General features: G+C 72.0%; 48 protein-coding genes (1 of these 48 only partly in view). 28 read left to right on the top strand and 20 right to left on the bottom strand.

What is annotated here, in order from left to right:
• A protein-coding gene (locus ACIBEC_RS28065) for an MMPL family transporter (protein ID WP_360497388.1) crosses the window boundary here: on the top strand, positions 1–703 show its 3' portion. Its footprint begins 1,490 nt before the window's first position; the window shows 703 of its 2,193 coding nt (coding positions 1,491–2,193); its start codon lies off the left edge, out of view; it ends in the stop codon at positions 701–703.
• A 75-nt stretch (positions 704–778) separates the two neighbouring features.
• On the opposite strand, the gene ACIBEC_RS28060 is transcribed toward ACIBEC_RS28065, so the two are convergent.
• Complete coding sequence (locus ACIBEC_RS28060; RefSeq protein ID WP_396289181.1) at positions 779–1,222, bottom strand: pyridoxamine 5'-phosphate oxidase family protein; 444 nt, start codon at positions 1,220–1,222, stop codon at positions 779–781.
• On the opposite strand from ACIBEC_RS28060, the gene ACIBEC_RS28055 reads away from it, so the two are divergent.
• The 3 genes from ACIBEC_RS28055 (at position 1,154) to ACIBEC_RS28045 (ending at position 3,690) form a co-directional block, all read left to right on the top strand.
• Positions 1,154–2,095, top strand: coding sequence for an MBL fold metallo-hydrolase (locus ACIBEC_RS28055; protein ID WP_360497382.1), 942 nt, complete (start codon positions 1,154–1,156; stop codon positions 2,093–2,095). The genes ACIBEC_RS28060 and ACIBEC_RS28055 overlap by 69 nt on opposite strands.
• A 179-nt stretch (positions 2,096–2,274) precedes the next feature.
• Positions 2,275–2,874 carry a TetR/AcrR family transcriptional regulator gene (locus tag ACIBEC_RS28050; protein ID WP_360497380.1) on the top strand — a complete coding sequence of 200 codons (600 nt, stop codon included), beginning with the start codon at positions 2,275–2,277 and terminating at the stop codon, positions 2,872–2,874.
• Positions 2,875–2,967: 93 nt separating this feature from the next.
• Complete coding sequence (locus ACIBEC_RS28045) at positions 2,968–3,690, top strand: VC0807 family protein (RefSeq protein WP_360497377.1); 723 nt, start codon at positions 2,968–2,970, stop codon at positions 3,688–3,690.
• Positions 3,691–4,273: 583 nt separating this feature from the next.
• Here the strand turns inward: ACIBEC_RS28045 and ACIBEC_RS28040 are convergent.
• The 5 genes from ACIBEC_RS28040 to ACIBEC_RS28020 all read right to left on the bottom strand — a co-directional run bounded on the left by ACIBEC_RS28040 (position 4,274) and on the right by ACIBEC_RS28020 (position 7,668).
• Positions 4,274–4,486: a cold-shock protein gene (locus tag ACIBEC_RS28040; protein ID WP_360497374.1), complete on the bottom strand. Its 213-nt coding sequence runs from the start codon at positions 4,484–4,486 to the stop codon at positions 4,274–4,276.
• A 380-nt stretch (positions 4,487–4,866) separates the two neighbouring features.
• The gene (locus ACIBEC_RS28035) at positions 4,867–5,160 is read right to left on the bottom strand and encodes a DUF1330 domain-containing protein (RefSeq protein ID WP_360497371.1); all 294 of its coding nucleotides are present in this window, start codon (positions 5,158–5,160) and stop codon (positions 4,867–4,869) included.
• Between the two features lie 190 nt (positions 5,161–5,350).
• Positions 5,351–5,911 (bottom strand): carboxymuconolactone decarboxylase family protein, encoded by a 561-nt coding sequence (locus ACIBEC_RS28030; RefSeq protein ID WP_360497795.1) that lies wholly within the window; start codon positions 5,909–5,911, stop codon positions 5,351–5,353.
• 388 nt (positions 5,912–6,299) lie between these two features.
• Complete coding sequence (locus ACIBEC_RS28025) at positions 6,300–6,725, bottom strand: helix-turn-helix domain-containing protein (RefSeq protein WP_360497368.1); 426 nt, start codon at positions 6,723–6,725, stop codon at positions 6,300–6,302.
• Between the two features lie 289 nt (positions 6,726–7,014).
• The gene (locus ACIBEC_RS28020) at positions 7,015–7,668 is read right to left on the bottom strand and encodes a GPP34 family phosphoprotein (protein ID WP_360497365.1); all 654 of its coding nucleotides are present in this window, start codon (positions 7,666–7,668) and stop codon (positions 7,015–7,017) included.
• Positions 7,669–7,926: 258 nt separating this feature from the next.
• Between ACIBEC_RS28020 and ACIBEC_RS28015 the strand changes: the two genes are divergently transcribed.
• Entirely contained in the window at positions 7,927–8,472 is a 546-nt protein-coding gene (locus ACIBEC_RS28015) for a hypothetical protein (protein ID WP_360497362.1), read from the top strand.
• A gap of 71 nt (positions 8,473–8,543) precedes the next feature.
• Here ACIBEC_RS28015 and ACIBEC_RS28010 read toward each other — a convergent pair whose 3' ends face one another.
• Genes ACIBEC_RS28010 through ACIBEC_RS28000 form a run of 3 tightly spaced genes read right to left on the bottom strand, consistent with a single transcriptional unit; the run spans position 8,544 to position 10,970 of the window.
• Positions 8,544–9,491 carry a hypothetical protein gene (locus tag ACIBEC_RS28010; protein ID WP_360497359.1) on the bottom strand — a complete coding sequence of 316 codons (948 nt, stop codon included), beginning with the start codon at positions 9,489–9,491 and terminating at the stop codon, positions 8,544–8,546.
• Complete coding sequence (locus tag ACIBEC_RS28005; protein WP_360497356.1) at positions 9,488–10,495, bottom strand: SPFH domain-containing protein; 1,008 nt, start codon at positions 10,493–10,495, stop codon at positions 9,488–9,490. The genes ACIBEC_RS28010 and ACIBEC_RS28005 overlap by 4 nt, the downstream gene beginning before the upstream one ends.
• A 52-nt stretch (positions 10,496–10,547) precedes the next feature.
• Positions 10,548–10,970, bottom strand: coding sequence for a MarR family transcriptional regulator (locus tag ACIBEC_RS28000; protein ID WP_360497353.1), 423 nt, complete (start codon positions 10,968–10,970; stop codon positions 10,548–10,550).
• Positions 10,971–11,069: 99 nt separating this feature from the next.
• On the opposite strand from ACIBEC_RS28000, the gene ACIBEC_RS27995 reads away from it, so the two are divergent.
• The 3 genes from ACIBEC_RS27995 to ACIBEC_RS27985 all read left to right on the top strand — a co-directional run bounded on the left by ACIBEC_RS27995 (position 11,070) and on the right by ACIBEC_RS27985 (position 14,319).
• Positions 11,070–11,894, top strand: coding sequence for an SDR family oxidoreductase (locus ACIBEC_RS27995; protein ID WP_360497350.1), 825 nt, complete (start codon positions 11,070–11,072; stop codon positions 11,892–11,894).
• A 193-nt stretch (positions 11,895–12,087) separates the two neighbouring features.
• Positions 12,088–12,813: a VOC family protein gene (locus tag ACIBEC_RS27990; protein WP_360497347.1), complete on the top strand. Its 726-nt coding sequence runs from the start codon at positions 12,088–12,090 to the stop codon at positions 12,811–12,813.
• A gap of 414 nt (positions 12,814–13,227) precedes the next feature.
• A complete protein-coding gene (locus tag ACIBEC_RS27985; protein WP_360497344.1) occupies positions 13,228–14,319 on the top strand; it encodes a vWA domain-containing protein in 1,092 nt (363 codons plus the stop codon).
• A gap of 85 nt (positions 14,320–14,404) precedes the next feature.
• On the opposite strand, the gene ACIBEC_RS27980 is transcribed toward ACIBEC_RS27985, so the two are convergent.
• Together ACIBEC_RS27980 and ACIBEC_RS27975 are read right to left on the bottom strand one after the other, a co-directional pair.
• A complete protein-coding gene (locus ACIBEC_RS27980; protein ID WP_360497341.1) occupies positions 14,405–15,265 on the bottom strand; it encodes a DUF3592 domain-containing protein in 861 nt (286 codons plus the stop codon).
• A gap of 197 nt (positions 15,266–15,462) precedes the next feature.
• Positions 15,463–16,584, bottom strand: a complete 1,122-nt coding sequence (locus tag ACIBEC_RS27975; protein WP_360497339.1) for a hypothetical protein — start codon at positions 16,582–16,584, stop codon at positions 15,463–15,465.
• A 98-nt stretch (positions 16,585–16,682) separates the two neighbouring features.
• On the opposite strand from ACIBEC_RS27975, the gene ACIBEC_RS27970 reads away from it, so the two are divergent.
• A complete protein-coding gene (locus ACIBEC_RS27970; protein ID WP_360497336.1) occupies positions 16,683–17,123 on the top strand; it encodes a VOC family protein in 441 nt (146 codons plus the stop codon).
• Between the two features lie 132 nt (positions 17,124–17,255).
• Positions 17,256–17,756, top strand: a complete 501-nt coding sequence (locus ACIBEC_RS27965; RefSeq protein ID WP_360497334.1) for a hypothetical protein — start codon at positions 17,256–17,258, stop codon at positions 17,754–17,756.
• Between the two features lie 106 nt (positions 17,757–17,862).
• On the opposite strand, the gene ACIBEC_RS27960 is transcribed toward ACIBEC_RS27965, so the two are convergent.
• On the bottom strand, positions 17,863–18,759 hold the full coding sequence (locus tag ACIBEC_RS27960; RefSeq protein WP_360497331.1) for an MBL fold metallo-hydrolase: 897 nt from the start codon (positions 18,757–18,759) through the stop codon (positions 17,863–17,865).
• Positions 18,760–18,840: 81 nt separating this feature from the next.
• On the opposite strand from ACIBEC_RS27960, the gene ACIBEC_RS27955 reads away from it, so the two are divergent.
• Complete coding sequence (locus tag ACIBEC_RS27955) at positions 18,841–19,692, top strand: LysR substrate-binding domain-containing protein (protein ID WP_360497328.1); 852 nt, start codon at positions 18,841–18,843, stop codon at positions 19,690–19,692.
• Between the two features lie 101 nt (positions 19,693–19,793).
• On the opposite strand, the gene ACIBEC_RS27950 is transcribed toward ACIBEC_RS27955, so the two are convergent.
• Complete coding sequence (locus ACIBEC_RS27950) at positions 19,794–20,303, bottom strand: nuclear transport factor 2 family protein (RefSeq protein ID WP_360497326.1); 510 nt, start codon at positions 20,301–20,303, stop codon at positions 19,794–19,796.
• Positions 20,304–20,425: 122 nt separating this feature from the next.
• On the opposite strand from ACIBEC_RS27950, the gene ACIBEC_RS27945 reads away from it, so the two are divergent.
• The 9 genes from ACIBEC_RS27945 to ACIBEC_RS27905 all read left to right on the top strand — a co-directional run bounded on the left by ACIBEC_RS27945 (position 20,426) and on the right by ACIBEC_RS27905 (position 37,277).
• A complete protein-coding gene (locus ACIBEC_RS27945; RefSeq protein WP_360497323.1) occupies positions 20,426–21,304 on the top strand; it encodes a LysR substrate-binding domain-containing protein in 879 nt (292 codons plus the stop codon).
• 445 nt (positions 21,305–21,749) lie between these two features.
• Entirely contained in the window at positions 21,750–21,974 is a 225-nt protein-coding gene (locus ACIBEC_RS27940; protein WP_360497320.1) for an MbtH family NRPS accessory protein, read from the top strand.
• Positions 21,975–21,988: 14 nt separating this feature from the next.
• A complete protein-coding gene (locus ACIBEC_RS27935) occupies positions 21,989–26,989 on the top strand; it encodes an amino acid adenylation domain-containing protein (RefSeq protein WP_360497317.1) in 5,001 nt (1,666 codons plus the stop codon).
• The gene (locus ACIBEC_RS27930) at positions 26,986–31,350 is read left to right on the top strand and encodes a MupA/Atu3671 family FMN-dependent luciferase-like monooxygenase (protein ID WP_360497314.1); all 4,365 of its coding nucleotides are present in this window, start codon (positions 26,986–26,988) and stop codon (positions 31,348–31,350) included. The genes ACIBEC_RS27935 and ACIBEC_RS27930 overlap by 4 nt, the downstream gene beginning before the upstream one ends.
• Positions 31,351–31,423: 73 nt before the next feature.
• Positions 31,424–33,928: a type I polyketide synthase gene (locus ACIBEC_RS27925; RefSeq protein ID WP_360497311.1), complete on the top strand. Its 2,505-nt coding sequence runs from the start codon at positions 31,424–31,426 to the stop codon at positions 33,926–33,928.
• Positions 33,907–34,764, top strand: a complete 858-nt coding sequence (locus ACIBEC_RS27920) for a 3-hydroxyacyl-CoA dehydrogenase family protein (RefSeq protein ID WP_360497308.1) — start codon at positions 33,907–33,909, stop codon at positions 34,762–34,764. The genes ACIBEC_RS27925 and ACIBEC_RS27920 overlap by 22 nt, the downstream gene beginning before the upstream one ends.
• Entirely contained in the window at positions 34,761–35,057 is a 297-nt protein-coding gene (locus tag ACIBEC_RS27915; protein ID WP_360497305.1) for an acyl carrier protein, read from the top strand. The genes ACIBEC_RS27920 and ACIBEC_RS27915 overlap by 4 nt, the downstream gene beginning before the upstream one ends.
• On the top strand, positions 35,050–36,186 hold the full coding sequence (locus tag ACIBEC_RS27910) for an acyl-CoA dehydrogenase family protein (RefSeq protein WP_360497302.1): 1,137 nt from the start codon (positions 35,050–35,052) through the stop codon (positions 36,184–36,186). The genes ACIBEC_RS27915 and ACIBEC_RS27910 overlap by 8 nt, the downstream gene beginning before the upstream one ends.
• Positions 36,183–37,277, top strand: coding sequence for an HAD-IIIC family phosphatase (locus ACIBEC_RS27905; RefSeq protein WP_360497299.1), 1,095 nt, complete (start codon positions 36,183–36,185; stop codon positions 37,275–37,277). The genes ACIBEC_RS27910 and ACIBEC_RS27905 overlap by 4 nt, the downstream gene beginning before the upstream one ends.
• A gap of 114 nt (positions 37,278–37,391) precedes the next feature.
• Here ACIBEC_RS27905 and ACIBEC_RS27900 read toward each other — a convergent pair whose 3' ends face one another.
• The 4 genes from ACIBEC_RS27900 to ACIBEC_RS27885 form a co-directional block, all read right to left on the bottom strand.
• Positions 37,392–38,054, bottom strand: coding sequence for a class I SAM-dependent methyltransferase (locus ACIBEC_RS27900; protein ID WP_360497296.1), 663 nt, complete (start codon positions 38,052–38,054; stop codon positions 37,392–37,394).
• 9 nt (positions 38,055–38,063) lie between these two features.
• Positions 38,064–38,879: a class I SAM-dependent methyltransferase gene (locus ACIBEC_RS27895; RefSeq protein WP_360497294.1), complete on the bottom strand. Its 816-nt coding sequence runs from the start codon at positions 38,877–38,879 to the stop codon at positions 38,064–38,066.
• On the bottom strand, positions 38,876–40,144 hold the full coding sequence (locus tag ACIBEC_RS27890; protein ID WP_360497291.1) for a helix-turn-helix transcriptional regulator: 1,269 nt from the start codon (positions 40,142–40,144) through the stop codon (positions 38,876–38,878). Before ACIBEC_RS27890 ends, ACIBEC_RS27895 begins: the two co-directional genes overlap by 4 nt.
• A 461-nt stretch (positions 40,145–40,605) precedes the next feature.
• A complete protein-coding gene (locus ACIBEC_RS27885) occupies positions 40,606–41,232 on the bottom strand; it encodes an NAD(P)H-binding protein (RefSeq protein ID WP_360497792.1) in 627 nt (208 codons plus the stop codon).
• Between ACIBEC_RS27885 and ACIBEC_RS27880 the strand changes: the two genes are divergently transcribed.
• Positions 41,116–41,376: a hypothetical protein gene (locus ACIBEC_RS27880; RefSeq protein WP_360497824.1), complete on the top strand. Its 261-nt coding sequence runs from the start codon at positions 41,116–41,118 to the stop codon at positions 41,374–41,376. The two genes, ACIBEC_RS27885 and ACIBEC_RS27880, sit on opposite strands and share 117 nt — an antisense overlap.
• A gap of 143 nt (positions 41,377–41,519) precedes the next feature.
• Here the strand turns inward: ACIBEC_RS27880 and ACIBEC_RS27875 are convergent, their stop codons facing one another.
• Positions 41,520–42,062 (bottom strand): winged helix-turn-helix domain-containing protein, encoded by a 543-nt coding sequence (locus ACIBEC_RS27875; RefSeq protein ID WP_360497288.1) that lies wholly within the window; start codon positions 42,060–42,062, stop codon positions 41,520–41,522.
• 180 nt (positions 42,063–42,242) lie between these two features.
• On the opposite strand from ACIBEC_RS27875, the gene ACIBEC_RS27870 reads away from it, so the two are divergent.
• The 6 genes from ACIBEC_RS27870 to ACIBEC_RS27845 all read left to right on the top strand — a co-directional run bounded on the left by ACIBEC_RS27870 (position 42,243) and on the right by ACIBEC_RS27845 (position 49,791).
• Positions 42,243–43,469, top strand: a complete 1,227-nt coding sequence (locus tag ACIBEC_RS27870; protein WP_396289119.1) for a M20/M25/M40 family metallo-hydrolase — start codon at positions 42,243–42,245, stop codon at positions 43,467–43,469.
• Positions 43,466–45,256: an alpha/beta fold hydrolase gene (locus ACIBEC_RS27865; protein ID WP_360497282.1), complete on the top strand. Its 1,791-nt coding sequence runs from the start codon at positions 43,466–43,468 to the stop codon at positions 45,254–45,256. The genes ACIBEC_RS27870 and ACIBEC_RS27865 overlap by 4 nt, the downstream gene beginning before the upstream one ends.
• A 417-nt stretch (positions 45,257–45,673) precedes the next feature.
• Positions 45,674–47,146 (top strand): MFS transporter, encoded by a 1,473-nt coding sequence (locus ACIBEC_RS27860; RefSeq protein WP_360497280.1) that lies wholly within the window; start codon positions 45,674–45,676, stop codon positions 47,144–47,146.
• Positions 47,147–47,316: 170 nt separating this feature from the next.
• Positions 47,317–47,910 (top strand): NAD(P)H-dependent oxidoreductase, encoded by a 594-nt coding sequence (locus ACIBEC_RS27855; RefSeq protein WP_360497277.1) that lies wholly within the window; start codon positions 47,317–47,319, stop codon positions 47,908–47,910.
• Positions 47,907–48,746, top strand: a complete 840-nt coding sequence (locus ACIBEC_RS27850) for a thioesterase domain-containing protein (RefSeq protein ID WP_360497274.1) — start codon at positions 47,907–47,909, stop codon at positions 48,744–48,746. Before ACIBEC_RS27855 ends, ACIBEC_RS27850 begins: the two co-directional genes overlap by 4 nt.
• A 478-nt stretch (positions 48,747–49,224) precedes the next feature.
• Positions 49,225–49,791, top strand: a complete 567-nt coding sequence (locus tag ACIBEC_RS27845; RefSeq protein WP_360497271.1) for a cation:proton antiporter — start codon at positions 49,225–49,227, stop codon at positions 49,789–49,791.
• 676 nt (positions 49,792–50,467) lie between these two features.
• Here the strand turns inward: ACIBEC_RS27845 and ACIBEC_RS27840 are convergent.
• Entirely contained in the window at positions 50,468–51,880 is a 1,413-nt protein-coding gene (locus ACIBEC_RS27840; protein ID WP_360497268.1) for a hypothetical protein, read from the bottom strand.
• Positions 51,881–54,015: 2,135 nt separating this feature from the next.
• The gene (locus tag ACIBEC_RS27835) at positions 54,016–54,279 is read right to left on the bottom strand and encodes a chaplin (protein WP_360497265.1); all 264 of its coding nucleotides are present in this window, start codon (positions 54,277–54,279) and stop codon (positions 54,016–54,018) included.
• Between the two features lie 1,109 nt (positions 54,280–55,388).
• On the opposite strand from ACIBEC_RS27835, the gene ACIBEC_RS27830 reads away from it, so the two are divergent.
• Positions 55,389–55,787, top strand: coding sequence for a hypothetical protein (locus tag ACIBEC_RS27830; protein WP_360497262.1), 399 nt, complete (start codon positions 55,389–55,391; stop codon positions 55,785–55,787).
• Positions 55,788–57,276 lie beyond the last annotated feature (1,489 nt).

Genomic DNA, 57,276 nt, shown 5'->3' with positions numbered 1-57,276 from the left:
GAGCGGGCGCGCCCGCGACCTGGCCGCCGGCCCGGTCCGCGCCACGGTCGCCGCCCACACACCCCCCGGGACCAGCGCCCACGTGGGCGGCACGGCGGCGATCTTCGCCGACATCTCCACCGCCGTCGACCACGACCTGGCGGTCGTCTTCCCGGTCGCGGCCGCCCTGATCGCCCTGATCCTGCTGCTGCTCCTGCGCAGCCTGCTCGCCCCGGTGGTCCTGATGCTCTCCGTCGGGCTCGGCTTCGCCGCCACCCTCGGCGCCGCGACCCTGCTGTTCCAGCACGGGCTGGGCGAACCGGGCGTCAGCTTCACCCTCCCGCTGGTGCTGTTCCTGTTCGTCGTGGCGCTGGGCACCGACTACAACATCCTCATCACCGACCGGATCCGCGAGGAGATGCACCGCCCCGGCCCGCCCCGCACCGCCGTCGCCCGCGCCGTGCGGCACACCACGCCCACCATCGCCACGGCCGGCCTGGTCCTGGCCGGCTCCTTCGCTACCCTCGCCGCGACCCCGGGCAGCGAGCAGGTCGCCTTCGCGTTGACGCTCGGCATCCTGCTCTCCGCCGCCGTCCTGTCCCTGGTCCTGGTGCCGGCCCTCGCCGCTCTGCTCGGCCGCGCCCTCTGGTGGCCCGTCCGCCCGGCCCGCCACCACCACCGGGCCGAGCCGGCCCCGGAGCCGGACCGCGTCCCGGTGCCCTGACCGGCGAGTGGGGCGCTGACCGATGAGCCGGGGGCAGGACCGCCCCCGGCTCGCGCCCGCTCGACCGACCGCCCGTCATACCAGCCAGCGGCCGTCGCGCATCAGCTCCCGTCCGGCCAGCTCGTCCGCCTCGCGCCACGCCTGGACGCGGCGGGGGGTGATGCGGAACCAGCGGTAGGGGGTGGCGAGTTCGCGGGGGTCGAAGCCGGTGCGCGCGGCGAACCGGTCGCCCCCCGGGCCGGGCAGCGCGTCGATCGCGAGGACCTCCACCTCGCCGTCGATCACGGTGACGTCGCGGGTGTGGCCCAGGGTCAGCCGGGCGGTACGGCCCGCGGCCAGGTTGCGGCCGGTCGGACTGTTCGCGGGGGTGGCCACCAGCAGGGCCTCGCCGTCCCAGTCGAAAGGCAGCGGCAGGCTCGACGAGCAGACAGCGAACCGACGGATCAACAGATGGAGGGCCGAACCGTGGAGCGGATCGTACTGGGGGACGTGGAGATCATCCGGGTGCTGGAGTTCCAGGGGCCGTTCGCGCCGGCGGCGGCGATCGTGCCCGACCTCGGCGAGCCGGCCTGGGCCGCCGCCGCTGCCGCCGCAGACAGCGACGCCGCCCTGGCACCCGAGCACTACGACCCGGCCTCCGGCGCCTACATCGGCGCGCTGCAGACCGGGGTGGTGCGCAGCGGAGGCCGGACGGTGCTGGTGGACACGGGGGTGGGCAACGGGCGCGAGCGCCCGGCGACGCCGATGTTCCACCGGCGCGAGGGGCGCTTCCCGGAGCTGCTGGCGGCGGCGGGGGTGCGGCCGGAGGAGGTGGACGTGGTGGTGAACACCCACCTGCACGCCGACCACGTGGGGTGGAACACGACCGAGCAGGACGGAAGTTGGGCCCCGACCTTCCCGAACGCGCAGTACTTTCTGCCGGCGGCCGACCGGGAATTCTTCGACCCGGCCGCCGGGCACCCGGCCCGCAGCGGCGGCGCGGCGGACCCGGCGCGGTGGGCGGAGTGGGACCTGGTGTTCGAGGACAGCGTGGCGCCGGTGCTGGCGGCCGGGCAGGCCGTGGAGTGGTCGGGGTCGCTGCGCATCGACTCGGCGCTGGTGCTGGAGGAGGCGCCGGGGCACACGCCCGGCTCGTCCGTGCTGCGCGTCGAGTCCGGCGGCGAACGGGCGGTGTTCGTGGGGGACTTGATGCACTCACCGGTCCAGCTGGCACACCCCTCGTGCAGCAGCTGCTTCTGCCTCGACCCGGCGCAGGCGGCGGCCAGCCGGCTGCGGATCCTGGAACGGGCCGCAGCGGAGCGGGAGTTGGTCATCCCGGCGCACTTCGCGGGGGCGGGAGCGGTGAGGGTCAGCCGGGCGGGCGCGGGTTTCGCGGCCGACTGGGTGCGCTGACGGGCCGGGCGGCCGCGGGCCCCGCGCGCCCGCCCGGCACCTTCCGCCCGGCACCTCTTCCCGCTCATCCGCACCTCCCTTTGCTCGCCTGCGCAAGTTCTTGCTCAGACGAGCAAATTGCTCTACAGTCTTGCTCAGGCAAGCAAGAATCAGCTTGCACGGGCAAGGAGGCGTTGGGGATGGGGCGGACGTTCACCGAATCGGGGCGCCGGGCGCAGATCGTGCAGGCAGCCATCGACGTGGTCGCCGAACTGGGCTACGCGAAGGCGTCGTTCAGCCGGATCGCGAAGCAGGCCGGGCTGAGCAGCACCGGGATGATCTCGTACCACTTCGCGGGCAAGGACGACCTGATGCACGAGGTCGTCGCCGAGGTGACCCGGGTGTCCACGGGGTTCATGGCACCCAGGATCGGCGCGGCCGAGGGGGCACGTGCCCGGCTGCGGGCGTACATCGAGTCCAGCGTCGAGCTGCTCGCGCTCTGGCCCCGGCACCTGAAGGCGCTGATCGAGGTGCTGCCCAACCTCGGCGGGGACGATCCCACCGCGGCGGACTACCGGGCCTCCCAGCAGCTGACGATGGAGGGCCAGGAGCAGGTGATCCGCGCGGCCCAGGAGGCGGGCGAGTTCCGGGAGTTCGACCCCCGGCTGATGCTCGTCGCGCTGCGCGGGTCGATCGACGCCGTGGTGCTGCGCTGGGTGGGGGATCCGGACTTCGACGTCGCCGAGGCCGGCCGCGAGCTGGCGGACATCTTCGACCGGGCCACCCGTGCCGAACCGTAGCGGAACAGCCGGAGAAGCCTGAACAGCGGGAACAGCGGGCTCGACAGGTCGCAGCAGGACAGGGGAGAGACAGCCATGGGAAGGTCGAGTGTGATGGGGGAGATCGTGAACAAGCAGGCCGACCAGGGGACCGACCAGCAGGGGACCGACCAGCAGGGAGCCGACGGGCAGGGCGCCGCGCCGGGCGCGGACCGGCGGGGCCGTGCCGCCAAGCGGGCGCTGGCCAAGTCGCTGGTCTTCGAACTGGCGCTGCCGCTCGGCGGGTTCTACGTGCTGCACGGCGTGGGGTTCAGCCAGTGGGCGGCGCTGCTGATCAGCGGCCTGCTGCTGGTGCCGTGGCTGGTGCTCGGGATGGTGCGCAGCCGCCGGGTCGAGGTGATGCCGGTCTTCACGCTGCTGATGATCGTGGTCGGCACGCTGATGTCGATGGTCAGCGGCAGCCCCCGGGTGCTGCTGGTGCGCGACAGCTGGGTGTTCGGGGTGCTCGGGCTCTGGGTGCTGGGCACCCTGGCGACGCGGCGGCCGTTCATGCTGACCGCGGCGCGTTCGATCGTCGCCGCCAAGCTCGGTGAGGCGGGCGCCGAGGAGTGGGCGGGGAACTGGGACCACGACGCGGTCTTCCGCCATCATCTGCGCACGCTCACCGCGGTCTGGGGCCTGGGGTTCGCCGTGGACGCCGGGATCCGGGTGACGCTGGCCTGCACCCTGCCGGTGGACCTGGTGCCGCTGGTGAACTCGCTGCAGTGGGTGGCGGTGCTGGGCGGGCTGTTCGGCTTCCACTTCTGGTACGTCAACCGCCACGGCCTGAAGGTCTGACGGCAGGAGGTCCGACGGCAAGCCGTCGGCGGGGGCTGGGGCGAGGGCCGGGGCGGCGCGCGGATCGATCCCTTCGGGGTCCGCGCGTCGCCTCCCGCCACTGGACGCCGGGACCGCGGCGCCGGGACTGCGGCGCCGGCACCGGCGGTCGCGGGCGGGTCAGGGGTCCTCGGAGTCGAGATCGGAGCCGGCCCGGAGGCATCGACGTCGCCTGCGGCCCTGGCGTCGGCCGGCGCCGGCGCGGCGGGAGTTCGCTCTGCTCGGCCTGGCCGGTGCGAGGTGCGGCCGGATCGTGAGGGGTGGCCGCGGCCGAGGCGGCCGGCGCGCGGCGGCCGTCGGTACCGTCCTCGCCGCCGTGGCGACCGTCCTGGCCGCGGTGACCCAGCACGCTTCGCCGGGCAGGCTCGCGGCCCGCGCGCCGACGGTGCTCCCGTGGGCGCGGATCGGCGGGACCGCCGCGCTGGGCGCCCTCGTCACCGTGGTCACCGCGGCGGCGGCCGGGGCGTGCGACCCGCCGGCGGCCGGTCGAAGCCGCGGGCGCCCGTGCGTAGGACACGGCCGCGACCGCCCGCTCGGCAGGGGCCTACTGCACGACCTGGACCTTGTCGGCCTGCATCCCCTTCTGGCCCTGGACGGCCTCGAAGGTGACCTTCTGACCCTCCACCAGGGACTTGAAGCCGCCCCCCTCGATCGCACGGAAGTGAACGAACAGGTCGGGCCCGGACTCCGGGGTGATGAACCCGTACCCCTTCTCGTCGTTGAACCACTTGACCGTGCCGTTCTGACGCTCCGCCATGTCTTCCCCTAGCCGATACGAACCATTGCCGACCGCGATCCTTTCACGTTCGGTGAGGGAACGGGTGCCAAAAGTCATGCGCGTCCGGCGGCGATCACGCGCCGCCGGGGCCGCGGGCGGACCGGCGCGGCGCCGACTCACGGGCGCCCACGGCGATCGGCCCGCGGTCGTGCGCCCGCCGGGAAAACATGAAGGCAGCCCCGACGGGTCACACGGCAGACGGATGCCGGACGTGCCGCTGGTCATCAGATCCGTTGGCTCGCTGGACCGACCTGTCGTACGAGTACCGGTTCGCGGTTCGCGGTTCGCTTCGGGTGGGCGTGAGTTCTGCCGACGAGGCCGGCGGGGCCGCCAGGCCGGCCCGAACGTCAGTGCGCCGGTCAGTCGACGCCTTCGATGATGCGGAAGTCGCGCTCGACGGCGTCGGAAAGGGTGACCAGCGCCTCCTGGTACGCCGCGCTCTCGCGTGCCGCGACCGCCTGTTCGAAGGTGTCGAACTCGATCAGGATGGTGCGCTCGGCGATTCCGGCGTCGTGGGCGAAGACCCGGCCGCCGCGGGCGAGCACCCGCCCGCCCCCGGCCTGGACGGCCGGACCGGCCAGCTTGTTGTAGGCGGCCAGCTTCTCGGGGTCGGAAATGGTGCGGTAGACGCTGACCCAGTAGCCCTTGGCCATGGAAACCTCCTGTGTTCGGACAAGCGTGCCAGGCTTCGAGTCGACACTCGGATTGATCGGCCCCGGCGACGGATCACCGGGCATTTCCGAGGGCGGTTCGCAAGGGACTGGCTGATTGTGGTGGGCCGTTGAGACAAGACGATGTATCGCTTGGCGATGGAGCGCTGCCTGCAACTCGTTTGGAAAGGGCTCACTGCGCCGGGAACGGGGCGCCCCAGGGCTCTTCCTCCAGGAGGAGCCCGTTGGCCAGGTAGCTGATGGTTCGGTACCAGCCGGCCAGCACGAGGAACTCCAGGAGTTGGGCGTCTTCGTAGTGGACGGCCAGGGAATCCCAGGCGGGTTGTGAGAGCTGTGCGGTGTCGTGCAGTTCGTCGACGGCGTTGAGCAGTGCCGCATGACGAGGCAGCCACATGGTGGTGGCTGCGACGTCGATGGCGGTGGTGGCCCGGAGCTGTTCCTGGCTCAGTCCGGCCTGCTGGGCGAGGGTCGCGGCGTGTGCCCCCCATTCGTAGGCGCAGCCGGTGCGTGCGGTTACTCGGGCGATGATGATCTCGCGGTCGATGGCGGGAAGAAGTCCGTGGCCCAGCAGGCCGGACCCCAGGGCGAACATGCGTGAGGCCAGTTCCGGGTTGCGGTGCAGTACCCGGAACAGTGTGAGCGGCTCGTGTGTCACGCCGGGAGGCATCCATCGGCGTAGTGCCTGGTCGACGGGCGCGGGATAGGGCGGGGTGAGCGGTTCGATGCGCGGCACGAGCACCTCCTGCTTCGGTTTTCGAATCACTATGGTGCTTCGAAATCCGAAGCGCAAGGAGAGGTGCGGAAGCCGGAACGCCTCGGCCGGGTTCATCGGTGCGAGGGTCCGATGCAGGGCGCCCGGTCATGGCTGCACTCGATCTGCTCGGGCGGCGCCGGACGCTGCGCATCCGGTGGGAACCGAGCCAAGCCCCGGCAGACTTCCGGGAGTTGCAGCGCCGTTGTGAACGCATGTCATCGAGCGTGCTCGGCACCCGGCCGGGCGATCCGACCGGCGCCCGCGTGCCCACTCTGCGCGGCGACGCCTGTCGCCTCACCCGGCGTGGCGAGGACCTGGGTGTCGGGGGGAGGTTCCGGGTGCGCCGTCAACCCGGGCCGCGCGGGCGTCAGCCGGCAGAACCCCATTCGAGCGTCCCGTCGCCCACGGCGTCGGGACGCGAGGTGCCGTCGGCGGGCCGCTCGCTGTTGCGGTGCGCCGGTTGCGGGTCGAGCGTCGCCGCCCAGCGCTCCGACCACTGGGCGAGGGGGCCGAGTGCGAGGCAGGCATCCCGCCCCAGTGGAGTGAGCTCGTACCGGCTGTCGGGTAGTTGGTGAACCACGTGGGCATCCAGCAGTTCGGTCAGGCGCTGCCGCATCACGCTGGAGGACATGTCGTCGCACTGCTTCTGCAGGGGGCGGAACCCGAGGGGCCCCCCGCGCAGCTCCCAAAGGATGCGCAGGCTCCACCGCCGTCCGAACAGGTCGAGTGCGGCCATGAGGGGGCGACCGGTGGTCGAACCGCGAACTGGCTTGCCGGGTTTGGGGGTTGGCATGGTGTGGAGTCCAGCCTCCAAGGTTGATGCTTCGGATTCCGAAACGCTACCATCGGAGATTGCTTCGGAAAACGAAACGAAGGGGACCGTCGTGGCTCCGCCTGGACTGCTCGGGAACCACAGAAGCTCCTGGTCCGCGGGATCCGCCCAGGACAAGACGCAGTGACCCGTCGGGGAATGGTCGGGGCGCAGCACCACGCCCGACGGTCGGTCGGCCAGGGTCCGCGCGGCCAGGCCGTCCTCGTCCCGGAACACCCGCGTCACCGCGAAGGAGAGGGCGCCGGTGCGGTCAGCCGCCGCCCATTCCGCCCTGGGCGGCAATCATGGTCAGGCCCAGCCCGCCGACCGCCCCGGCCAGGTGCGGGGCCTCGTCGGCGAGCCGCTCGGTGAGCGCGGCGATCCGCCCGGCGTGGGCCCGGCGGTCGTGCCGGGACAGCACCAGCCGCAGGTGCCCGTGGGCGGCCAGCGCCGCGAGAACCGCGTCGGTGAACGGCGCCCCGGCGACCGGGGCGCTGCCGCGGACCAGCTCGGCCACCCGCACCTGGAGGTCCAGGGCTTCGCGCGGGTCGTCCATCGCCACCGTCCGCTGCGGCACGACCGGGCCGTAGGGGTCGCGGTCCGCCATGGTCACCACGCCGAGCACCGCGAGCCGCTCCTCGACGGCCTCCAGGGTGTCCTCACGGCCCCGCCGGATCCACGACTTCCAGCTGCGCGGCTGCTCGCCCACCTCGGCGAGCAGCGCGTCCAGGACAGGGTCCCCGGTGGCGGCGCCGGACACGACCCGCACCCGGCCCGCCCCGTCCTCGGCGACGGCACCCCGGTGGGCGAGCTCGGCCAGGGCGGCCGCGCGCAGCAGGAACCCGGCGCGGGCGCGGTCCTGCAGGGACTGGGCCCGGGTGTCGAAGGCCAGCAGGTAGGCGTCCAGATGCAGTCCTCGGCTCATGGCACCGACGATACGGCGCGCCGGCCCGCCCGCCATCGGCCCCGAGGACGGACCCGCCCTCCGCCCGAAGGAGCATCCGGCCGGCCGCCGCACCGGGGACGCGTGCGGGCCCCGCGCCCAAGAGCGCAGGTGGGGCGGGGTGCTCCCGGCCGCCGTCCGCTAGGATCCTGCGGATCTTGGTCGAGTGTGCGTCGGGCGAGTGCGTCGGGCGGGCGTGTCGGGCGTGTGTGTCGAGATAGGTGCGGGGGAGACGCTTTCGTGAGCGGTGGCGGTCTGCGGCTGGTGGGACTGGTCGCGTCGGTACGGATCCAGGCGTGCCTGCTGCTCCCCGTGAGCCTGGTGAGCTGCGTGCCGGCCTACACCGGGGGAGCCCACCGGCTGGACCCCGTGATGGGCGCGGCAGTTGCCCTGATCCTCTTCGCGACGGCGTTCTGGGGCCTCCTGGAGGCCCGTCGGCCCTGGTACCGGGAGCGGCTGGAGCGGCTGAGCCCGCCGCCGCCGGGCGCGCAGACGGTCGCGCGGGACAAGACCTTCGACCTGTTCTCCCGAGGCCTCGCCACGCCCCTGCTCCTGGTGCTGCTGATCGGACTCGCGCTCAGCTACACGACGGGGATCCCGGCCGGCATGCTCCTGGCGGGCATGGCGGGCGCGATGCTCTGGCAGTCCCGGTGGCTGGCGGCCGAGGAGAAGCGGCTGGGCGGCCGGGTCCTGTGCCTGCACACCCCGGTCCGCGTCGCGGCCGACGACCCCAACGGCCCCGCGTACCGCCGGTCCCGCTTCTGGATCGTCCACGAGACCCCCTGACCCCCGCCCGCCCTGACCCCCGCCGGCCCCGGGCCGCGCTCGGCCGCGCTCGGCAGAGGCCGGCGTCCGCGTCACCCCAGCAGGCGCAGGCAGGTGGCGGCGACGCCGAGGCGCACGCTCTGGCCCCAGGCGAGCTGCAGGGCGTCCGCCTCGATGCCGTCGCCGAAGGCGACCAGGTGCTCGGACTCGACGGTGAGCACCAGCTGCCGCCCGGCCTCCAGCAGGCCGTGCACGCGGCTGGTGCCGGTGGTGGGGGAGGGCCACGCCTCCCGGACGAACCAGGCCAGGGCCGGCGCGCCCGGGGCGGGCAGGGCGGGCAGTGCGACGGGGCCGCCACGCTCCAGCCAGGCCGAGCGGCACCAGCCGGTGGCGCCCGTGCCGGTGCCGACCAGGACACCCGAGGAGGCCTGGGCCTCCGCCGCCCCGGCGCCGTCGAGTGCCCCGTCGGGTGCCCCGGCGCCGTCGGGTGCGCCGTCCGTGCCCAGGCGGTAGCGCGCCGTCTGGTGGCCCGGCTGCCCGACGTACACCTCGTTCAGCGCGAGCAGCCGCTGGCCGTCGTCCGCGACGGCCTCGACCATCGTCCGCTCCTCCAGCGCCCCCTCGCCGCGCGCCACCGCCCGCAGCAGCGCGCCGAGGCCGTCCACGCGGTGACGCACCAGCACACCGGGGTTGCGGCCCGGGTCGGCGTCCACACCGATCACCGGCTGGCCGTCCAGGTACTTGGCGACGTTGGCCACCAGGCCGTCCTGGCCGACCACGGCCACCACGTCCCCGGGCTCGAAGAGGAAACGCGGCAGGTCCGCCCGCTCGACCCGGCTGCGCCGCCAGTCCAGCGGCACGGCCGCCGCCGCCTCGGCGAGCGCCGCCGCCGCCCGGCGGTGGCGCTCCTCGACCTCCCGCGCCGAGCGGCCCCGGGAGGCCAGGAAGAACGCGGCCTGCCCGGGCGTGCCGTGACGGGCCACCAGCTCCTCGTACTCGGTGCGCCGGTGCACCAGCACCACCCGCGGGGCGAGGCTCACCGCCGCTCCCCGCCGGCGCCGAGGCGGGCCAGCAGCCCGGTGAGCACGTCCGGGGTGAGCGTCACGCTGTCGATCCGCGGCAGGTGCTCCGCCAGCCGCATCAGCGCCAGCGCCCGCAGCACCGCCGGGTCGGCCTGCTGGTGGGCCGCCAGCCAGGCGGCCTCCGCCGACGCCCGGGCCTCGCCCAGCTCGCGGGCGGCCTGGGCCTCGGCGGAGGCCAGCCGGGTGCGGCGCTGCGCCTCGGCGTCGGTGCGGACCCGGTCGGCGACGGCCTCCTCCTCCGCCTGGAGCCGGCTGTTGGCGCCCTGCTGGGCGAGCAACTGCTCCTCGCGCCGGGCGAGTTCGATGCGGTTGGCGAGCTCGTTCTCGGCGATGCCGCGCTCGTGCTCGACGGCCACCGCGCGGCGCTCGAAGGTCGCCCGGTCGGCCTCCTGCTGCACCAGCTCGCGGGCGGGGGTGCGCAGCGCCCGTTCGACCTCGGGCTCGGGGCACAGCGCCACCACCCGGACGGCGATCACGGCGAGTCCGGTCTCGGTGATCCGGGGCTCGCCGGCCAGACCCTGGGTCATCCGCTCGCGCACCGCGTCCACCCCGTCCGCGAGGGCGGCGGCGAGCGGGGTGCGGGCGAGCAGGCCGAGGGCGTGCTGCTGGGCGGTCTCGGTGAGCAGCGTGGCGAGCTGGTCGAGCGGGGCCGCGCGCCAGGCGCCGGTGTCCGGGTCGATGCCGAAGTCGACGCGGGTGGCGGCGGTGGCCGGGTCGGTGATCCGGTAGGTGAGCGTCGCCTGGACGCTGACGTCCTGGAAGTCGGAGGTGCGGGCGTGGAAGAGCATGGCGATTTCCCGGTCGTCCACCGGCACTTCGGAGATCGCCGCGGTCAGCGGCCGGAACCAGAACGCCAGCCCGGCCCCGTCGTGGGCGACCCGGCCGCGCCGCAGGTGGCGGATGTGCGCGGTGGGAACGGCGCGCAGGTGGCGCAGCCCGAACCGTCTGGTGATGTCGGCCATCGGAGGAACCCCTTTTCGTCATGACGACGATATTGGGCACCCCTGGTTTTCGTCAAGGTGACGACAAGACCAGCTGTAGCAGCTCGCGCAAGGCCTCGCGCTGCCGCACGGTGAGCCGGTCCAGCGGTTGCGCCGCGAACGGCATCCGGGCGCGCAGGTCGGCGGCGACGGTGCGGCCGGCCGCGGTGGCGGCGACGAGTTTGACGCGGCGATCGGTCTCGTCGAGGCTGCGCTCGACCAGGCCGCGCGACTCCAGCCGGTCGACGATCACGGTCACGTTGGACGGCTCCGCGTGCAGCCGCTCGGCGATGCGGCGCGTCGGGACCGGGCTCTCGGCCGCGAGCAGCGCCTTGGCCTGCAGTGGGGTCAGGTCGTGGGCCGCGGCGGCGGCCTCGGACTCCTGGGTGTAGCGACGGTTGACGGCCGCGAAGAGGCCGACGACCTCCCTGGTGAGCTCATCCGATGAGTCGGGCATGGGGTCCAGCGTAGCCAGGTGCTTGACAGGGTTGAATGTCACCTCACATAGTTATGATTCATATTGGTTATGAACCATAAGCATATGAGAGGCCCCACGATGAGCACCAAGACCGTCCTGATCACCGGCACCTCCTCCGGCATCGGCCTGGCCACCGCCGTCACCGCCGCCCGTGCCGGCTGGCACGTCATCGCCACGATGCGCGACACCGCCAGGGCCGGCGCACTGCTCGCCGCAGCCGAGGAAGCCGCCGTCACCGTCGACGTCCGGGCCCTGGACGTGACCGACCCCGCCTCCGTCGCGGCATGCCTGGCCGGCCTCGACCGACTGGACGCCCTGGTCAACAACGCCGGCGCGGGCCACGTCGGCACCCTCGAACAGGAGAGCGTCGAGGACGTGCGCGCCGTCATGGAGGTCAACTTCTTCGGCGTCCTGCACGTCACCAAGGCCGCCCTGCCCCTGCTGCGGGCGAGCCGCGGCCGCGTGCTGACCGTCACCAGCGTCGGCGGCGTCATCGGCCAGCCCTTCAACGAGGCCTACTGCGCCGCCAAGTTCGCCGTCGAAGGCTTCATGGAGTCCCTCGCCCCGGTCGCGGCCACCACGGGCGTGACCGTCGGCGTCGTCGAGCCGGGAGCGGTGGCCAGCGAGTTCGTCGCCAACGTCGGCCTGCCGGACGACGCCCTGGAGCACGCCGGCCCGTACGCCCCGGCCCTCGCCGCCTACCTGGAGCGCACCCGCGGCGCCTTCGCCAACGCCCAGACCTCCCAGGACGTGGCCGCGCGCATCGTCGACCAGCTCACGGCCGAACGGCCCGCCTTCCGGCTGCTCACCTCCGACGCCGCGCGCGCCTTCGCCGGGACCAAGCTGGGGGACCTCGACGGATCGGCCGTCCAGGCCCTGACCGGCGCCTGGGTCGCCCGGTAACGCGCACCCGACGCGCTGCGCGAGGTGCCCGGCCGGGAGGCCGTCGGTCCACTAGGCTCACCGCCAGCCGCCTGACCAGCGGGAACGGCGAAACCGCCGGCGCTGTCCGTGGCGGCAGTCCCAGGAAACCGCGTCGAGAGGCAGTGCGTTGAAGGCAACCGAGATCGTCCCTGGTTCCCCGTGCTGGGCACAGTTGAGCGCCCGCGACCTCCCCGCAGCCGAGCAGTTCTACGGCGAACTGCTCGGCTGGACCGCCCAGGCCGACCCGGACCCGCAGTACGGCGGCTACACGACCTTCTCCCACGACGGCGCGCCCGCCGCGGCCGTGGCCCCGCTGATGAACCCCCAGCAGCCGGTGATGTGGCTGCTGTCCTTCGCCGCCGACAACGTCGACGACACCTGCGAGTCCGCCAAGAAGGCGGGCGCCCAGGTGTGGATGGGCCCGATGGAGGTCGGCGACCTCGGCCGCTGGGCCCTGCTCAGCGACCCGACCGGCGCGCCGTTCGCCCTCTGGCAGGCCCGGAGGTTCGCCGGCTTCGGCGTGGTGGACGAGCCGAACGCCTTCGGCTGGGCCGACCTGTCGACCCGGGACAAGGACACCGCGCTCACCTTCTACAAGGACCTCTTCGGCTGGCAGGTCTGGCCGCACGACACCTACCCGATGGTCGGCCTGGCCGACCGGATGTTCGGCGGCGTCATGGCCATGGACGCCTCCACCCCGCCCGAGCTCCCGTCCCACTGGAACCCGTTCTTCGCGGTCGCCGACGTCGACGCGTCCGCGGCGACCGCGACCCGCCTCGGCGCCGAGGTCCTGCACGGGCCCGTCGACGTGGAGATGGACAACGGCCCGCGGCTCGCGGTGATCCGCGACCCGCAGGGCGCCACCTTCGGCGTCTTCGCCCCGCGCGCCGACAGCTGACCCCACGCCGACAGCCGGCCCCGCGCCGCCGGCAGGCCCCCTTCCGGACGGTTCCCGCCCCGGGCTTGACCCTGGCATGTTCGCGCCCGGAAAATAGCAGGTCACAGGCCTGTTCAGAGATCCCGGCCGGGTCTAGCATTCCCGTCACAGCAGCCCCACCACCCCCTCGCCGGGCCGCTGAGCACACCGGCCACGCCCCCACGTCGGCCGGTACCTCCCACGGCCGGGACCTCGGGACGCCCCCGCCCCCCGAAGTCCCGGCCGCCCCCGAAGTCCCGGCCGCCCCCGACGGACGGCCGGCAGCCGCGCGAACCCGGCCCCGAACCCGATGTCAGAGCCCCCTCATAGGGTGGAAACAACGTCGGAGGGGCGCCGGAAAAGGCGTCGGAAGAGGCGTTGGAATCGGGGAGAGCCATGTCCGCGAACAGGATCAAGCACAAGGTCAACCACGTCTCGCTCGTGGTCGACAAGTCCGGTTCGATGCGCCAGCACCAGGCACAACTCGTCCGCGTGGTCGACGAGTTCGTGAAGGGCCTGCAAGAGGAGTCCGACCGCCTCGGCCACGAGACCCGCATCAGCCTCTACGCCTTCGACCACGAGGTGCAGAACCTGGTCTGGGACATGGACGTCAAGCACCTACCGTCCCTGCGAGGCCTCTACCAGGTCGACAACGGGGCTACGGCGCTGATCGAAGCAGGCGTGAAGTCCATCGACGACCTGAAGAACATCTGGGAAGGCTACGGCGAACACTCCTTCCTCCAAGTCGTCGTCACCGACGGCGAGGAGAACGCCTCCGGCTACTCCCAGACCGGCCAGATGCACACCCGCGTGCCCGCCGGAAAGGGCAAGACCGTCCTGAGCACCTGGATCGACCGCATCCACAGCGCCATGGACGACCTCCCCGACCACTGGACCTCCGCCATCCTGGTCCCGAACTCCCTGGCCAAGCGCACCGCCCAGGAGTACGGCTTCCCGGCGGGCAACATCGCGATCTGGGACGCGGACTCCAGCAAGGGCGTCGAGGAGGCCATCGGCACCGTCAAGACGGCCGCCACGAGCTTCCTGCGGGGCCGCGAACAGGGCGTACGCGGCACCAGGAACCTGTTCGCCATGGGCCAGGACCTGAACACCGCCGAGGTGAAGGCCAATCTCGACGCCCTGGACACCGGCAAGTACATCCTGATCCCGGTCGACGAGCAGACACCCATCCGCGATTTCGTCACCCGCGCCGGCCACGCGTACACCTCCGGCTGCGCCTTCTACGAACTGTCCAAGCGGGAGAAGATCCAGGGCGGCAAGCAGCTCGCCGTGGCGGAGAAGGACCCGGCCACCGGCCGGATGACGGGCCGGGTGTTCTCGGGCCCGGCGGCCCGCCGCCTCCTCGGCCTGCCGGAGTCGGAAGCCACGGTGAAGCCGGGCGACAACCCGGCGTACACCGTGTTCGTCCAATCGACCTCCGTCAACCGGAAGTTGGTGCCGAACACCAAGCTGCTCGTCATCCTGTAGCGGCAGCCGTCACCGCGGCCAGGCCGTCATCGCGGGGCAGGCGTCCGGGCGTCCGGGTACTCGTCGTCCTCGGGCCGGCGCGCCGTCATAGCAGGACCGCTCCCACGACGGCCGCCGCCGCGACGACGAGAAGGGCCACGACGTTGACCGCGGTGTCGGTTCCCACGGAGCGGAGTTCGCCCGCGCGGTCCAGCGTGAACACGGCCGGGTCGTCCGGTGCGTAGTGGACCGTGACCTCCCGGCCGTACGCGCCCGCCGGGTCCGGCACCCCCGACGCGCAGTGGGCGGTGACGGCCGCACCGCCGCGGGCGGTGAACGCCACGACCGGCGTGATGCTGGTGGAGGTGCCGCCCTCCGCGTCGGTGCTGACATCCCTGAGCACCGCCACGACACGGCCCCGGGCGGCGACCATGGCGGCCAGCTTCTCGCGACGGCGGCGCGTGTCGCGGATGTTCCCGGGCAGCCGGCAGGCACCGAAGACGGCCCACGGCCCGCCGACGCCGACCAGCGCCCAGGGCCAGCCCCAGTCGACCGCGGCGACGACCACCGCCCCGACGTAGATCAGAAACACCGCGAAGTTCGGCCAGCCCAGCCCGCGGCCGCCCTCCCCGAGGTCGCTTGTGAGCCGGTAGGCGTGCGGTCTCCCGCGCGGGTAGTGCACCCCGACCTCCCGGCCCGTCCACGCGGCGGTGATCGACTCGCCGCACTCACCGTCGTTCGTCACGGTGACCTCCCGACCGGTGGACGGGTCGCGGTACGAGACGACCACCGATATCCCGCCGCGCCGGGAACCGCCGTGCCGGGGCTCCCGCACCCGCTCGATCCGCCCCCGGACCCGGACCGTCCGCTGCGCCCGGGTCATCCCGGCCAGCGATCGCCCGTAGCCGAACAAGGCCACCGCGCCGAACACCGCACACCACAACGCCAGATACCCGTGCCAGCCCATCAGCCCTCCTCCTGCCGCTCCGGGGCCGGCCTCCCCACGCACCGCTGCCGGCCCCGGCAGCTCGGCTACGGCGACGCCGCATCAGATCCCCAAGTCCCCAAGTCCCCAAGTCACCCCACTGTGCCCGCCCTTGACACCGGCGGACAACCGGCCACCACCCATCCACCCCACCCAAACGGACCGGCCGGCCCGCGGGCTCAGCGTGCCGGGCTGCGCCGCACCACCGTGCCCTGTCCGTCCGCCTCCAGCGAGGCCGTTCCTGCGGGGCCGGTCACGGTGACCCTGATCGTGAGGGAGCCGGTCAGGCGGTCGGCGGCGAGCTGCCAGGTCTGCGTCTGCGGGGAGTCGAGGCCGAGCGTGGTCCCGGCCTCCTCGACCAGCGCGGGCACGCGGTCGTAGGGCAGCGAACGCGGGTCGAAGGAGGGGGCGCCCGTACCGCCGGGGGAGTACACGATCGTCAGCAGGCGTTCCTGCACGACGACGGTGAGCGCCTGGTGGGTGGCCTCGCCCGTGGTGAGCGAGTCGACGGCCCGGCGCAGTGCGCCCCGCTCGAGCAGCGAACCGTCCGGGCCGAGGGCGACCGTGCCGGACGCCGACGTCACGACCGTCGTGGAGGACGTCACGACCGTCGTGGACGACGTGACGGAGCCGGACGACTCCGGGGGAGGCGGCTGCGCGGTGCCGTCCGGGCCGAACAGGTCGGCGCGGAAGAGCAGGACCACGGCGGCCGCGCCGAGCAGCAGGCCGAGGAGCGTGACGAAACCGCCGGCCCGGCCCTGCTCGGGGTCTCCCGCCGGGGCCGGCCCGGGCGCCGAGTCGATGCGGGCCCCGGCCGCCCGCTCCTCCCACTCGGGTGTCGGCCGCGTCACGATCCGCACCCGCCACGGCCGGTCCGGCGGGTACCGGACCACCAGGACGCCGCGCGGCCGGTAGTCGGGCAACTCGGAGAGGTGGATGTCCTGCGTGATCCCGACGCGGTATGCGGGCGCGTCCTGCGGTGCGACGGTGAGATCGAACCGCACCGGCACATCGCTCACCTCGCCCGGGACGGCCTCCATGCTCTCGATCACCGCGAGCGCCGTGCGGGGCGCGACGGCCGCCTCCCGGGCACGCCGCGGCGCACCGGCGAGCAGGAGGAGCAGGCCGTAGGCCGTGGGCAGGGCCAGGGCCAGGGCCGTGACGAGCAGCGGGGGGTGCTCGAGGACGCAGCCGACGACGAAGGCGGCGAGCGACACCCCGATCACACCGCCCGTCAGGAACCCCCGGGCGAGGCCGACGGCAGTGTCGTGCGCGGGCGGCGCGTCCGTGGCGGTCGTCATACGGTGATTGTGGCGGTCCCGGGCGGTGGTCGAAAGACGTCGCCGTGTGGCAGGCCTGCTCGGCCGCGGCTGTCGCAGGTTCGTACTACGGTCCTGCCATGGCAGCCGGAATCGATCTGACCCTTGACTGCGCGGACGCGAAACTCCTCGCCGAGTTCTGGAAGACGGCCCTGGGGTACGTGGACGAGCCGCCGCCCGCCCCGTTCCGGACCCGTGAGGAGTGGCTCGCGCAGTTCGACCTCCCGGAGGGCGACGGCGCGGACGACGGCGCCTGGCTCTGCGACCCCGACGGGGCCGGGCCCCGGCTCTGCCTCCTCAGGGTCCCCGAGCCGAAGCGCGCGAAGAACCGGCTTCACATCGACATCCGGGTGCCGGGCCACGGCAGCCCGGGGGAGCGGTGGGCGCGGATCGGGGCGGAGTCCGAGCGGCTGGTGGAAGCGGGCGGGAGTGTCCTGGAGGAGTTCGAGGGGCACCACATCGTGATGGCCGACCCGGAGGGCAACGAGTTCTGCGTCGCCGCCGCGCCGGCCCGGGGCTGACCGGCCGAACCTCGCTCGCCGCACCGCCCGCCGCACCCCCCGCCGCCCCGGATCCCGGGCGGGCCCCTGCGGGCGCCGTCGGCCGGTCGTGTGAAACCCGGGCGGTCGGCGGATGCGGCTCGTTGAGCAGTCATGGCACACGAGACGGACCACGGCGACGGTGACGGTGACGGCGACGGTGCGGCCGGGGAACCGGTGGTGTGGGCGCTGGTTGTCCGCGAGGCGGCGCAGGGGCCGCCGGTCGCGGAACTGATCGTGCAGGTCGGCGCGGCCCTTCACACCGATCTGGTGGAGGCCGCGGTCGACAGCGGCTTCGTGGTCGCCGCCGGTGAGCCCCCGCCGACGAGCGGCGCCGTCGAGGTCGCCGACGACCGGGTGGCACGGCTCCTGCTGGTCGGCGGACGCCAGGGGTGGGAGCCGGGCTCACGGGTCGAGGCGTCGCCAGGCTGGCTGGCGGCGGCCCGGGAGCGGGGCGAAGCCGTGGTGGTCATCGTGCCGCCGCGGACCGGGCCGGCCGGACCGCCCGGGCAAGAACCCGAGGCGCGGATCGACGCGTTCACCCGGTGGCTCGAAGAGCAGCGGGCGGCGGGCCGGGTCCTGCACGGCACGGTATCGGTGCGAGGCGGGCCGTGAACCCAGGGCCGTGAACCCCGTGCAGTGAACCCAGGGCCGTGACGCCGTGGCGCGGGCGCCGACGCGATCGCGCGAGGGCAGCAGCGGGAACCGGCCCTCGCGAGGGTCATGCGGCGTGTTCGGAGCACAGGCAGCCGACGCCCTTCTCGATCCACTCCTGTCCGGCCCACTGCGGGTGGCGTTCGATCAACAGCGCCCGGACCTCGGCCGTGATCGCGCGGTCGTCCATCGCCGAGTCGCGCCGCCGCCAGGTCTCGTCGCGCAGCTCGCGCAGGTAGTCGCGGACGTCGGCGAGCACCTGCGGGCCGCCGACGCCGCCGTGACCGGGAACCACCACCCGGTGCCGGCCGGCGGCCAGCCGCTCCAGCACCGCCAGCCAGCCGACCCCGGAGACGTCGGTGTCGTGCGGCGGGAACCAGGGGAAGATCGCGAACTGTCCGGTCTCGGCCAGATCCCCGGTGAACAACACACCGGCGTCGGGTACTTCGACCACCTGGTCGCCCTTGGTGTGGCCCCGGCCGGTGGGCCGCAGCCGCACGGTGCGGCCGCCGAGGTCCAGGTCGTACCCGCCGTCGTAGACCGCGTCGGGGGCAGGCACGCGGACGCCGGCGTCGAGGCGGTCGGCCACCGGCCCGCCGAAGCCGCGGAACATCTCCAGGTAGCCCGGCCCCTTCGTCCTCAGGTCGTCCGCCTGGGCACGGTTGGCGAGGTAGGTGGCCTGACCGTCGAACACGTGCGCGCCGAGGGCGTGTTCGGGGTGGAAGTGCGTCGTGGTCAGGTACAGCCGGCGCCCCCCGGCCACCTCGGACGCCAGGGCGAGGACCTGCTCGGCGTTGGCGGTGCCCAGGCCCGTGTCGACGACGAGGACGGCCCGCGTGCCGCCGATGATGCCGATGTTGGGGACCAGCGGGATCCCGCGGTTCGGGACCACCAGCAGGTCGGGGGCGATCTCCAGGGCACCGGAGACGTGTACGGCGGGGTCGGGAAGCAGCGTGTCGGTCATGCTTCGATTCCACCGCCCCGGCGGCCCGGCCGTCCAAGACCGGTTCGGAAACCCCCGATACCGAACGGGTATCGTCGCAGCATGGAGCTGCGGACACTGCGCTACTTCGTCGCGGTCGCCGAGGAACTCCACTTCGGCCGTGCCGCCACCCGGCTGCACATGAGCCAGCCACCGCTGAGCCGGGCGATCAGACAGCTGGAGACGAGCCTCGGCGCCACCCTGCTGCACCGCCGCGCCGCGGGCGTCACCCTCACCCCCGCCGGGGCGGTGCTGCTGGCCGAGGCCCGCGAGCTGCTCGACCGGGCCGACCGGGTACGCGCACGCGTGGCCGCGCAGGCCGGCCCCGCGGCCGTCACCGTCGGCCTCCTCGGGGACGGCACCGACCCGGGCGCCGCCCGGCTGGCCGCCGCCTACCGCGAGCACCACCCGGGCGTCGAGGTCCGCATCCGCGAGGCCGACCTGACCGATCCGACCTGCGGGCTGCGCGCCGGACTGGTCGACATCGCCCTCACCCGGGCGCCGTTCGACGAGCGCGGCCTGACCGTGCGCGGGCTGCGCGCCGACCCGGTCGGTGTGGTGCTGCGCGCGGACGACCCGCTGGCCCGCCACGCGTCCCTGGAGCCGGCCGACCTGGCGGGCCGGCGCTGGTTCCGGTTCCCGGACGGCACGGACCCGCTGTGGCAGTCGTACTGGAACTGCGGTGAGCCGCGTGAGGGGCCGGTGGTGCGGGCCGTCCAGGAATGCCGGCAGGCCGTGCTCTGGAACGGCACGGTCGGCATGGCCCCTCTCGGGCACGGGGTGCCCGAGGGGCTGGCCGTGGTGCCGCTGGCCGGCGTGGCGCCGAGCCGGGTGGTGGCGGTGTGGAACGAGGGCGACACGAACCCGCTGATCCCCTCGTTCGTCCGCATCGCGGCGGCCGCCTACCGCCGCTGAACCCCTCCCGGCCCGCCCCTGCCCGCCGCTTGCTCCCTGCTCCCTGCTGGCCGCCGCCTGCTCCCCTTCCCCTTCCCCTTCCCGTTCCGGTCTCCGTTCGGTCAGGCGCCGAAGACGGCCGCGGGGTCGCCGGTGTACCAGGTGTTGTCGATGCGCATCCGCCGGATGAGCCAGCGGCCGCCGTCGCGCACGAGGTCGAGGGTGTAGGGGTTCTTGAGCAGGGCGTGGGTGTCCGGGGCGGCGGTGAGCAGGTGCTGGGCCTCGACCAGGGCGGTGAGGCGGGCGGTGTCCCCGGCGATGTCGATGCGCGGGTTGGTGACCTGGTGGGTGGTGTCCACCCGTCCGGTGAACATGGCCAGGATGGTGTCGACGATGAAGTCCCGACCGGTCATCAGGGGCGGCTCGCCGCCCCAGCGGGCGGCGGCGGGGCGGAAGTCGAGTTCCGCGTCGGCGGTGAAGGCCGAGGCGAAGAGTTCGCGGTCCTTCAGGTCCTGGCCGAGGGCGAACCGGTAGAGGGCGTCGGTGATTTCGGCGCGGTCGCGCAGTTCGGCGACGACCGAGGCGGTGTCGTCGGGCTTCGCGGTCAGGGCCTGCAGCGGGTTGGTGGTCATGGTGTCCTCCGTCGGGTGGGAGAGGCCGGTTTCGACGTGATCCACTCTGCCGCCGTGATCGTTGGCGAACAACGGCGCTCTGCGCAATGATCGTGAACTCGGGCTTAACGACGGGGTGGCGTGTGATCGAGCGGTACGAAGTGGAGTCGTTTCTGACGCTCGCGGAGGAGCTGCATTTCGGGCGTACCGCCGAGAGACTGCGGGTATCCACCGCGCGGGTCAGCCAGACGATCCGCAAGCTGGAGCGGCGGGTGGGGGCGGCGCTGTTCGAGCGCACCAGCCGCCGGGTCGAACTCACGCCGCTCGGGCGCAGGTTGGCCGACGATCTGGGGCCCGCCTGGGCGGCCGTCGGGGCGGCGCTGCAGGGAGCCGTCGACGCCGGGCGGGGCCTGTCGGGCAGCCTGCGGGTCGCCTACGTCGGTGCCGCCGCCGGGCAACTCCTCATCGGGGTGGCCGAGTTGTTCCGGGAACGGGCCCCCGACTGCGAGGTACACCTGCGGGAGGCCCGGATGACGGAGACGATCCGCTGGCTGCGTGGCGGCGACGTCGACCTGTGCCTGGGGCCCTTCCCGGTGCACGAGCCCGGCATCGGCTGCGGCCCGGTCCTGGTGCGCGAGGCCCGTATGCTCGCCGTCCCCGTCGGACACCGTTTCGACCGTCCGGGCGGCGTCTCGGTCGGGGACCTGGCGCAGGAGCCGGTGGTGCGGCTGCTGCCGGACGCCGTCGCCGTGCCGCCGCAGCGCCCGGACCGGGCACCCGCCGCGCCCGGCCCGGTGGCCGAGACCGTCCAGGAGGCACTCATGTTCGTCGGGGCCGGGCAGGGGGTCCTGCCCGTCGGCGCCCACGCCCGGCGCTACTACCCGCGCCCCGACGTCGCCTACGTCCCCCTCGACGGCGCGCCGCCGCTCGAGTGGGGCCTGATCTGGCCCGACGGCCACGCCACCGCCCGCGTCCGGGCGTTCGCCGAGGCCGCGGCCGACCTGGCCGACGACCGGCGGTGAGCGAAAGCGAATACCGCCTATCCGACAATCCTTGATCTAACGGACTGCCGGAGTAATTGCCATACTCTATTGCCGCGAACCGATGCGACCCATGCTGTTGGAGTGGAACGCATGGGGGTGGTTTTCTCCGACAGCGGTGGTCCCGGAGTCCGCACGCGACCGGTGCTCGTCGGTCATCGGGTGCGGGGTCGGTCCTGTTGCCTTGATGGTGCCGAGGTGGCAACCAGCCGTTTCCGGGCCGCATAGGAGAACTCGGCTGCGAGGCTCCGAAAGCATTTTGTCTTCGCGACGTCCCGCAGCACTAACCGTGCCCGCAGCACTAACCGTGCCCGCAGCACTCACCATGCCCGTCACCCCGCGTCCACGGCCGCGACGCCCGACATGACGGCCGCAGGGGCACGACCAGCAGCAGATCAACCCGTATCCCGCCGAACCGGAGGAACCCATGGACGGCGACACCCAGTCCTATGTGGTCGTGCTCAACGACGAGGAGCAGTACTCGATCTGGCCCGCCGACCGCGACCTGCCTCTCGGCTGGCGCGGTGACGGCGTCAGCGGTTCCAAGGCGGAATGCCTGGCCCACATCGGCGAGGTCTGGACGGACATGCGCCCGCTGAGTTTGCGCCAGGCCGTGAAGCACGCCGGTTTAGCCGCCCACTCTCAGCAGTGAAGGATACGTGCGAGATGGTGCTCAATGAATTTCACGCCCGGGTGGCCGAGGCACCGGACACGGTCGCGGTGCAGGACGGCGACCTGAGGCTGACCTACCGCAGCCTTGCCGCGCACGCGTCCGCTCTGGCGATCAAGCTCACCGAGCGGGGGGTGGGCCGGGACAGCGTCGTGGCCGTCTACGCCAACCGGTCAGCGGAACTGGTGGTCGCCGAGCTGGCCGCCCTGCTGGCGGGCGCGGCCTACCTGCCGCTGGACCCGGCCCACCCGGCCGAGCGGATCCGCCAACTGCTGGAAGTCTCCGGCGCCGCCGCGGTCCTCAGCACCGCGCCGCTGGTGTCCGGTGGGGCACCGCTCGGCGACGACGTCCTGGTGGTCGATCTGACCGAGGAACCGTCCGACGCGACCATCCTGGCACCGCCCCCGCTGAACGGCGCCGAACTGGCGTACGTGATCTACACGTCGGGTTCCACCGGCCGGCCGAAGGGCGTCGCGGTGACCCACGCGAGCCTGGCCAACCTGATGCACTGGCACCACAAGACCTACCGGACGCGGCGGGAGGACCGGTCGACCCTGCTGGCCAGTCCCGGATTCGACGTGTCCGTCCAGGACATCTGGTTCACCCTGACCGCCGGCGCCACGCTGGTGGTGCCGCCCGCCGAGGTGCGCACCTCGCCCCCCGCGCTCGCCGCCTGGCTGGCCGACGAGCAGATCACCGTGACCTTCCTGCCCACACCGCTGGCCGAGGCCGTCCTCGACGAGACCTGGCCGGCACACACGGTGCTCCGCTTCCTGCACACCGGCGGCTCGGCGATGCAGCGCGGTGTGCCGGACGGGCTGCCGTTCACCGTGATCAACCTCTACGGGCCGACCGAGGGCACGGTGAAGGTGACGGCCGGCGAGGTGCTGGCGGGAGGACCCGTGCCGCCGCCGATCGGCGTGCCCGTCGACGGCGTGCGCTGCTACGTGCTCGACGGGCTCGACCCGGTGCCCGACGGCGAAGCCGGCGAACTGTGCCTGGCCGGCGCGTGCGTGGCACGCGGATACCTGGACGACCCGGCGAGCACGGCCGCGGCGTTCGTGCCGGACATCGGCGCCCCCGGGCAGCGGATGTACCGGACCGGCGACAAGGTCCGCCGCGGGCCGGACGGGGTCTTCGAGTACATCGGCCGCTACGACGACCAGGCCAAGATCCGCGGGTTCCGGATCGAACCCGGCGAGGTGGCCACGGTCCTCAAGCAGCACCCCGGCGTCCGGGACGCCTTCGTGGCGGTCGAACACTCCGGCCGCCCGGACGCGCGCCTGGTCGGCTACGTGGTCACCGCCGTCCCCACGGCCGAGCTGGTCGACTTCGTCGCCGCCCGGCTGCCCGCCTACATGGTGCCGGCGGCGGTCGTCGTGCTGCCCGCGCTGCCGCTGACCCCCAACGGCAAGGTCGACCGCGCCGCGCTGCCCGCCCCCGACCGGACCGCGGCCGGCCTGGCCGACGTCGCCGCGCCGCCCCGCACCCCGACCGAGGTGGCCCTGGCGGCAATCGTGTCCAGGCTGCTCGGCGGCGCCGAGGTCGGCGCCCACGACGACTTCTTCGCACTCGGCGGCAACTCGCTGCTCGTCGCCGGCCTGGCCGGCCGCATCGCGGCGGAACTGCACACCGTGGTGAGCATGCCCGACCTGTTCGACGCGCCCACCGTCGCCGCCCTCGCCGCGATCATCGACCAGCGGGCCGCCGTAGCCGGAGACGACGGCGGCCGACCCGCCGCCCACGTGATCGCCCCGACCGCGCCGCCGGTGCGCCGAGCCGACCGGGACCGGCCGATCCCGCTGTCCCTGCCACAGGAACGGGTCTTCTTCTTCGAACAGCTGTCGCCCGGCAACCTGGCCTACAACTTCCAGGCCACGGTCTCCTTGCAGGGCGAGGTGGACGTCGACGCCATGCGCGCGACGCTGGACGAGATCGTCCGCCGGCACGAGGTCCTGCGGACCGCCTTCGTCGCCGTCGAAGGAGTGGGCTACCAGCGTCCGCTGGCGCAGGCCAAGGCCTTGCTGAAGGTGATCGACGTCCCCGCCGAGCAGGCCGACGAGGTGGTCGCCGCACAGTTGCGCGAGCCGTTCGACCTGACCAAGCCGCCGCTGGCCCGCTGGGTCCTGCTGCGGCACGGGAACGGGCAGAACACCTTCCTCCACGTGGAACACCACTTCGTCCACGACGGCTGGTCGCTCTCGGTGTTCCTGTCCGAGTTCCGCGCCATCTACCCGGCCTTCGCCGCCGGAAAGCCCTCACCGCTGCCCGAACTGCCCGTCCAGTACGCGGACTACGCGATCTGGCAGCGGGACTGGATGCGCGGCGACGTGCTGCGCGCCCACGTCGACCACTGGACCGCCCGACTGGCCGGCGCCCCGCACATCCTGGAGCTGCCCGCCGACCGGCCCCGCCCGCCGGTGATGACCTTCCGCGGCCGGGCACCGCGCATCCTGATCCCGGCCGAACTGGCCCGGGAACTGCGGGCCTTCAGCCGCGAGAACCGGGTGTCGCTGTTCTCCACCATGTACGCGGGCTTCGCGGCCCTGCTGTACCGCTACACCGGCCAGCAGGACATGCTCGTCGGCACCGGCGCGGCGAACCGCAACATCCCCGAGCTGGAGCCGCTGCTCGGCATGCTCGTCAACACCCTGGTCCTGCGCACCAAGGTGTCGGCCGACCAGCCGTTCAGCCGGCTGCTGGCGCAGGTGCGCCAGAGCGTCGCCGAGACGCTGGCCTGGTCGGACACCCCGGTCGACTCGGTGATCGACGCCATCGACCCGGCCCGTGACCCCTCACGCACCCCGCTGTTCCAGGTCATGTTCAGCTTCCACGACTCCGCGGTGCCCGACGTCGACTTCGGCGGGCTCACCGGCAAGGTCACCGAACGCTCGAACCGCACGGCCAAGGCCGACCTCAACGTGATCGTGATCCCGCGGGCCGAGCAGCGCCTCGGCCGGGAGGCCCGGCCCGAGGACGACGACCTCTACATGATCTGGGAGCACTCGTCCGACCTGTTCGACGAGGCCACCATGGAGCGGATGGTCACGCACTACCTGACCCTGCTCGCCGACGCGATGGCCGCGCCCGACACCCGCGTGGGAGCGCTGCGCCTGCTCCCGGGCACGGAGGCGGACCAGCTCGACCGCTGGTCCCGCGGGCCCGCCGCGGCCGACACCCAGCCGGTGACCGAACTGATCGCACGGCAGGCCCGGACCCGACCGGACGCCGTCGCGGTGCGCTGGCCGGACGGACAGCTCAGCTACGGAGAGCTCTGGCGGCGCGCCGGCGGGCTGGCCCACCGGCTCCGCGAGTCCGGCATCACCGCCGAGGAACCGGTCGCCGTGTACGCCGACCGTTCCGTCGAACTGGTGGTCGGCGAACTCGCGGTGCTCATGGCCGGCGGCTGCTACCTGCCCGTGGACCCGAGCTACCCGGCCGAGCGAACCGCCTACATCCTGCAGGACGCCGGCGTCCGCAAGGTCCTCGTCACCCCCCGGACGCTGCCGCAACTGCCGACGTCCACGGAGAGCCTCCACGTCTTCGACCTGGAATCCGACACCACGGACGAGCCGGTCCACGCCGACCAGGTCACCCCGCAGCGGCTGGCGTACCTCATCTACACGTCGGGATCGACCGGCCGGCCCAAGGGCGTGGCACTGGCGCACCGGGGACTCGCGAACCTGGTCGCCTGGCACCTGGCCGCGTACGCGCTCGGCCCGCAGGACCGGACCACGCTGTTCGCCAGCCCCGGGTTCGACGCGTCGACCTGGGAGGTCTGGCCCACCCTCGCCGCCGGCGCCACCCTGAGCGTCGTCCCGCCGCAATTCCGGGCCGCACCGGCGGAACTGGTGCGCTGGCTCAGCGGCGAGCGCATCACCGCGGCATTCCTGCCGACCCCCGTCGCCGCGGCCGTACTGGCCGAGCCGTGGCCGGCCGACACCGCACTGCGCGCGCTGCTGACCGGCGGCGACGTGCTGCCGGCAGCGCCCGCCACCGGGCTGCCGTTCCGGCTGTACAACCACTACGGACCGACCGAGAACACCGTGGTGGCCACGGCCGGCCTCGTAGCGCCGGACCCGGCAGCACTGCGCCCGCCCATCGGCAGGCCGATCAGCGGCATCGACGCCCACGTGCTGGACGCCGAAGGACAGCCCGTGCCCACCGGTGTCCGCGGCGAGCTGTACCTCGGCGGTCCGGCGGTGGCCCGCGGCTACGTCAACCGCTCGGCGCTCACCGCCGAGAGCTTCCCCGCCGACCCGTTCACCGACCGACCCGGCGCACGCCTCTACCGCACCGGCGACCTGGCCCGCTGGCGTCCCGACGGGCAGCTGGAATTCCTCGGCCGCGCGGACGAACAGGTGAAGATCCGCGGCTTCCGGATCGAGCCCGAAGAGGTCGCGGCAACGCTCAGGGAACACCCGGACGTGCGGGACGCCGTCGTCGTCGCCCGCGCCCGCGCGGCGGGGGCCGAGGTCTCGCTCGTGGCGTACGCCTGCGGCGACGGCCTGAGCGAAACCGCCCCCGACGAGAAGCTGCTGGCGTTCCTGCGGGACCGGCTGCCCGCCTACATGGTGCCGGACGCGGTCATGGTGCTTCCCGCCCTGCCGCTCACCGAACACGGCAAGGTGGACCATGACGCGCTGGCCGCTCTGGCACCCAGCACCCCGGCCGAACCCGAGGCGGAGCAGACACCGCGCACACCGACGGAACAACGCGTCGCGCAACTCGCGTCAGCGTTGCTCCAGGACCAGCCGGTGGGGCGCGCGGACGACTTCTTCCGCATCGGCGGCCATTCCCTGCTCGCGGCCCGCCTGGTGGCCCAGGTGAACGACGCCTTCGGCGTCCAGGTGCCGATCGCCACGTTCCTCCAGCGACCCACCGTGGCGAGCCTGGCGGACGCCGTGACCACCGCCACGACAGCACCGGAAACAGGCCCCGCACCGATCAGGCCCCGCAACCGCCGCGCGGCGCAGGAACCCGAGGTGCAGCAGTGAGCGGAGCCATCGAAGAGGACGGCCCGGCTCCGCTGTCGTACGCGCAACGGCGACTGTGGTTCCTCGACCAGCTGCAGCCGGGCAGCGCGATCTACAACGTCCCGCTCGGCTACGACATCACCGGCCCACTGCACCACACGGCCCTCCAACAGGCGCTGACCGAAGTCGTGCGACGCCACGAGATCCTGCGCACCGCCTTCCGCTCGACCGGCGGGACACCCCACCAGGTGGTCCTGCCACCCGCCCCCGTGCCCCTGCCCGTCGTCGACCTCACCGCACCCGGCCGCACCGCGGACGAGGTGGCACGGCTCGCGGACGAGGAAGCCGGCACCCCGTTCGACCTGGTGGCCGGCCGGGTCATCCGGGCCCGCCTGCTGCGCCTGGGCGAACAGCAGCACCGGCTGCTGCTCACCGTGCACCACCTCGCCTGTGACGGCGCGTCGGTCGGCACGCTCGGCAGGGAACTCGAAGTCCAGTACCTGTCCGCCCTGAACGGCCAGGAACGGCACGAGCCCGACCTGCCCCTGCAGTACGCCGACTTCGCCGAGTGGCAGCAGAACACACTGGCCGGGCCCGAGCTCGACCGGCTGCTGGCGTACTGGACGGACAAGCTGGCCGGCATGCCCGCCCAGCAACTGCCCACCGACCACGCCCGCCCGCCGGTACAGAGCCACCGCGGCGCCGCGCTCACGTTCGAGCTGCCGTCGGCATCGGTCCAGCGGCTCGAGGAACTCGGCAGAACGGAAGGCATCACGCTCTACAGCGTCCTGCTCGCCGCTTTCACGGTGCTGCTCCGGGCGCACGTCGACGGGGACGAAGTCGTGGTCGGCACCCCGGTCTCCGGCCGCGAACGGCCCGAACTGGCCGGTCTCATCGGATTCTTCACCAACACCCTGGTGCTCCGCTGCGACCTCGGGTCCGGCCCGACGTTCCGTGAGCTGATCCGGCGGCTGTGGGCGGAAGTCAAGGCAGCGCTGGCCCACCAGGACCTGCCGTTCGAGAAGCTCGTCGAAGAACTGCACCCCGACCGTGACCTCGCCCAGAACCCGCTGTTCCAGGTGCTGTTCAGCTACCGCTACGAAGAGGAAGGAGCGGGGCTTCGCCTGGACGGCTGCCAGGTGCACCCGGTACTGGGCGACACCGGCGCGGCGCGCTTCGACCTCACGCTGAGCCTCACGCGGACCCCGGCCGGCGTGACCGGCCGGCTGGAGTACAGCACGGACCTGTTCGAGGACGCGACCGCCGAACGGATCGCCGAGCGATACGTCCAGGTCGTGACCGCCGCCGCGCACGCCCCGGACCGGCCCGTCGACGAACTGGCGGTGCTGCCGGCAGGCGAGCTCGCCACCTTGGCCCACTGGCAGGCCGGCGCCCGGACCGGGACCGCAGACGTCCTGGTCCACCACGTGTTGGCGCAGCGGGTGGCCGCGACACCCGACGCGGTCGCCGTGGTCGCCGCCGACGCCACCCTGACCTACCGCGAACTCGACCGGCTCGCCGACCGGTTCGCCGGCCGGCTGCGCCGGCTCGGCGTGGCACCGGACGAGCCGGTCGGCGTCCACCTCGGCCGCACCTCCCTGCTGATGGTCACCCTGCTGGGGATCCTCAAGGCGGGTGCCGCGTATCTCCCGCTGGACCCCGGCTACCCGCGCGATCGGCTGGCGTTCATGGTCGGCGACGCCGGCGTGCGGCTGGTCGTGGCGGACTCCCGGTCCGCCGCGGCCGCCGGGCGGCTCGGCGCCGCCCAGGTCGTGGTGCCCGATCCGGCCGAGGCACCGGACGACCCGTCCGACGATCCGCCCGCGGCGCTCACCCCCGACAACCTGGCGTACGTGATCTACACGTCCGGATCCACCGGACAACCGAAGGGGGTCATGGTCACCCACCGCAACGTGGCCAACCTCTTCGCCGGGATGAACGACGTCTTCGGCGCCGACGAGCCCAGCACCTGGCTCGCCGTGACGAGCGTCTCCTTCGACATCTCCGTGGTCGAGCTGCTGTGGGCGCTGACGCACGGCCACCGGGTCGTGCTGCGCGCCGAACCGCCGCTGCCGTCGGCCTCGGCCGCCGCGCAATCGGCCGCGGTGGCCCAGGCCCGCGCCCGCCCCATCGACTTCAGCCTGCTCTACTTCGGCAGCGACTCGCAAGCCGGCTCCGAGGACCGCTACCGCCTCCTGCTCGACGGCGCGAAGTTCGCCGACCGCAACGGCTTCACGGCCGTGTGGACCCCCGAACGCCACTTCCACCGGTTCGGCGGGCTGTACCCGAACCCCTCGGTGACGGCGGCGGCCGTCGCCGCGATCACCGAACGGGTCCAGGTGCGCGCGGGCAGCGTGGTCCTGCCGTTGCACGACCCCTTGCGGGTGGCCGAGGAATGGTCCGTCGTCGACAACATCTCGGCCGGCCGGGTCGGCATCTCCCTCGCGTCCGGCTGGCACGCCAACGACTTCGCGTTCGCACCGGACCGGTACGACAAGCGCAAGCAGCTGATGATGGACGGCCTCGCGGAGGTCCGCAAGCTGTGGCGCGGCGAGACCGTGCCGCGGCGCAACGGCGTCGGCGCCGAAGTCGAGGTCGGGGTGTTCCCCCGGCCCGTCCAGCCGGAGCTGCCGGTGTGGCTGACCAGCGCCAAGCATCCGGAGACCTTCCGGATGGCCGGCGAGGCCGGCACCGGCGTGCTCACCCATCTCCTCGGACACAGCCTGGAGGAGCTGGCCGAGAAGATCGCGCTGTACCGCAGGACCTGGCGCGAGCACGGGCACCCCGGGGACGGCCATGTGGCGGTCATGGTCCACACGTTCGTCGGTCCGGACCTCGACGAGGTGCGGGAACTGGTCCGGGAACCGATGAGCCGGTACCTGGAGACCTCCTTCGACCTGATCGCCTCGCTCGGCGCCACCACCGGCAGCGCCCAGGACTTCAAGGCCCTGCCGCCCCGGGAACTGCGCGAGCTGGTCGACCGGGCGTTCGACCGGTTCTTCGCCACCGCCAGCCTGCTCGGCACACCGCAGGTCTGCGCCGACATGGTGGACCGGATGAAGGCCGCCGGCGTTGACGAGGTCGCCTGCCTGATCGACTTCGGCGTCGACGAGAAGGCGGCACTCGACGCCCTGACACACCTGACGACCGTCCGGGACATCAGCGACGAGCGCAGGGACGCCGCGCTGGCGAAGGCCGAGGAACCGATCGCCGAACAACTGCGCGAGCACGCCGTGACGCACCTGCAGTGCACGCCCTCACTGGCCCGCGCCCTGCTCGCGGACCAGGACGCGCGCGCCGAACTGCCCCGGCTCAGCCGGCTGCTGGTGGGCGGCGAAGCGCTCCCCGCCGACCTGGCCCGCGAGCTCGCCGACGCCGTCACCGGCACGGTGCACAACATGTACGGGCCGACCGAGGCCGCGGTCTGGGCGACGACGTCCCAGGCCCCGCCCGGCGGCGGCCCGGTGTCCATCGGGCGGCCGCTGGCCAACGTCCGCGCCTACGTGGTCGACCGCGACATGCGGCTGTGCCCGACGGGCGTACCCGGAGAACTGCTGCTCGGCGGGGGCGGCGTGGTCCGCGGCTACCTCAACCGCACCGAGGTGACCGCCGAACGCTTCCAGCCCGATCCGTTCGCCGGCCGGCCCGGCGCCCGGGTCTACCGAACGGGCGACCTCGCCCGCTGGACGCCCGGCGGCTCACTCGAGTTCCTCGGCCGGCTCGACGACCAGGTGAAGCTGCACGGCCACCGGATCGAACTCGGCGAGATCGAGACGGCACTCGCCGAACACGAAGGGGTCCGCTCGGCGGTCGCCGTCATCCGGGGCACCGGCGCGGAACAACGGATCATCGGCTACCACGTTCCGGCAGCCGGCCGGCCGACGACCGGCGCCGAACTGCGCGCCTTCCTCGCCACACGGTTGCCCACCTACATGGTGCCCAGCGCGTTCCACCCCATCGACGCGATGCCGCTGACCCCGAACGGAAAGGTCGACCGCAGGGCACTGCCCGACCTGTCGGACACGCGACCCGAGGGCACCACGGCGTACGCGCCGCCCACGAACGCGACCGAGAGGCTGGTCACCGACGTGTGGCGCGAGGTACTCGGCGTCGACCGGGTGGGCCTGGACGACAGCTTCTTCGACCTCGGCGGGAACTCGCTGCTCGTGGTGGTGGCCAGGGCCCGGCTGCTCGAACACCGGGACAGCGGGCTCTCGCTGGTCGACATGTTCCGGTACCCGTCCGCACGGGCCCTCGCCGAGGCCATCGACCACAAGCCGGCCGAAGGGCCCGACGAGGCGGTCGGCGCGGCCGCCGCCCGGGGAGCCGCCCGCCGCGTCGCCGGACACGCAGCACGGCGCGCCGGAAGGACGGGGGCGTGACAGTGCCAACGAACAATTCGACACGGCATCGAGCCGTTGGGGGCCTTGGGTGAGTACCGAAATGGAAGACGGGATGGAGCCGATCGCGGTCGTCGGGATCGCCGGACGACTGCCGGGAGCCGCCACCATCGAGGAGTTCTGGCGCAACCAGCGCGACGGCGTCGAGTCGGTCTCCAGGTTCAGCACCCGGCAACTGACCGACGCCGGCTGGCCGGTAGACATGGTGGCCCACCCCGACTACGTGCCCGCCGCCGCCGTCATCGAGGACGCCGACCACTTCGACGCGGAGTTCTTCGGGTACAGCCGGGAACAGGCCGAGATCAGCGACCCGCAGCAGCGGATCTTCGTCGAGACCGTCTGGCACGCCCTGGAGGACACCGGGCACGACCCGGCGCGCTTCGACGGCGCCGTCGGCGTCTACGCCGGCCAGTTCGCCAGCAAGTACCTGCCGCTGAACCTCCTCGCGAACGCCAAGTTCCGCGGATCCTTGGCGGCCTTCTCCGCCCGCCCCTACAACGACAAGGACTTCCTCGCCACCAGGGCGGCCTACCTGTGCAACCTGCGCGGCCCCGCGATGACCGTGCAGTCGGCCTGCTCCACCTCGCTCGTCGCCATCCACCTCGCCTGCCAGTCGCTACTGAGCCACGAATGCGACATGGCACTGGCCGGGGGAGTGGCACTGCCCGTCCCGCTGATCGGCGGCTACCCGGTGGTCGCGGGCGGCATCTTCGCCCGTGACGGCCACTGCCGGCCGTTCGACGCCGCCTCCAGCGGAACCGTCCCCGGCTACGGCGTCACGGTCGTCGCGCTGCGCAGGCTGAGCGACGCGCTCGCGGACAACGACCACATCCGCGCGCTCATCCTCGGCAGCGCGGTCAACAACGACGGTTCGGCGAAATTCGGATTCAACGCGCCCAGCATGCAGGCACAGGCCGAGGTGATCGCCACCGCCCAGGCCGTCGCCGGCGTCCCGCCGGAGACCATCGGCTACATCGAGGCACACGGCACCGGCACCCCGCTCGGCGACCCCATCGAGGTGGCCGGGCTCACCAAGGCCTTCGACACCAAGGAACGCAACTACTGCGCGATCGGTTCGACGAAGGCCAACATCGGCCACCTGGACGCCGCCGCAGGGGCGGCCGGCTTCGCCAGGGCCGTACTGGCACTCGAACACGGCGAGATCCCGCCGAGCATCAACTACGACACGCCCAACGCAGCGCTCCTACTGGACCGCACACCCTTCTACGTCCCGACCACCGCCCGCCCCTGGCCGCGCGCCGCGACACCGCGACGCGCCGGCGTCAGCGCCTTCGCGGTCGGCGGCACCAACGCGCACGTGGTCCTCCAAGAGGCACCCGCACCTACACCGACACCGCAGGCCTCCGCACCGCACACACACGACCGGCAACTGCTCGTCCTGTCCGCACGCACCGGCAAGGCCCTGGCCGACGCGGCGAACAACCTCGCCGACCGCCTGGACCGCCAGGACGACCTCGACCTCGCCGACGTCGCCTACACCCTCCAGGTCGGCCGCCGCGCCTTCCCCCACCGCCGGCACCTGGTCTGCCGCGACCGGGCCGAAGCCACAGCCGCCCTCCGGGCGCTGGCAAAGCCCGGAGCCGTCGACACCGCCAACGACGTGAAAGCCCGCCAGGTGGCCTTCATGTTCCCCGGCAGCGCCTCGCACCGGCCCGACGCCGCCCCGGCGATCCACCGCGGCGAACCGGCCTTCGCCGAGCAGGTGGACCGCTGCGCCGAACTGGCGCGGCCACTGCTCGGGTACGACCTGCGCGCCCTGCTCCTCCCCTCCACCTGGGACGGTCCGAAGGCACCGCAGGACGACCCGCGCGGCGTGGCAGCCGCGGCCTTCACCCTGCAGTGGTCCCTCGCCCGGCTGTGGCGGTCATGGGGAGTACACCCCGCCGCGATGATCGGCGAGGGCGACGGCCAGTACGTGGCCGCCTGCCTGGCCGGCGTGATCGACCTGGCGGACGCCATCGACGTCACGGTCACCGCCGCCGAGATCCGCTCCCGCGCCGGAGCCGGCCGGATCCCCGACGCGCACGCGTCCGAGTTCGCCGCCAAGGTGGCGCGCCACGAACTCAAGCCACCGCAGGTGCCCTACATCTGCGCAGCGACCGGCACCTGGATCGGCCCGCAGGACGCCGTGGACCCGGCCCACTGGGCCCGCCACCTGCGCGAGCCGGCCCCGTTCACCGACGGCCTGCGCGAACTGGCCGGCGAGCCCGGCCGGATCCTGCTGGAGGTGGGACCGGGCAGCACACTGACCGAAACCGTCGCACGGCAGGACACCGCGAAGCACCTGCCGGCAGTGGCCTCACTGCCACCCGCGCAGGCGAACCGATCCGACCTCGCCGCCCTGCTCGACGCCGTCGGCACCCTGTGGCAGTCCACCGTGGACATCGACTGGGAGGCCCTGCACGGCACGTCGCGACCGCGGCGCGTGTCCCTGCCGGGCTACCCCTTCCAACGGAGCCGGTACTGGATCGGCCCCGACTCCGGCAGTTACGAACCCCTGGGTTTGGAGGAGGCCTCATGGACGACGAGCAGCTTGTAGCCATCGTAGGAGCGGGCGTCATGGGCACCGGGATCTCGACGCTCGTCGTCGGGCACGGATTGCCCGTCGTCCTGGTGGACGTCGACGAGGGCGTACTGGACCGCGCCGCCGCGGCATCCGCCAACGGCCTGCGGCACGCCCAGCTGACCGGCGCCCTGCCCGCCGGGACCACTCCGGCGAAGCTGCGCACGACACTCTCACTGAGCGACGTCGCGGACGCGACCGTGGTCATCGAGGCGGTCACCGAACTGCCCGAGAACAAAGCCGACGTGCTCGCCGGCGTATCGGCACTGGTCCGGCCCGGAACCCCCCTGATCTCCAACACCTCCGGCATACCCATCGACGAAATGGCGGCGTGGGTGAAATGTCCCGGTGACCTCATCGGAACGCACTTCATGAATCCCGCCTACCTGATCTCGATGGTCGAGGTGATCCGCGGCCCGCAGACCGCGGACGAGACCGTCGAGTCGGTGCTCTCACTGCTGACCCGGATCGGCCGGCGCGGGGTCGTGGTCCGTGACGCGCCCGGGTTCGTGACGAGCCGGCTCCTGCACCCGATGATCAACGACGCCGCACGGGTGGTCGGCGCCGGCACCGCCACCGTCGAGGACGTGGACACCCTGATGCAGGGCTGCCTCGGCCATCCGACGGGCCCGCTGCGCACCGCGGACCTGATCGGCATCGACAACCTCGTCGACGCCCTGGAGGCGCTGTACGCCCGGACCGCGGACGAGCGGTGCCGTCCCAGTGAGCTTCTCCTCGAGAAGGTCCGGCGAGGCGAACTCGGCCGAAAGAGCGGCCGTGGCTTCTACAACTACAGTGAGGCACAGTCATGACCCCGGAACAGCAGACCGAGAAGGCGCCCTTCGACATGGACGCCGTCGTCGACGAGATCACCCGGTTCGTGGCCGAGCAGACCCGGACCAGGCCCGAGGTGGACCAGGACCTCTTCACCACCGGGGTCGCCAACTCCATGTTCGCCATGCAGTTGGTCGTGTTCCTGGAGAAGGCCTACTCCGTGACGGTCGCCGGACCGGACCTGCAGCTGTCCAACTTCTGCACGGTCAAGAGCATGGCCACGCTCGTCGGCCGACTCCAGGCAGAGTCTGCCGCAGACAGCGATGTCTGACGCACCCTCCTCAGGGCACGAGGACATCTGGCGTTTCGTCGGGGACAGCGCCGGCGGATGGGACATCGCCGGCGAGATCCCGCGTACCGTCCTGAGCGAACTCGGTGCCGTCGGCGTGCTCTGTGCCGAGGTGGGAAAGCAGTACGGCGGACTCGGCCTGGGCAGCCAGGAGAGCGGGAAGCTCACCGCTCATGCCGGGAGCCTGTGCAGTTCCCTGCGCAGTGTGATGACCTCGCAGGGCATGGCGGCGTGGACGGTACAGCGCCTCGGCACCCGTGAGCAGCGGGCCGTGTTCCTGCCGCAGCTGACCGGCGGCCGGCTCGCGGCCGTCGCCTTCAGCGAGCCGGACGCCGGCAGCGACCTCGGTGCGATGACCACCGAGCTGCGTTTCGACGGTGACACGGTGGTCGTGGACGGCGGCAAGGCGTGGATCACCGCGGCGGCCTATGCCGACCTGGTCGTCGTCATCGGAAAGCTGGGCGACAGCGCGGCGGCGGTGGTCGTGCCGACGGACGCCGAGGGGGTCCGGATCGAGAAGATCCCGCACCCGGTCGGCTGTCGTGCGGCCGGGCACGCGCAGGTGCGGCTGGACGGGGTACGCGTGCCGGCCGCGAACGTCCTCGGCGGCACCGGGCTGTCGCTGCCGTTCCTGGTGACGACGGCCCTGGCCTACGGCCGGATGTCGGTGGCGTGGGGCTGCGTCGGCATCCTGCGCGGCTGTCTCGGCGCGGTGACCGAACACGCGCGGTCGCGGCGGCAGTTCGGCAAACCGATCGCGGAGCACCAGCTGGTCGCCCGCAGGGTCGCCGAGCTCTACGCCGCGGAGCGGGTCGCCACCGCGGTGTGTCGGCAGGCCAGTGAGTGCTGGGAGTCGGGGTCGCCGGACCTCGTGATCGCCACGGTTCTCGCCAAGCACGTCAGCGCGACCGAGGCCGTGCGGGGGAGCGCGTCGGCTCTGCAGGTCATGGCCTCGGCGGGCGCGTCGGACGGCCACGTGGTCGCCCGCGCCTACCGGGACGCCAAGTTGATGGAGATCATCGAGGGCAGCAGCGAGATATGCCAGCTCGAACTCGCCAGACACGCCCTGGCGACCGGGAACAGCACAGTGCGGCAGGAGGAGGCGCAGTGAGCGGACCAGTGCCACCGAGCGAACCGATCACCACCGTCAAATGCGTCGTCTGGGACCTGGACAACACGCTGTGGAAGGGCACCCTGCTCGAGGGTGACGACGTGGTCGTCGACGACCGGGTCTACGAGACCATCGTGGGTCTCGACTCCCGCGGCATCCTGCAGGCCGTCGCCAGCAAGAACGACCACGGCCCCGCCTGGCAGCGCCTCGAGGAGCTCGGCGTCTCCGAGTACTTCGTGGCCGCCAGGATCGGGTGGGGCCCGAAGTCGTCGTCGGTGCGGGAGATCGCCGACGAACTGAAGTTCGCCCACCACACGATCGCCTTCGTCGACGACCAGCCGGCGGAACGCGCGGAGGTGGTGTTCCACCTGCCGCAGGTGCGCTGCTACCCGGCCGAGTCGGTGTCCGAGCTGCTGACGCTGCCCGAGTTCACCCCGGCGACGGTGACGGTCGACTCGCGCCGTCGCCGCCAGATGTACCAGGCGAACGTGCGGCGCCAGGCCGAGCAGGAGTCGTTCGACGGGCCGTCGGAGGAGTTCCTGCGCTCGTTGGGCCTCGTGATGGAGATCGGCCGGGCCACTGCCGGCGACCTGTCCCGGATGGAGGAGCTGACGCTGCGTACGAGCCAGATGAACGCGACCGGTGTGCACTACTCCGACGCCGACCTGCGCGCGCTCCTGGACGACGCACGCCACGAGGTTCTCGCGGTGACGATGAGCGACCGCTTCGGATCGCACGGCGCGGTCGGTGTCGCGCTGGTGGAGACCGGTGCGGCGGTGTGGCACCTGAAGCTCCTGGCCACCTCGTGCCGGGTCGTCTCGTTCGGGGCCGGCGCCACCGTGCTGAACTGGCTGGTCGACGAGGCGGCGACGGCCGGCGCCCATGTGGTCGCGGACTTCCGGCCGACGGCACGGAACCGGATCATGGAGGTCGCGTACCGCTTCGCCGGGTTCACCGACGAGCGCTGTGCGTGCCTTGCCGAACTGCCGCCGCCGGACGGCGGGGAGACGCAACGGCTGCACCTCACACCGGCACCGAGGCCGGCGCCCGGCACGATGCGGCTCAACGCCGTCCGGCTGGCCGCGGCCTGACCTCGTCCGCGCCGACGCACACGAAGCCCGAACGCTCGCAGCCCCTCTCATCCGAGAGGGGCTGCGAGCGTTCGCGTCGCGCTACCGCCGTCCGACCGGCCGTGAGGCGATGCGTCACCTCTTACGGGCGAGGGTGATTCCGTCGGCCATCGTGAGCATCGAGACGTCCACCCGCTGGTCGTCGCGCAGCGAGGCGTTGAGCGCCCGCACCGCGGCGGTGTCCGGGTCCTGGCGGTCCGGGTCGACCACGCGGCCGAAGAAGAGCGTGTTGTCGATGACGATCAGCCCTTGCGGTCGGGTGAGCTTGAGCGCGGCCTCGTAGTACGTCCCGTAGTTGGCCTTGTCCGCGTCGATGAACACGAGGTCGAAGCTCTCGCCGCCGCGCTCGTCCGCGAGGGCGGCGAGCGTCTGGGTCGCGTCACCGATGCGGACGTCGATGCGGTCGGCGACTCCGGCGCGCTTCCAGTAGTCGGCGCCGATCGCCGGCCACCGGTCACTGAGGTCGAGGGTGACGACCGTGCCGTCCGGTGGCAGCGCACGCGCCATGCACAGGGTGCTGTAGCCGGTGAAGGTGCCGATCTCCAGCACCGATCCGGCGCCGGTCAGGCCGACGAGGAGCGCCAGCAGCTGGCCCTCCTCGGCCATGACCTGCATGGCCGAGCCGGCCGGCAACCCCGCGGTCTGCGCCCGGAGTTCGGCCAGTATCGGGTCCTCCCGCAGGGACACGGCGCGGACGTACTCGCGGATTTTCGGTGTCGCCATGATCTGATCTGCCATGGCGGCGACTCACTTCCTGGCGACGCAGGCGAACGACAGCGGGATCGGGTCGCCCGGGATCCGCCAGTTGTGGTCCCCGTCGGGCACCATCAGCGGGAGCCGCTGGCGCGCGTCGTAGGGAACCTCGCGGATGCGCTCGATGGTCAGGCCTTCGCCGATGAGCGCGTTCACCACCTCCTCCACGGACCACCGCCAGCCGTAGATGGAGTGCGTCTCGACCTCGACCTCGTCCTCGATCCGGTCGGCGTAGGTCGCGGACATCTCGTGGTGCACGTCCCGGGACCGGAACAGCGAGCGGGCCACCCGCAGCTCCCCGTCGACGTCGCCGAAGAGGGTGAGCATCGGGTGGATCTCCACGATCGTGAGGGTGCCGCCCGGCTTGACGAACCCGGCCGCGACCTTGGCCCAGCCGGTGATGTCGGGCAGGAACGAGAGGGTGCCGTAGCCGGTGAACACCATGTCGAACTGGCCGTCGAGCACTGTCGGTAAGTCGTAGAGGTTCGCCTGGACGAAGCTCGCGTCGAGGTCGAGCTCCCTGGCGAGGTTGCGAGCGATGTCGATCGCCTCGTCGGAGATGTCCATGCCGGTCACCTGCGCGCCCATGCGGGCGAGCGAGAGCGCGTTGACGCCGATGTGGCACTGCAGTTCCAGCAGGGACTTGCCGCGGACCTCGCCCAGTTCCTCCTGTTCCAGCCGGCGCAGCATGTTGTGGCCCTGCTTGAACCTGTCCACGTCGTAGTACGAGGACTGCATGTGTGCCCGCGCTCGCAGGTTGAAGCCTTCTCGGTTGGCCGATATTTTGTCGAGGTCGCTCATGGAGGTCATCGGTGCTTCCCTTCGGCGTGGATCGGTGGTTGTGGGCGGTCGCCGACGACCAGCGGGGCCAGATCGCGGCGGCTGGTCACCCCGAGCTTCTGGTAGGCGCGGCCCAGGTAGTTGTCGACGGTGCGGGCGGACAGCCCCAGCCGGTGCCCGATGGCGGGGCTGGTGAATCCGTTGGCGGCCAGCAGCGCGACGTCCCGCTCGCGGCTGGTGAGCCCGATCAGCGGGGCGGTGAGCTGCAACAGCGGGGTCGTCGCGTTCGGACACGCGATGGTGCCGGGGGGCGTGCAGGTGTGCCGTAGTGCGGCCGCGGCGGTGGCGGTCTCCGCGGCTAGCAGGTCCATCCCGAGTTCGGTGAACTTCGCCGTGGCGAAGTCCAGGGCTGCGGGATCGGAGCGGGCCAACGCGGCCGCGGCGCCGGCCATGGCCGGCACGACCGGCCCCGGTACCAGGTCGACGAGCGCGGCGAGGCGGTGCCGTACGGCGTTGGGATTGCCGAGACGGGCCACGTCGTAGCTTGCCGTGGCCTCGACGGCGTACTGGCCCAGGGCCATGGCGATGTCGGCCGCGGCGAGTGCCTGCCGGGCGGCGAGTGTGGTGTCCCCGCAGGCTGCCGTGGTCCACGCCTGGCTCAGGGTCAGCCACGGCAGGAACAGGCGACTTTCGGGTGCATGGTCGGTGCGCTGGCGGGTCTGGTGTGCGCCGGCCTGGTCGCCGAACACGGCGAGTTCGGCCAGACGCGGTGCCAGCATGAGGCACGAGTTTCCGCCGTCGAACAGGCGCGAAGCGGCCTCCGCGTCGGCGATGGCGGTGGCGACGTTGGCGACCTGGCCGCGCAGCGTCAACCAGCCACCGGCGACCGCGATGTTTCCGGCGGCCACCTCGTCCCGGTACCCGTTCTCGGCTATCCGGCAGGCGTGGCGCACCTGGCCGGCCATCAGCAACGCGAAGCAGTGCGCGTAGCCGATCTCGGCGAACCAGGGCTGGCCCGGGTCGGGGCGGTCCACGGCCGCCGACGCCCGGTCGAACCGGCCGGCCGGGCTGGCCGCGACGACCACGGTGGTCACCGCCGGCCGGATCGCCCCCTCGGGCACGGGGCGGTCGCGCGGTACTTTCTCGTGTGCGGCCGGTGCCGCGTGGGTGCACTCGTCCAGTAGCAGCAAGCCGGCCCAGTGTGCCTCGGCCACCGCACTGCCGCTGTCGCCCAGCCCCCGGTGCGCGGTCTCGACACCGCCCGTTCTCCAGTACGGGATGGCTGCCGCGGTCACTGCCCAGTGGGTGCAGCGCGCTGTCGGGGCGTTGCCCGATGGCCGGTGGGGTGGCGATGGGGCCACCGCGACGGAACCGAATCGGCGTTCGGCCGATTCGTTCGCCGGTAACTTGCCGACGGCGCTGTTGCCGGCGATCACGACGCCGGCTCGAGCCGCCGGCCTTTTCTTGGCAATTGACTGCACAACAAAGTAACCCCCCTGTGCTGTAAAATGAGACCCTTCGTGCTGAGCCCACTGTCCGGATTGGACTGTGCGTGAGTGAATGACGTCCCGTCGGCCCGGTGGTGCAGGCGAAACGACGTGACGTCACTATTCGTGGCGGCGTCCCGAATCGATCTCTCGAGATCTGCATCCGATTCGGGACGCCCGAACGGCAACCGGTATTCGCGGAGTCACTGCGGTGCCGTCAGGAACCGCATCGATCCCGGGTCGCGCGACCCTTTTCCAGGGGGAACGCCCTAGCTGTCGATCGCCTTGTCGATGGGGGTCTCGCCGCCGACCACCACGTAGATGCGGCCGGCGGTGTCGGGCCGGTCGATGAGCGCCACGAGCACGGCGGCGACGTCTTCCCGGGCGACCTGGTCGAACCTGGCGTGCTGTGGCCCGACCCGGTTCCCGGTGGTGAGTTCGACGGTGCCGTCGCCGTTCGCGTCGGTGAGCACGCCGGGCCGCAGGACCGTCCAGTCGAGCGTGTTCCGGGCGAAGATGTGCTGTTCGGCGGCGCGCTTGGCCCGCAGGTAGACGGCGTACCCCTCGCCGATGCCGCGGTCGTCCGCGCAGCCCACGTTGATGGAGCTGACGTGCAGGAACCGTCGCACACCGGCCTGTTCCGCCGCGTCCATGACGAGCACGACAGCGGCCCGGTCCATCTTGTCCCGGCGTGCGGAGGTGGCGCTGTTGCCCGAGCCGGCCGAGAAGACGACGGCGTCCGCGCCGGCAAGGGCCGCGGCCACCTCGTCCACCGTGGCGTGCTCGAGATCGAGCACGACGGCCTCCCCGCCGGTCTTTTCGATGTCGTCGACGTGGCGGGGATTGCGCACGATGCCCACGACGGAGTCGCCACGTTCGGCGAGGCGCCGAGTCAACCGCAGGGCGATCTTTCCGTGGCCGCCGGCGATGACAATCTTCATTCGATACCCTTTTCCCCGGAATCGGTGCTTCGGGTTTCCCCGGATTCGGTGCTGCGGGTGTGTAGCGCTAACCCGCCGAGCCTGCGCCGTGACGAATGATCAGGGCCGGCAGCCTGGCCCAGCCCGTCATTGACGTGCACGTTCTGGCAAGGAACTGATGCCGTCGTCCTGCCGGCCGCCGTGGCGACCTCAAACGCGTCACTCGAATGGTGAATGAGTCAAGCATCGGTCCCGCCTATCGGTCAATGGTCAATCGGTTCGGGGCCGTTGTCCCGGGGGCTGACGTCGGGCTGGGGCCGGGCGGCGAGTGACCACAGGTAGCTCAGCGGCTCGCCGTCGGGTTCGTCGGTGTACTCGGCGATCAGGTCCTGGATCCGGTTGCGCAGTGACTCCACGGACTCGGGCCGCAACCGCAGTACGCCCCTCTTGGCGCCACGGCCGGAGTCCTTGCCCGCGGCGATCAGTTCGGTGCGGTGAGCGCCGATCACGGCCAGGTCGACCTGCTGGGCCAGGCCGGCGTCGTCGGGCAGGATGATCAGGCCCCGGGAGCGTGCGGTCGCGCGGTAGGGCCGTTGCAGCGCGCCGTGCTCACCGGTGCAAACCGCTTCGGGGACAAGGAAGTTCGTCTTCACCAGGGCGCGGACGTGGCGCAGGGTCGTCGCGGGAGCAAGGTCGAGTTCGACCGACAGCTCCTTGTTGGTGAAGGAACGCTCCAGGCACAGCCGCAGGATGCGCCAGCGGACCGGGTGCCCGAGTGCTTTGAGATCTTCGATCGTCGCTTCCACAGCGGCACCCTACCTTGCCAAGCCCGCGCTGGTTTGCTTGACTACTATCGATTTCATTCTGTGCAATCGGTTGGAGGGTCTGTGATCGAGCAGCTCCGGAACTGGGTGGGCAGCCGGGACCTGGATGGTGAGCTGGCGGACTGGATCTCCCGGCCGAGCGTGAGCCGGACCGGCGAGGGCATGGCCGAGGCCGCGGCCCACGGTCTTCGGCTGTTACGTGCGTCGGGCCTGGAGGCCCGATTGGTCGAGACCGGTGGCTGGCCCGCGCTGGTGGGGACGGCGGACGGGCCCGGGCCGCACGTGCTGATCTACGGTCACTACGACGTACAGCCGGCCGGTCCGCTCGAACTGTGGACGACGCCGCCGTTCGTGCCGTCGATCCGTGACGGCCGGATGTACGGGCGTGGCACCGGCGACAACAAGGGGCAGCATCTCGCACAACTGCTGGGGCTGCGTGCCCTGCGGGACCTGACCGGCGGATTCCCCTGCCGTGTCACGGTGTTGCTCGACGGCGAGGAGGAGATCGGCAGCCCCAACCTGGCCGCGGCCGTACGCCAGGTCGGCCGGCCCGATCTGGTGATCTGGAGCGACGGGCCCGTGCACGACTCGGGCCGGGCGTGCGTGGTCCTCGGCGTGCGCGGAATCCTGATGTTCGAACTGCGTGCGCGAGGCGCGAACCGGCCGCTGCACTCGGGGAACTGGGGCGGAGTCGCGCCGAACCCGGCGTGGGCGCTGGTGCAGCTGCTGGCCACCATGCGGTCGGCGGACGGGACCGTGACCGTGCCCGGATTCGCCGACGGCGTCCCGCCGTTGACCGGTGGTCAGCGTGCCGCGCTGGCGGATCTTCCGGTGGACGTGGCCGCCACGCTCGAAGCGATCGGGGCCGCCGGCATGGAGCCGCCGGCCGAGCTGGGATTCCACGAACGCCTGGCCGCGCCCACGCTGACCGTGAACTCGTTGACCTGCGCGGATTCCGGCGACCACCGCGCGGTGATCCCCGACGTCGCCATCGCCCGGTGTGAGGCCCGGTTGGTCGGCGGCCAGACACCGGACCAGGTCGCCGACGCCATCCGGCGGCACGTCGCAAAGTACGCTCCCGATGTCGAGTTCGTGACTGACGCGGCCATGGCACCCTCCACCACACTACCCGAAACCCCTTACACGGCAACGATTCTCCAGGCGGTCGAGGACGTGCTCGGGCAACGGCCCCTGCTGGTTCCCTCGCTCGGCGGAAGCCTGCCGATCGCCGTGCTCAGCGATGAGCTCTCCTGCCCCTGCTACGGCGTGCCGTTGGCCAACGTCGACGAGGCCAACCACGCACCCGACGAGAACTTCGACCTCGACCGGTTCCGCCGTGGAATCGTCGCCGCGGCGACGATCCAGCTCGCACTGGCGGCGCACTCATGACCGTCTGGGGGGCCTGGCCCGCGAAGGAGGGCTTCGCGTACGTCAGCGACGAGTCCGGCCGGCCGCAGCCGTGGTTCCAGACCTGGGCGGGGCAGCGGCGTATGCTCCCGATCGACGGCGCGGTCACCCGGCTGGCGTGGCGGCCCGACGAGACCCGCCTGCTCGTGGTGACGGACGTGACCGGCGGCCAGGACTACCGGCTGGCCGAACTCGACCCGGCCACCGGCGAGTCGGAGTGGATAGCGGCGGAACCCGGGGTCCGGCGCGAGATCGGCGTGCCGTACTCCAGCGGAAGCCGGCCGTACAGCCCCGACGGGCGCCTGCTCGCGTACGCCACCAGCGCGCGCGACGTCACCTGTCTCGACGTCTACGTACGGGACCTGACGACCGGCGAGTCCAGGATGGTCCTGGAGGGCGACGACCGGTACGTGCCGATATGTTTCTCACCGGACTCCAGGTACCTGCTCGTTCTGAAGTTCCACCAGAACACCGACCAGGACCTGTTCGCCTGCGATCTCGCGACCGGCCGCACCCAGCACCTCACCCCGCACGAGGGCCCGGCGAAGTACCAGCCGGGCGGGTGGAACGAGGACGGGATCTACGTGTGCACCACCGAGGGCCGTGACTTCCTCGGTGTCGCCCTGCTCGTCCCCGGCCGGCCGCTGCAGTGGATCGCCACGCCGGACGCCGACGTGGAGAACGTGATCGTGGGCCCACAGGTCGTCTGGGCCCTGCCCCAGGACCAGCGCACGGTCCTGTGCACCCCGCAGACCACGGTCGAACTGCCCGGATTCGCCTCCCAGCCGTTCGGCTACGACGGCTTCGTGCCGCGGTTCGCGGGAGAGCGCCTGCTCGCACAGGTCGGCGCCGGCGACCGGGCGACCGAGTTCTTCCTGGTCGACCTGGCAACCGGCGAGTCACACCGGCTCACCGACTTCAGCGACGAGCTGCCGGACGACCTCGTCGCACCGGAGACGGTCTGGTTCACCGGAGCGGACGGGCTGGAGATATCCGGACTGCTGTACCGCCCGCGTTCGACGACCGGTCCCGTCCCCGCGGTGCTGACCATCCACGGCGGCCCGGAGTGGGCCGCGCTGGCGGTCCACGACCCGCTGATCCAGCGCCTGGTGCGAGCCGGAATCGCCGTGCTGGCGCCGAACGTGCGCGGCTCGACCGGACGGGGGCTGGCCTACCAGCGGCTGATCTACCGCGACTGGGGACGCGGCGACCTGGCCGACTTCGAAGCCGCCGCACGGTTCCTGCGAAGCCTGGACCGGGTGGACGGCGACCGGCTCGGCGTCCACGGGATGTCCTACGGCGGGTTCGCCGCGCTCAGCTGCCTGACGAGGCTGCCGCACCACTGGCGGGCCGGCGTCGTGATCTGCGGGCCGGCGGACCTCGAATCGGACGTCCGGGCCCTGCCACCGACATGGAGCCGACGGGTCGTGGAGTGGATCGGCGACGTCGACGACCCGGCGGACCTGGCGAGACTGAGGGCAGCGAGCCCGCTGACCCACGCGGCGCACATCCAGGCGCCGCTGCTGCTGGCACACGCGGTGGACGACACCACAGTCGTCATCAACGGCACCGAGCAGCTGTACAAGACGCTGACCGGACTGGACAAGACCGTGCGGTTCATCCGCCTTTCCCGCGGTCACCTCCCGGACGACCGCGAGGAACGGGACGAACTCGACGCCGCTGTCGTCCAGTGGTTCCGCGACCACCTCGAGCCGCGCCCCAACGGCGCGAGAACGGCCGCACCGGCGCAGTCCCGCCAGGGGTACTGAAAACGACTGAGGGGGCACGCATTCATGAAAACAGCCGGCGCCCGCGGGGGCGGGAAGACCACGCACCGCCGAAGAAAGCCCGCCGACCGGCGGCTTCGTCTCCGACGGTTCCGTGGCGCGTAAGCGGATCCACGACAAGCTGCACACACTGTCACGGATACCACACCGGATCACGACCACGCTCCACGAAGAGGTCGTCGACCAGCTCGGGTTGCTGAGGAAGCACGACGCGAAGACCTACCACGCGCCGGTGCACCTGCCTGCCGAAATTCCCCTGACCGAATGTCTCGAGTCCCACCACCGAAGGCGTACCCGATGACGCACGGCGCAACCACCGAACCAGTCGACGCCGCGCCGCCCGTCCTACGCCCGTTACCGACCAGCACCCGAAAAACCCAGAAGGGATAGGGACAGATCATGTCTCCTGCAGTCCCCGGCGCCGGGGCGCCACCCCGCCGACGCCTCGGCTTGATCCTGGCACTGCTGGCTTTCGCCCAGTGCATCTACGCCATTGACTACAGCATCGTTTTCGTGGCACTGCCCGAGATCCGCACCGGCGTCGGCTTCTCCGCGCAGAACCTCCAGTGGGTCGTCAGCGCCTACGCCGTCGCCTTCGGCGGCTTCCTGCTGCTCGGCGGCCGTGCGGCGGACCTGTTCGGACGCCGCCGGATGTTCGCCTTCGGCCTGTTCCTATACGCGGTCTCCTCACTCGCCGGAGGGCTCGCGGGCGACCCGACGACCTTGATCATCGCTCGTGCGGTGCAGGGCATCGGCGGCGCCTTCCTCGCCCCCGCAACGCTCTCCCTGGTCACCACGACCTTCGCCGAAGGCCCTGAGCGCAACCGCGCGCTGGCGATCTGGGGCGGCGCCGGCGGCAGCGGCATGATCCTCGGCTCGCTCCTCGGCGGCGTACTGACCGGCAGCTTCGGCTGGGCGTCGATCTTCTTCGCCAACGTCCCGCTCGCCGGTGGCGCCATGCTGCTCACCTTCGCCATCATCCCGAAGGACACCGACCTGGGGGCCTCCGGGCGCAAGTTCGACCTGCCCGGTGCGCTGACCGCGACCGTCGGATCGACGCTGCTGGTGTTCACCCTCGTCCAGGGACCGGTGTCGGGCTGGACCTCGCCGACGATCCTGATCACCGCGGCCATCGCGGTGGCCGTGCTCGCCGCGTTCTTCACCATCGAGGGCCGCGGCCGCGACCCGCTGCTGCCGCTGCGCCTGTTCCGCAACCGCAACCTGAGCACCGGTACCGTCGTCACCTTCATCTTCATGGGGACCTTCGGCGCGCTGCCCTACTTCTACACCCTCTACTTCCAGAGCGTGCACGGCTACTCCGCGACGAAGAGCGGTCTCGCCTTCCTCGTGCCGTGCGTGGGGGTGCTCATCGGCAACCTGTCCGGCGGGAAGCTGGCCACCCGCTTCGGGGTGCGTGCCACGCTGATCGGCGCGCTCCTCATGGGTGTCGTCGGCACCGTGGCCTTCGCGTTCTCCGTCTCGCCGTCCGGTACGTACCTGGAGCTGGTGCCGGGCGTGCTCATCCTCAGCCTCGGGCAGGGCACCGTGTTCACCGCGATGTACGCGGCGGCGACCACCGGGGTCGCGGCAGAGGACCAGGGCATCGCCTCGGGTGTCGCGGCGACCGGCCAGCAGGTCGGTGCCGCGGTCGGCCTCGCCGCCCTGGTGGCGGTCGCCAACTCCGGTCACGAAGGACTGACCGGCGAGGCGCTGCGCGTCGCCACCGCCGACGGTGTGCGCTCCGCCATGTGGGCCGGCGTGGCCGGCATGGTGATGATCGTGCTGGTCGCGCTGAACTTCCGGCGCAACGCGGCGGTCGTGGCCCCCGAGGTGTCCGAGAAGCAGCACGACGACGTGGCGTCCGCCGTCTGACCTCCTGACATGAATAAGTAAAAGATGATTCCACTTCGTGTTCACTGCGCACGGGTGGAATCACCTTTTATTTCCCCGACCGTGACGCCACGGCAGGTACGCACCGCACCACCTCCCACCCCGCACCGCGAACACCCTCAGGCACCCGAAAGAGAAGGAGGCACAACCCCATGCACCAGAGCGTGAACGTGGTCGGTGTCGGCGGTTCGAGCCGGCCCGGATCAACCGCCGAGCAGGCCCTGCGGGTGGTCCTGGACGCGGCGCAACGACGCGGCGCAGCAGTGCAGCTGATCCCCGGCCCCGCATTGGCCATGCCGCTGTACGACCCCCGGCACGGCGTCACCGCACCGCAGGCCAGACGGCTCCTGTCGGCCATAGCCGGCGCCGACGCCCTCGTCCTCGCCAGCCCCGCCTACCACGGCGGGATCTCCGGCCTGGTGAAGAACGCCCTGGACTACGTCGAGGAGTTACGCGAGGACACCCGGCCCTACTTCAGCGAACGGGCCGTCGGATGCGTGGCGGTCGCCAACGGCTGGCAGGGCGCCGTCTCCACACTGGCCGCGCTGCGCGACGTGACCCATGCGCTGCGCGGCTGGCCCACGCCGCTGGGCGCCGCGATCAACACGTCGGTGGCACGCTTCTCACCCGCCGGAGACTGCAAGGACGGCCACGTCCAAGGACAGCTGGAGGAGATGGCGGCGCAGGTCGTCGAGTTCGCCACGATGCGCGTCCTCGCGAGCTCCGGGACGGAAAGCGTCCGGTGAGCGTCACCGCCGCCCGGCGCCCGCTCGCCCAGGGCGCGCTCACGATCCCGCGACCGGTCCCCGGCGCGGCCGTGCGGCTGTTCCTCTTCCACCACGCGGGCGGTTCACATCTGCTCTACCAGGGCTGGGAGTCGGCCTTTCCCGCCGACTGGGAGGTGTGCCTCCTGGACGCCCCCGGGCACGGACACCTCCGCGGCGACCCGCTGATCGACACCGGCGACGGCCTCGTGGACTTCTTCCTGCACCAGCTGGAGCCGTGGACGGACCGCCCGTACGCCTTCTTCGGACACAGCATGGGCGCACTGGTCGCCTACGAACTGACACGGCGCCTCGCCAACGCCGGACAGCACCCACCGGTATGGACCGGCCTGTCCTCCTGCGCAGCGCCCAGCCCCGCCGAACAAACGCAAGCCCCCCACCCATCGACCCAAGCCCAACTGCGCGACTGGCTCAGGTCCACAGGAGGCACACCCGCCGAGATCCTCGACACCCCCTGCCTGTGGCGGCTCTTCGAACCGGTCCTCCGCAACGACATCGCGCTGGTGAACACCTGGCGTCCGGCCCCGGACACCACGCCCCTGCCCGTCGCCGTCTCCGCCTTCGGCGGCACCCAGGACACCGTCGTGAGAAAAGAACGCCTCGCAGCCTGGGCCGCCCACACCCAGCGATTCCACGGGCCGCACCTGTACCACGGCGGCCACTTCTACCTGCACACCCACGCGCACTCGGTCGCCGGCCGCATCATCGAAGCCGTCACCGCGAACCGCACAACTCCCGCACCCCCCACCCCACAAGGAAAACCATTGCGCGGCCACTCACCCTGCCGAACACCATGACGCACGACGACCCGCTGCCGCGCGCAATACCGGCCGCCGAGCGACCGCACGGCACACGGACCGCCGAGCACCCACCAGCCCCGACACCGGACCGGCCCACAGCTCTTCCCCACCAGGCGACCGAGCCCTCGTCGCGTCGACCGCGTGAGGCCCCGCGGCGCCTCAGCCCAAGAATCGGTCCTACACAACCCCCGCGCCTGGCAGGGCCGTCGATCCTGATCGGCGGGAGTGCGCAGGCCGATCCCGGAGCGCCGGTGTTCGTGGTGTAGTACGAGGTGAATCCGTCGAACCACTCGCTGGCGTGTGCGAGCGAGGCGACCCGCCGCAGGCAATCCGGCGCGTACTTCGCGATCGTGAACCGGCTCTCGCCGTATGGGCTGCCATTGCCGACCCTAGGAGGGGAGTGGCTCCTGATGACGCCGAGGCCGACCAGCAACTGGGAGACCTTCTCGGAGGTCATCAAGGTGCCGCAGTCGCCGTGCACGGTCTCGAGCACGATGCAGCCGCCACCGAGGTGATGGGGCTGCACCTCATCTTCGGCGCCCTGTTGTTCGGTCTGATCACACCGCGTTCCCCCGCCGGTTCCCCGGAGCATGACCGGCTGCGCGAAACGGTGGACCAGTCCGCCTCGCTCATGATGCCGGCGTTCTTCGTGCTCAGCGGCCTGGCGGTGGACCTGAGGGGCCTGGACTGGCAGAGACTGCTGGAGCTGATTCTGATCGTGGTGACGGCCGTCGCGGGCAAGATGGGCGGCACCTACGCCGCGGCGCGGCTCAGCCGCCTGCCGGCCCGCTCGGCAGCTGTCCTCGCCACGTTGATGAACACCCGTGGTCTGACCGAACTGGTCCTGCTCTCGGTCGGCCTCCACCTGGGCCTGCTCAGCCAAGACCTCTACTCGCTCATGGTGGTGATGGCCCTGGTCACCACCGCGATGACGGGCCCTCTGTTGGTCCTGCTGGAGCGCACCGAGCCACCCTCGCAGGCATGGGCCGGCACCGAGCCTCGGGACGAACGGATGCGCGACAGCCGACCGGTCCGGTCGTAGGCGAGCACTGAGGTGACCGTCTGCGGCGACGGGTTCGGACACGCTGGACCGGTCGCTGCTACCTCGGGGCGGGCGCCCGGGACAAGAGGGCGGGACAAGGGGTGCCGTCAGAGCGCGGACAAGGGTCGGCGTGCAGGGTCGGCGGCGCTTGTCCGCACCCGGCACCGGGGCGGTCGGGCGCAGGGCTTCGGGGAAGGTGGCGGTGACGGCGGAGCCGGCCGCGGTGAGGTGCCAGGTCTTCGCCCGGCCGGCCTGCGGCAGGGTCACGAACTCCGCCAGGCCCTCGGCCGCCAGCCGGGCCATGCCGGGCGGGGCTCCATCGGCGGGGAGGAGGGTTCGCTGCTGGAGCTGACCGAGAAGGCCGGCCCTGAGCGGCTGGAGTGCCCGCGGTGCGAGCGGGACCGCACCGCGGGCAGGACTTGGGCCCGCTGGTGCTGCCCGCCCCGTCCATGCGGGAGCTGATGGCCGCGCTGGTGTCTGCTCCGGACGATCCGTGGTGGGAGGCGCGGGTGCGCGCGCGAAGCTCCATCCGGCCAAGGGCCGCTAAGTGTGACCTGTTGGCACGCGGGGGCGTGGAGTGGCGGGTTGGCGCATCCGGTGCCACTGATCAGCGGCGCATGCCTGACGGCGGGGCCGTCCTCATGGACGGCCCCGCCGTTGGCCCGGGTCGGTCGGTCTACCAGTGCTCGTGGCGCTCGCAGCGCTCGTCGTGCTCGTGGCGCTTGATCTTTGTGGGGTCGGCGGCGATGTGGCTGGCGGTGTCGCCGCCGCCGATGGCGGTGGCGATGTTGGTGACATCGCGCGGGGCGGCGCAGGAGACGTCGACCTTCAGGGTGATGGGCGGGTAGCTGCTCCCGGCGGCAAGGACGTCGTTACGGGTGCAGGTGAGGTTGGTCAGGGCGCAGTTCCATCCCGTGCCACTGATGCTGTCGGCCCTGAGCCCGTCGGGAAGGGTGTCGTACACGGTGACCGTGGTGCCGTCGGTCGGGGAGGCACCGGAGGCGTTGCCGACGGTGATGGTGTAGGTGCCGTCCCGCCCCTGGGTGAAGTGCCTGCCGTGGGTTTTGGCGATGGTCAAGGACGGGGTGACCACCGTGTAGGAGATGGTCACCTGGCCGTTGTGGTTGGCCGTCCCGATCGTCGACGGCGCGTAGGACGTGGGGATACCCGTGGGGGTGGCGAAGCTGCTGCCCCCACCACCTCCACCCCCACCCGCCGAGGTGCCGTTGCTGTTGACGGTGGCGCTGCCGCCGCCCCCGCCGGCGAAGTACCCGCCGCCGCCGCCCCCACCGGCACCGGTAGTGGCGGTGCAGCCGCCGTCGAAGGTACCGCCGGTGCCGCCGCTGCCGACCGTGACGCCGGCAAACCCGTCTCCCGGCCCGCCATTCGTGGCCGTACAGAGCGGAGCGGTGCCGGCGGCCCCGCCGGCGCCACCGGTGCTCGCGCTGGTGCTGCCACCGTCCCCGCCCTGCCCCGGCGAAGCCCCAGAGCCGGTAGCACTCCCCGCGGTACCTCCGGTGGCATCCGCCGTTCCGCCGTTACCCCCGTTCCCTCCCGCAGAACCCGCTCCGGTGCCGCCGGCGGCACCGCCGCCCCCGGCGACCACCAGCAAGGAGCCGCCCGCGCTGACGCTGGAAGCTCCACCCCCACCCGGACCTTCGAACTGGGCACCACTGGCCGCGCCGGCCCCGCCCGGGGCGCCGCCGTTGAACCCGCCGACACCACCCCTCCCGCTGCCGTTGCAGCCTTTGCCGCCGGTGCCACCGACGTCGATGGTGAACGTCGTCGGGGCGGTGGTCTGCGGCAGGGTGGTCACCACCCGCGCCCCCGTCCCGCCCGTCCCCGTGACGGAACAGGCGGTGCCGGTGTTGTCGGCGCCGCCGGCGCCGTCCGCGGTGATCGTCACCACCGCCGCCGCCGGAACCGTCAAGGTCTGCGCAGCGCCGGTGAAAGTGAAGGTCTGCGACGGATCAGCCCGCTGCGCCCGCACTGGCATGGTTTCCACTGGTGCGGCGGCCACCGGTGGAGCCGTGGCCGCCAGCAGCGCCATACCGGACAGCAGCGCGCTCCCCACCGATACCACCCCCACGCGGCGCTCCCCACGTCGTTCACCCGAGCCAACCGGGTCGGACGCGGCGGCGGTACGGACCGGGGTCGTCCCACCGGCCGGGGTCCTGTTGAACTCGGCCACTGGCCGTTGACGGCTGACCTGGTACCACGGCAGATCGCCCTGTCCGCGCGTACGAGCATTCATCCGCGGGTTCACCTCTCCTCACAGCGAAGCGCCCTGCGCCCCTCACGTTGCAAGTCGCGGGCATGACTGGATGCCTGACATAAATTCAGGACAAAACATCATTAAATGCCCTGATCCGATCACTTCGAGGTAGCGAGGCGATGGGATACCACGTGTGTCGCAGCGGGCCGTGCGGCTAGCCGTAGAGGGCGGTGACCCAGGCCAAGGAGTGAGGAGATCGTCTCTCCGTGAACGGAGACACACGGAAGATCCCGGGAAACATGGCCCAGCCTCGCGGAGAACAGCAGAACCCGAAGGCAGTTCTCTTCTTTCCGCCCTGCCCACCTGCTTTCCCGCCCTGTCGGTCAAGAGCGCACCCCAGATCGCCCGGGCGGCGAGCGCTTGCTGCGCCCGTGTTGGACGTGCCGGGGCTCGATTGGCGGGAAGGAGGGTTTGCTGCTGGAGCTGACCGAGAAGGCCGGCCCTGAGCGGCTGGAGTGCCCGCGGTGCGAGCGGGACCGCACCGCGGGCAGGACTTGGGCCGGCTGGTGCTGCCCACGCTGACCAAGCGTGAGCAACTTGCCGCGCTGGTCTTTGCCCCGGGTGATCCGTGGTGGGGGTGCTGCAGGCGAAGCTCTGCCCGCCGCGGAAGCGCCCTCGGGCGCCGCTGGATGACGGGTGGCCAGGTGCGGAGCAGGGCGATCGCCTCGTCGATGCGGCCCTGGCGTTCGCGGATCGTCGCGAGCAGGCCGGCCGCCGTGTCCGGGTCGAGCCAGCTGCCGGGCGACAGCTCGGGCGGCCGGGGACTGCGCTGCTGGAGGAGGGCCACGGCGTCGTGGCCCGGACTGGCTGGAGTGCCCGGGCTGCGCACACCCTCCGGAAAGCCAAGGAGGCCGTCGGCCCGCCGTGCAAGTCGTCCAGGAGGCGCTGCACCGTTCCGTGCTGTGCCCCGCTGCTGGTCGTGGGTGTCAGTCAGGAGCCTGCTGTTCCTGCGGCCGCTTCGCCGCAGGCCCGGCACCGGGGCCGGTGGTCTGGTGTGGGTGGCTGGAGGGTGTTCAGAAGCGTTCGCCGTCATGGGGTGGCCTCGGGTGTCTGTGTTCTGGTGCTGTCGCGGGCCTGTGACGTGGGTGGGTGCCGGGACCCCCGTGTGTGGTGGGGTGCGACAGACGGGTGGGACAGGGGCCCAGGGCTGCCTGGGCGCCGAGATCGGCCGCTATGGTGCTGGTGGCCGGGCGGGCCCACTATGAGCCCCGTCCTGCGGATCCAGCCCGCTGGGACCGGTCGGGCGATACCTCTGAGTCCACCGGGAGCAACCCCGGCGGCAGCGCGGCCGGGGCCCGCGCAGACTGGAAGCAGGCCGGTCCGCGTCCGGACCCCCGAGCGGGCAGCGGACCGGTGTTCCTCACCCGCGCCGCTTCCCGCAACCGCCCTGCGTGCCATCGCAAAGGGGCCGCTCTTGGGTGGCATGTTCGCGGCCGAAATTTCGCAGGTCAAAGGCCTGGCATCGGCTGATCGGCGGGTCTAGTATTCCCGGCACGGCGGCCCCACCACAGCGCCCACCAGGCCGCCGAGCAGAGCAGCCGCGTCTCCTGTCGGCGCTGCTGGCCTCCCACCGGCCGGGCCCGCGCGGAACGCAGCCCCTCGTTCCCGGGCCAGGCCGCTTGCGCCTTTCGACAGCAGACTTGTCGCCAACGCCGCCGCACCCGCGCGGCTGGAACTGTCCGCCTCCCGCAGTCAGCCCGCGCCCGCCGGCCGGGACCTGGGCCGGGCAATCCTCGACTCCCCACTGGTGCGCGGCGCGATGTGGCTGCGCTGGACCCGGCACGACGGCATCCGCACCCTCCACCACGGTGCCGGCCCGGCCCGCGGCTGGGGCTCTGCTGGGCCCTGAGTCCCTTGGCGATGTTCTGCTGTGTCCCGGCTCGCGCTAGGGGATGTAGGTGTTTTCAGTGGGACAAAGGTCCGCGTGGGAGCCCCCTGCCCAACATCTCTCAGCCACCGCCACCGCTACCGCCGGGACCGGGTAGAGCGATGGTGTTGCCGCACAGGTTGAGCGGGATGTTGATCGGGACCTGGACCAGGTTTCCTGACAACAGTCCCGGGGAGCCGACGGCCGCGCTCTCCGCGGTGGCACCGCCGACGTTCACGCAGCCGGCCTTGCCAGCCGCGTCGCCGAGCGCCTGGGCGGGTGCGGCACCGGCGACCAGCAGGCTGCCTGCGGCAGCAATAGACGCGATCACGTTTGGGAGAGCCATAAAGAGCAGCGTCGCAGACGCGCGTTCGTCTCAGGCGGCGGCAGGGCGGAATGACATCCCATCATCACCCTTCCGGTCGCTCGCCCGGTGTGACCTGTCGTAGTCTGTCGGGTTCGTATTGGGGTGTTTTGAGGGTTTTGTATGGTTCTGGTTGGACCAGTCGGGGTGGTGTCAGGGGTAGGTGGGGGGTGGGTTCGGGGTGGTGTTTCCGGGCCTGTCCTGGTCACGTTCCGTGTGTGTAGTAGGCATGCCAAGCCGCCCCGGGGTCCGGCTGTCGGGTTGGCAATGTGTCGGGTTTTCTGGCGTGCTCTCAGGCTGTTTTTCCTGGCTTGTTCCAGGGGATTTCGTCGGTGAATTCCGTGCGGTTTTTTGGGTTTTCTGGGGTGTCCGTGTCTGCTTTCGGTACTGGTCTGGGCGCCCGCCGGTTCGGCGCGTCGGCTCTGCTCCGGTCGGTCTCGGTGGCCGCTTGTCCGAGCCTGCCTCGGTGGCGGCCGGCCGCGGGGGCCCGTGCTGCTGCGCCCGGCCCTGCCCGGCCCGCTCGGCGACGTTCCCGGGCCTGCCCCCGACGCCCCGTCCCGCTGGTCCTTGGCCGCTGTCCTCGGCGCCCGTTCGTTCGGGCTGGCCGTCCCGTCCCCGTCTCCGGGCCGGCCCCGGCGCAGCGGGTCGTTCCAGAAATCTGGAACGACGGGTGACGAGCCTGTCGCTGCCCCGCCTTGCTCGTCGTGGCCGCCGTCCCGGGCCGCTGCGTCCCGCTCGGCGCCCGTCGTGGTCGCCGCCCGCCCCGTCCTCGGTGGCGCCTGCTGCGCCGCCGCCGTCCTGGCCGCCGGGTGGCCGTCCCGGCTGTCGCGGGTGCTGTCGCGTGGGGTGTTGTCGTGTGGTGTGACGTGGGCGGGGATCAGGGAATCCCTATGTGTGGCAGGGGTGCGACAGGCCGGAGTACGACAACTGTGCCCTCGTCGGCCTACGACCCGAGACCGATGTCCTGTGCCATCGATCCTTGACCGATTGCCAATGAAGTTGGACCACTGCACCGTTCGTGCCATCGATCCTTGACCCCCCTGGTCAGGGCCTCACGAGGCGGTGTCAGCCTCCTGGTGGATGATCCGGTCATGCTGATTGCGACCAACGAGCGCGGCCACGTGGTGAAGCGCGCCACCAAGCCCGCCATCGGGACGATGCTGGCCAACCTACGGCGGGGCAATGCGCACATGGTTGTGGAGCGGTTGGACGAGGAACGGCCCGGCAGCTCGTACATCCAGGTCCTGCTGCGCGAGAACAACACCTACCAGCTCGAATACCGGGACGGCGTGGCCGAGCAGCACTTCCAGACCATGACCGTTTCCCAGGAGAAGGTCCTCGTGGCGCTGCTCGGCTGGGCTGCCGCGAAGCCGGGCTGGCAGGACGGCTTCATGTGGAACAACATCGGCGAGCAGTTCAGCTCAAGCGACCAGCCAGCACCGGAGTCGTACGACGGTACGAAGCAGCCGGCAGACCCCAAAGCAGTCTGACCAGGGCGGTCAAGGTTCGATGGCACGAACCCTGCAGTGGTCCAGCTTCATTGGCAATCGGTCAAAGATCGATGGCACAGGACATCGGGCGTAGGCCCGTCCCTGGTGTCCTGTGTGCCGGTGGCCCGACCCGAAGGGAGCCGCAGGCCACCGTGCCCGCCCGCTCCGCCCTGCTCCCCGCCCGCCCGAAAAGGGGCCCGCAGCCTCACCCGGACTTCCCCGGCCCCCTGGCCACTCCCTGAGAGGCCGCCAGGCCCCGCCCCCGGCTCTCCTCCCACCGCCCTCCGCAGGGCCGCAGGCCCCCGCCCCCGGCTCCCGGTGGCGCCGCAGGCACCCCCCGACCACCACCAAGGGCCCGCCAGGCCCCGACCCCCGCCGAAGGCCCGCAGCCTCTTTTCCTGTTGTTCCGTGTCGTGCTGCGCCCCGCTTTTCGAGAGGGTGGTGTCCGTGTTTTTCACGGTCGGATGCCGGTAGCGGGTTAGTACTCAAGGTGGTATTACGATCCAAGCTCTGCCCTGATTGGAAGGAAGCATCGTTTCTGGAGCCTTTTACTGGATATTTCGTGGTTCGGTGGAGCGGGCGTCATATCCAGGCAGACGGGCGGGTTTTCCGGGGTGTTCCATGCGGTGTCAGGGTGGCGTTCCCAGGACGTTGTGAGGGCGGCTCAGGTGACCGTCCCACGCGGTCTCGGAAGCCTCGTGCTGCGCCCCTTTCCCCGCATGCTGCGCCCCTCTCCCCGGCGCCTTTGGGCGGGGTGGGGTGCGGTGCGCCGCAGGGGCTTTTCCCGGACTTCCAGGCGCCCCTTTCCGGGGTGGTGTGATCGGCGTTTTCTGCCGCGTGCCGGGGAAAGCCCTGGCCCCGTCAGGACTGGGGGGTGTGCTCGTCCGGGCCGGGCCTGCGCGCGGGGCAAGGCCGTGACAGCTCTTGCACCTTCGAACCCCCACCCCGGCACGGGGCGAAAGGCCTGCTTTGGGGGCCGTCGGCCACAGGCCGCCGCGCTGCGCCCGGCGGTCGCCCCCGAGGCCGGTCGGGCCCGGCACGGGCGTCTGGACGGGGTGCCGGCCGATGTCGCCGGGGGACCGGACCGGGTTGGCCCCGGCAGGGGCCTCACCCGAGGGAGGCGCTGTCGTCGGCAATTCGCGCCATGTCGTCAACGGGTGCCGTGCCGGATATCTCCCTCCCCGTCAGGGGAGGGCTTCTACCCGAAATTCACGCCACATCGTTAACGCCCGGGGCCGCCCCGCAGGGGAGGCCCTGCTACCCGAAATTCGTGTCACATCGTCAACGCCACTCATGGCGGGCCGCAGGCCCGTGCCCAACCACCCATCAACTAAGGCCCCGCCAGGGGCCGTCACCCCAAAGCCAATTCGCCGCAGGCGAATGGCCCCAGCCCACCCCCGCCCGGCGCAGCCGGGCCCCGAGGCGCAGCCTCGGGCAACCACCCGCGGTGACGCCGCCAGGCGTCACCCCCCCACCAGGCGGTGCGTCC

The sequence above is a fragment of the Kitasatospora sp. NPDC051164 genome, assembly GCF_044455625.1.
GTDB lineage: Bacteria > Actinomycetota > Actinomycetes > Streptomycetales > Streptomycetaceae > Kitasatospora.
This window is presented reverse-complemented; position numbering and strand designations above follow the sequence as displayed.

Coding starts and splice junctions, on each gene's coding strand:
- ACIBEC_RS27985 (WP_360497344.1), top strand. CDS start 13,228: ATGTCCGCGAACAGGATCAAGCACAAGGTCAACCACGTCTCGCTCGTG.
- ACIBEC_RS28000 (WP_360497353.1), bottom strand. CDS start 10,970: ATGCCCGACTCATCGGATGAGCTCACCAGGGAGGTCGTCGGCCTCTTC.
- ACIBEC_RS27980 (WP_360497341.1), bottom strand. CDS start 15,265: ATGGGCTGGCACGGGTATCTGGCGTTGTGGTGTGCGGTGTTCGGCGCG.
- ACIBEC_RS28035 (WP_360497371.1), bottom strand. CDS start 5,160: ATGGCCAAGGGCTACTGGGTCAGCGTCTACCGCACCATTTCCGACCCC.
- ACIBEC_RS27925 (WP_360497311.1), top strand. CDS start 31,424: ATGGAGCCGATCGCGGTCGTCGGGATCGCCGGACGACTGCCGGGAGCC.
- ACIBEC_RS28050 (WP_360497380.1), top strand. CDS start 2,275: ATGGGGCGGACGTTCACCGAATCGGGGCGCCGGGCGCAGATCGTGCAG.
- ACIBEC_RS27915 (WP_360497305.1), top strand. CDS start 34,761: ATGACCCCGGAACAGCAGACCGAGAAGGCGCCCTTCGACATGGACGCC.
- ACIBEC_RS27950 (WP_360497326.1), bottom strand. CDS start 20,303: ATGACCACCAACCCGCTGCAGGCCCTGACCGCGAAGCCCGACGACACC.
- ACIBEC_RS27830 (WP_360497262.1), top strand. CDS start 55,389: ATGCTGATTGCGACCAACGAGCGCGGCCACGTGGTGAAGCGCGCCACC.
- ACIBEC_RS28005 (WP_360497356.1), bottom strand. CDS start 10,495: ATGGCCGACATCACCAGACGGTTCGGGCTGCGCCACCTGCGCGCCGTT.
- ACIBEC_RS27935 (WP_360497317.1), top strand. CDS start 21,989: ATGGTGCTCAATGAATTTCACGCCCGGGTGGCCGAGGCACCGGACACG.
- ACIBEC_RS28055 (WP_360497382.1), top strand. CDS start 1,154: ATGGAGGGCCGAACCGTGGAGCGGATCGTACTGGGGGACGTGGAGATC.
- ACIBEC_RS27835 (WP_360497265.1), bottom strand. CDS start 54,279: ATGGCTCTCCCAAACGTGATCGCGTCTATTGCTGCCGCAGGCAGCCTG.
- ACIBEC_RS27940 (WP_360497320.1), top strand. CDS start 21,750: ATGGACGGCGACACCCAGTCCTATGTGGTCGTGCTCAACGACGAGGAG.
- ACIBEC_RS27870 (WP_396289119.1), top strand. CDS start 42,243: ATGGCCGAGGCCGCGGCCCACGGTCTTCGGCTGTTACGTGCGTCGGGC.
- ACIBEC_RS28045 (WP_360497377.1), top strand. CDS start 2,968: ATGGGGGAGATCGTGAACAAGCAGGCCGACCAGGGGACCGACCAGCAG.
- ACIBEC_RS27955 (WP_360497328.1), top strand. CDS start 18,841: ATGGAGCTGCGGACACTGCGCTACTTCGTCGCGGTCGCCGAGGAACTC.
- ACIBEC_RS27895 (WP_360497294.1), bottom strand. CDS start 38,879: ATGACCTCCATGAGCGACCTCGACAAAATATCGGCCAACCGAGAAGGC.
- ACIBEC_RS27860 (WP_360497280.1), top strand. CDS start 45,674: ATGTCTCCTGCAGTCCCCGGCGCCGGGGCGCCACCCCGCCGACGCCTC.
- ACIBEC_RS27910 (WP_360497302.1), top strand. CDS start 35,050: ATGTCTGACGCACCCTCCTCAGGGCACGAGGACATCTGGCGTTTCGTC.
- ACIBEC_RS27995 (WP_360497350.1), top strand. CDS start 11,070: ATGAGCACCAAGACCGTCCTGATCACCGGCACCTCCTCCGGCATCGGC.
- ACIBEC_RS27960 (WP_360497331.1), bottom strand. CDS start 18,759: ATGACCGACACGCTGCTTCCCGACCCCGCCGTACACGTCTCCGGTGCC.
- ACIBEC_RS28040 (WP_360497374.1), bottom strand. CDS start 4,486: ATGGCGGAGCGTCAGAACGGCACGGTCAAGTGGTTCAACGACGAGAAG.
- ACIBEC_RS27965 (WP_360497334.1), top strand. CDS start 17,256: ATGGCACACGAGACGGACCACGGCGACGGTGACGGTGACGGCGACGGT.
- ACIBEC_RS27975 (WP_360497339.1), bottom strand. CDS start 16,584: ATGACGACCGCCACGGACGCGCCGCCCGCGCACGACACTGCCGTCGGC.
- ACIBEC_RS27865 (WP_360497282.1), top strand. CDS start 43,466: ATGACCGTCTGGGGGGCCTGGCCCGCGAAGGAGGGCTTCGCGTACGTC.
- ACIBEC_RS27920 (WP_360497308.1), top strand. CDS start 33,907: ATGGACGACGAGCAGCTTGTAGCCATCGTAGGAGCGGGCGTCATGGGC.
- ACIBEC_RS28025 (WP_360497368.1), bottom strand. CDS start 6,725: ATGCCAACCCCCAAACCCGGCAAGCCAGTTCGCGGTTCGACCACCGGT.
- ACIBEC_RS27900 (WP_360497296.1), bottom strand. CDS start 38,054: ATGGCAGATCAGATCATGGCGACACCGAAAATCCGCGAGTACGTCCGC.
- ACIBEC_RS27970 (WP_360497336.1), top strand. CDS start 16,683: ATGGCAGCCGGAATCGATCTGACCCTTGACTGCGCGGACGCGAAACTC.
- ACIBEC_RS27855 (WP_360497277.1), top strand. CDS start 47,317: ATGCACCAGAGCGTGAACGTGGTCGGTGTCGGCGGTTCGAGCCGGCCC.
- ACIBEC_RS28020 (WP_360497365.1), bottom strand. CDS start 7,668: ATGAGCCGAGGACTGCATCTGGACGCCTACCTGCTGGCCTTCGACACC.